The sequence below is a fragment of the Telluria sp. ZT3P25 genome (genome assembly GCF_059685895.1).
This window is the reverse complement of record NZ_JCASIJ010000001.1, coordinates 3,083,949-3,141,619: the sequence shown is the minus strand read 5'-3', so window position 1 is coordinate 3,141,619 and position 57,671 is coordinate 3,083,949. Positions and strand designations below refer to the sequence as shown.

Annotated in this window: 49 protein-coding genes (2 of these 49 cut by a window edge); 33 read left to right on the top strand and 16 right to left on the bottom strand. The window is 63.2% G+C overall.

The window, feature by feature from the left end:
* On the bottom strand, nt 1-2,113 hold the 5' portion of the coding sequence (locus tag AC56LY_RS13975; protein WP_499580443.1) for a type VI secretion system Vgr family protein. Its footprint begins 848 nt before the window's first position; only the first 2,113 of its 2,961 coding nucleotides appear in the window; the start codon lies at nt 2,111-2,113; its stop codon lies off the left edge, out of view.
* Between the two features lie 340 nt (nt 2,114-2,453).
* Here AC56LY_RS13975 and AC56LY_RS13970 point away from each other — a divergent pair, with 340 nt between their 5' ends.
* Entirely contained in the window at nt 2,454-3,089 is a 636-nt protein-coding gene (locus AC56LY_RS13970; RefSeq protein WP_499580442.1) for a putative outer membrane beta-barrel protein, read from the top strand.
* Between the two features lie 5 nt (nt 3,090-3,094).
* On the opposite strand, the gene AC56LY_RS13965 is transcribed toward AC56LY_RS13970, so the two are convergent.
* Entirely contained in the window at nt 3,095-4,453 is a 1,359-nt protein-coding gene (locus tag AC56LY_RS13965; protein WP_499580440.1) for an MFS transporter, read from the bottom strand.
* A gap of 338 nt (nt 4,454-4,791) precedes the next feature.
* Nucleotides 4,792-6,591 carry a methyl-accepting chemotaxis protein gene (locus AC56LY_RS13960; protein ID WP_499580438.1) on the bottom strand — a complete coding sequence of 600 codons (1,800 nt, stop codon included), beginning with the start codon at nt 6,589-6,591 and terminating at the stop codon, nt 4,792-4,794.
* Nucleotides 6,592-6,878: 287 nt separating this feature from the next.
* Here AC56LY_RS13960 and pyrG point away from each other — a divergent pair, with 287 nt between their 5' ends.
* From pyrG to AC56LY_RS13935, 5 genes are all read left to right on the top strand, one after another.
* Nucleotides 6,879-8,576 carry a CTP synthase gene (pyrG, locus tag AC56LY_RS13955; RefSeq protein ID WP_499580436.1) on the top strand — a complete coding sequence of 566 codons (1,698 nt, stop codon included), beginning with the start codon at nt 6,879-6,881 and terminating at the stop codon, nt 8,574-8,576.
* Nucleotides 8,573-9,427 carry a 3-deoxy-8-phosphooctulonate synthase gene (gene kdsA, locus AC56LY_RS13950; protein WP_183555582.1) on the top strand — a complete coding sequence of 285 codons (855 nt, stop codon included), beginning with the start codon at nt 8,573-8,575 and terminating at the stop codon, nt 9,425-9,427. Before pyrG ends, kdsA begins: the two co-directional genes overlap by 4 nt.
* A 97-nt stretch (nt 9,428-9,524) precedes the next feature.
* Nucleotides 9,525-10,811: a phosphopyruvate hydratase gene (gene eno, locus AC56LY_RS13945; protein WP_499503308.1), complete on the top strand. Its 1,287-nt coding sequence runs from the start codon at nt 9,525-9,527 to the stop codon at nt 10,809-10,811.
* Between the two features lie 74 nt (nt 10,812-10,885).
* Nucleotides 10,886-11,245, top strand: coding sequence for a cell division protein FtsB (ftsB, locus tag AC56LY_RS13940; protein ID WP_183555580.1), 360 nt, complete (start codon nt 10,886-10,888; stop codon nt 11,243-11,245).
* A 10-nt stretch (nt 11,246-11,255) separates the two neighbouring features.
* Complete coding sequence (locus AC56LY_RS13935) at nt 11,256-11,531, top strand: helix-turn-helix domain-containing transcriptional regulator (protein ID WP_258835204.1); 276 nt, start codon at nt 11,256-11,258, stop codon at nt 11,529-11,531.
* A 126-nt stretch (nt 11,532-11,657) separates the two neighbouring features.
* On the opposite strand, the gene AC56LY_RS13930 is transcribed toward AC56LY_RS13935, so the two are convergent.
* Nucleotides 11,658-12,173: a Dps family protein gene (locus AC56LY_RS13930; RefSeq protein ID WP_183555578.1), complete on the bottom strand. Its 516-nt coding sequence runs from the start codon at nt 12,171-12,173 to the stop codon at nt 11,658-11,660.
* 236 nt (nt 12,174-12,409) lie between these two features.
* On the opposite strand from AC56LY_RS13930, the gene AC56LY_RS13925 reads away from it, so the two are divergent.
* A complete protein-coding gene (locus AC56LY_RS13925; RefSeq protein ID WP_499580434.1) occupies nt 12,410-12,808 on the top strand; it encodes a VOC family protein in 399 nt (132 codons plus the stop codon).
* A 25-nt stretch (nt 12,809-12,833) separates the two neighbouring features.
* On the opposite strand, the gene hslO is transcribed toward AC56LY_RS13925, so the two are convergent.
* Together hslO and AC56LY_RS13915 are read right to left on the bottom strand one after the other, a co-directional pair.
* On the bottom strand, nt 12,834-13,814 hold the full coding sequence (gene hslO / locus AC56LY_RS13920) for an Hsp33 family molecular chaperone HslO (RefSeq protein ID WP_499580432.1): 981 nt from the start codon (nt 13,812-13,814) through the stop codon (nt 12,834-12,836).
* A 3-nt stretch (nt 13,815-13,817) separates the two neighbouring features.
* Complete coding sequence (locus tag AC56LY_RS13915; protein WP_499580430.1) at nt 13,818-14,342, bottom strand: gamma carbonic anhydrase family protein; 525 nt, start codon at nt 14,340-14,342, stop codon at nt 13,818-13,820.
* A 163-nt stretch (nt 14,343-14,505) separates the two neighbouring features.
* On the opposite strand from AC56LY_RS13915, the gene AC56LY_RS13910 reads away from it, so the two are divergent.
* The 10 genes from AC56LY_RS13910 to bamC all read left to right on the top strand — a co-directional run bounded on the left by AC56LY_RS13910 (nt 14,506) and on the right by bamC (nt 23,127).
* Nucleotides 14,506-15,393 carry an alpha/beta fold hydrolase gene (locus AC56LY_RS13910; RefSeq protein WP_499580428.1) on the top strand — a complete coding sequence of 296 codons (888 nt, stop codon included), beginning with the start codon at nt 14,506-14,508 and terminating at the stop codon, nt 15,391-15,393.
* A gap of 42 nt (nt 15,394-15,435) precedes the next feature.
* Nucleotides 15,436-16,269 (top strand): 3',5'-nucleoside bisphosphate phosphatase, encoded by an 834-nt coding sequence (locus tag AC56LY_RS13905; protein WP_499580426.1) that lies wholly within the window; start codon nt 15,436-15,438, stop codon nt 16,267-16,269.
* A gap of 153 nt (nt 16,270-16,422) precedes the next feature.
* Nucleotides 16,423-16,839 (top strand): ribbon-helix-helix domain-containing protein, encoded by a 417-nt coding sequence (locus AC56LY_RS13900; RefSeq protein ID WP_229424778.1) that lies wholly within the window; start codon nt 16,423-16,425, stop codon nt 16,837-16,839.
* Nucleotides 16,840-16,850: 11 nt separating this feature from the next.
* Complete coding sequence (locus AC56LY_RS13895; RefSeq protein ID WP_499580424.1) at nt 16,851-18,014, top strand: extracellular catalytic domain type 1 short-chain-length polyhydroxyalkanoate depolymerase; 1,164 nt, start codon at nt 16,851-16,853, stop codon at nt 18,012-18,014.
* Nucleotides 18,015-18,102: 88 nt separating this feature from the next.
* Nucleotides 18,103-18,978, top strand: a complete 876-nt coding sequence (gene htpX, locus AC56LY_RS13890; RefSeq protein WP_499580422.1) for a protease HtpX — start codon at nt 18,103-18,105, stop codon at nt 18,976-18,978.
* Between the two features lie 21 nt (nt 18,979-18,999).
* Nucleotides 19,000-19,623 carry an L-threonylcarbamoyladenylate synthase gene (locus tag AC56LY_RS13885; protein WP_499580420.1) on the top strand — a complete coding sequence of 208 codons (624 nt, stop codon included), beginning with the start codon at nt 19,000-19,002 and terminating at the stop codon, nt 19,621-19,623.
* Between the two features lie 84 nt (nt 19,624-19,707).
* Nucleotides 19,708-20,361: a site-2 protease family protein gene (locus tag AC56LY_RS13880; RefSeq protein ID WP_499580418.1), complete on the top strand. Its 654-nt coding sequence runs from the start codon at nt 19,708-19,710 to the stop codon at nt 20,359-20,361.
* Nucleotides 20,362-20,383: 22 nt separating this feature from the next.
* Nucleotides 20,384-20,953 (top strand): class I SAM-dependent methyltransferase, encoded by a 570-nt coding sequence (locus tag AC56LY_RS13875; protein WP_499580416.1) that lies wholly within the window; start codon nt 20,384-20,386, stop codon nt 20,951-20,953.
* A gap of 55 nt (nt 20,954-21,008) precedes the next feature.
* Complete coding sequence (gene dapA, locus AC56LY_RS13870; protein WP_499580414.1) at nt 21,009-21,893, top strand: 4-hydroxy-tetrahydrodipicolinate synthase; 885 nt, start codon at nt 21,009-21,011, stop codon at nt 21,891-21,893.
* Between the two features lie 40 nt (nt 21,894-21,933).
* A complete protein-coding gene (gene bamC / locus AC56LY_RS13865; protein ID WP_499580412.1) occupies nt 21,934-23,127 on the top strand; it encodes an NlpB/DapX family lipoprotein in 1,194 nt (397 codons plus the stop codon).
* A 256-nt stretch (nt 23,128-23,383) separates the two neighbouring features.
* On the opposite strand, the gene AC56LY_RS13860 is transcribed toward bamC, so the two are convergent.
* From AC56LY_RS13860 to AC56LY_RS13850, 3 genes are all read right to left on the bottom strand, one after another.
* Nucleotides 23,384-23,665 (bottom strand): hypothetical protein, encoded by a 282-nt coding sequence (locus tag AC56LY_RS13860; RefSeq protein ID WP_482899682.1) that lies wholly within the window; start codon nt 23,663-23,665, stop codon nt 23,384-23,386.
* Nucleotides 23,666-23,957: 292 nt separating this feature from the next.
* Entirely contained in the window at nt 23,958-24,434 is a 477-nt protein-coding gene (locus AC56LY_RS13855; RefSeq protein WP_499580410.1) for a DUF7931 domain-containing protein, read from the bottom strand.
* Between the two features lie 2 nt (nt 24,435-24,436).
* Nucleotides 24,437-25,558, bottom strand: a complete 1,122-nt coding sequence (locus tag AC56LY_RS13850; protein WP_332531469.1) for a JmjC domain-containing protein — start codon at nt 25,556-25,558, stop codon at nt 24,437-24,439.
* Nucleotides 25,559-25,635: 77 nt separating this feature from the next.
* On the opposite strand from AC56LY_RS13850, the gene AC56LY_RS13845 reads away from it, so the two are divergent.
* Nucleotides 25,636-26,169, top strand: coding sequence for an FKBP-type peptidyl-prolyl cis-trans isomerase (locus AC56LY_RS13845; RefSeq protein ID WP_183555563.1), 534 nt, complete (start codon nt 25,636-25,638; stop codon nt 26,167-26,169).
* 59 nt (nt 26,170-26,228) lie between these two features.
* Here AC56LY_RS13845 and AC56LY_RS13840 read toward each other — a convergent pair whose 3' ends face one another.
* Both AC56LY_RS13840 and mutS read right to left on the bottom strand, forming a co-directional pair.
* Nucleotides 26,229-27,194, bottom strand: coding sequence for a hypothetical protein (locus AC56LY_RS13840; RefSeq protein WP_499580408.1), 966 nt, complete (start codon nt 27,192-27,194; stop codon nt 26,229-26,231).
* Nucleotides 27,194-29,863: a DNA mismatch repair protein MutS gene (gene mutS / locus AC56LY_RS13835; protein ID WP_499580406.1), complete on the bottom strand. Its 2,670-nt coding sequence runs from the start codon at nt 29,861-29,863 to the stop codon at nt 27,194-27,196. The genes AC56LY_RS13840 and mutS overlap by 1 nt, the downstream gene beginning before the upstream one ends.
* A gap of 167 nt (nt 29,864-30,030) precedes the next feature.
* Between mutS and AC56LY_RS13830 the strand changes: the two genes are divergently transcribed.
* On the top strand, nt 30,031-30,315 hold the full coding sequence (locus tag AC56LY_RS13830) for a transposase (protein WP_499580404.1): 285 nt from the start codon (nt 30,031-30,033) through the stop codon (nt 30,313-30,315).
* Nucleotides 30,316-30,511: 196 nt separating this feature from the next.
* On the opposite strand, the gene AC56LY_RS13825 is transcribed toward AC56LY_RS13830, so the two are convergent.
* The 5 genes from AC56LY_RS13825 to AC56LY_RS13805 all read right to left on the bottom strand — a co-directional run bounded on the left by AC56LY_RS13825 (nt 30,512) and on the right by AC56LY_RS13805 (nt 37,894).
* Entirely contained in the window at nt 30,512-31,609 is a 1,098-nt protein-coding gene (locus AC56LY_RS13825) for a type VI immunity family protein (RefSeq protein ID WP_499580402.1), read from the bottom strand.
* 12 nt (nt 31,610-31,621) lie between these two features.
* On the bottom strand, nt 31,622-31,954 hold the full coding sequence (locus AC56LY_RS13820) for a VRR-NUC domain-containing protein (RefSeq protein ID WP_499582049.1): 333 nt from the start codon (nt 31,952-31,954) through the stop codon (nt 31,622-31,624).
* 201 nt (nt 31,955-32,155) lie between these two features.
* Nucleotides 32,156-32,932 (bottom strand): MaoC family dehydratase, encoded by a 777-nt coding sequence (locus AC56LY_RS13815; RefSeq protein ID WP_499580400.1) that lies wholly within the window; start codon nt 32,930-32,932, stop codon nt 32,156-32,158.
* Nucleotides 32,933-33,055: 123 nt separating this feature from the next.
* Nucleotides 33,056-35,629: a cyanophycin synthetase gene (gene cphA, locus AC56LY_RS13810; RefSeq protein ID WP_499580398.1), complete on the bottom strand. Its 2,574-nt coding sequence runs from the start codon at nt 35,627-35,629 to the stop codon at nt 33,056-33,058.
* Nucleotides 35,630-35,716: 87 nt separating this feature from the next.
* Nucleotides 35,717-37,894 carry a cyanophycin synthetase gene (locus AC56LY_RS13805; protein WP_499580396.1) on the bottom strand — a complete coding sequence of 726 codons (2,178 nt, stop codon included), beginning with the start codon at nt 37,892-37,894 and terminating at the stop codon, nt 35,717-35,719.
* Nucleotides 37,895-38,194: 300 nt separating this feature from the next.
* On the opposite strand from AC56LY_RS13805, the gene AC56LY_RS13800 reads away from it, so the two are divergent.
* The 14 genes from AC56LY_RS13800 to AC56LY_RS13735 form a co-directional block, all read left to right on the top strand.
* Complete coding sequence (locus AC56LY_RS13800) at nt 38,195-40,474, top strand: cyanophycin metabolism-associated ABC transporter (protein ID WP_499580394.1); 2,280 nt, start codon at nt 38,195-38,197, stop codon at nt 40,472-40,474.
* Complete coding sequence (locus tag AC56LY_RS13795) at nt 40,471-40,953, top strand: cyanophycin metabolism-associated DUF1854 family protein (RefSeq protein WP_499580392.1); 483 nt, start codon at nt 40,471-40,473, stop codon at nt 40,951-40,953. Before AC56LY_RS13800 ends, AC56LY_RS13795 begins: the two co-directional genes overlap by 4 nt.
* Before the next feature lie 135 nt (nt 40,954-41,088).
* Nucleotides 41,089-41,625, top strand: coding sequence for a pyridoxamine 5'-phosphate oxidase family protein (locus AC56LY_RS13790; RefSeq protein ID WP_183555553.1), 537 nt, complete (start codon nt 41,089-41,091; stop codon nt 41,623-41,625).
* Between the two features lie 18 nt (nt 41,626-41,643).
* Complete coding sequence (locus tag AC56LY_RS13785) at nt 41,644-42,885, top strand: glycosyltransferase (RefSeq protein ID WP_499580391.1); 1,242 nt, start codon at nt 41,644-41,646, stop codon at nt 42,883-42,885.
* 77 nt (nt 42,886-42,962) lie between these two features.
* Nucleotides 42,963-45,506 carry an excinuclease ABC subunit UvrA gene (locus AC56LY_RS13780; RefSeq protein ID WP_499580390.1) on the top strand — a complete coding sequence of 848 codons (2,544 nt, stop codon included), beginning with the start codon at nt 42,963-42,965 and terminating at the stop codon, nt 45,504-45,506.
* Nucleotides 45,507-45,659: 153 nt separating this feature from the next.
* Nucleotides 45,660-49,178, top strand: a complete 3,519-nt coding sequence (locus AC56LY_RS13775) for a response regulator (RefSeq protein ID WP_499580388.1) — start codon at nt 45,660-45,662, stop codon at nt 49,176-49,178.
* A gap of 35 nt (nt 49,179-49,213) precedes the next feature.
* Nucleotides 49,214-50,005: a CheR family methyltransferase gene (locus tag AC56LY_RS13770; protein ID WP_258835977.1), complete on the top strand. Its 792-nt coding sequence runs from the start codon at nt 49,214-49,216 to the stop codon at nt 50,003-50,005.
* Nucleotides 50,002-50,607 carry a chemotaxis protein CheB gene (locus AC56LY_RS13765; RefSeq protein ID WP_332531531.1) on the top strand — a complete coding sequence of 202 codons (606 nt, stop codon included), beginning with the start codon at nt 50,002-50,004 and terminating at the stop codon, nt 50,605-50,607. Before AC56LY_RS13770 ends, AC56LY_RS13765 begins: the two co-directional genes overlap by 4 nt.
* A complete protein-coding gene (locus AC56LY_RS13760; protein ID WP_499580385.1) occupies nt 50,604-51,806 on the top strand; it encodes a hybrid sensor histidine kinase/response regulator in 1,203 nt (400 codons plus the stop codon). The genes AC56LY_RS13765 and AC56LY_RS13760 overlap by 4 nt, the downstream gene beginning before the upstream one ends.
* A gap of 147 nt (nt 51,807-51,953) precedes the next feature.
* Nucleotides 51,954-52,517: an alkyl hydroperoxide reductase subunit C gene (gene ahpC / locus AC56LY_RS13755; RefSeq protein ID WP_499580383.1), complete on the top strand. Its 564-nt coding sequence runs from the start codon at nt 51,954-51,956 to the stop codon at nt 52,515-52,517.
* 100 nt (nt 52,518-52,617) lie between these two features.
* Nucleotides 52,618-54,192: an alkyl hydroperoxide reductase subunit F gene (gene ahpF, locus AC56LY_RS13750; protein ID WP_499580381.1), complete on the top strand. Its 1,575-nt coding sequence runs from the start codon at nt 52,618-52,620 to the stop codon at nt 54,190-54,192.
* Nucleotides 54,193-54,676: 484 nt separating this feature from the next.
* The gene (locus tag AC56LY_RS13745; protein ID WP_499580379.1) at nt 54,677-56,359 is read left to right on the top strand and encodes a RecQ family ATP-dependent DNA helicase; all 1,683 of its coding nucleotides are present in this window, start codon (nt 54,677-54,679) and stop codon (nt 56,357-56,359) included.
* Between the two features lie 8 nt (nt 56,360-56,367).
* Nucleotides 56,368-57,444, top strand: a complete 1,077-nt coding sequence (locus AC56LY_RS13740) for a ligase-associated DNA damage response exonuclease (RefSeq protein ID WP_499580377.1) — start codon at nt 56,368-56,370, stop codon at nt 57,442-57,444.
* Nucleotides 57,437-57,671, top strand: the 5' end (the start) of a protein-coding gene (locus tag AC56LY_RS13735; protein WP_499580375.1) for an ATP-dependent DNA ligase. 1,400 nt of this gene lie beyond the right edge of the window; the window shows 235 of its 1,635 coding nt (coding positions 1-235); its start codon is at nt 57,437-57,439; the stop codon falls past the right edge of the window. Before AC56LY_RS13740 ends, AC56LY_RS13735 begins: the two co-directional genes overlap by 8 nt.

Sequence of the window (57,671 nt, the reverse complement as noted above, 5' to 3'; positions counted from 1 at the left end):
CCGCGCCCGATCCCGTGCCATTGTGCTTGCTCGCCAGTTCGGCCAGATCGGTCTGGAGTTCCAGGCTTTCCTCAATCTGCGTGACCGCCTCGTGCGAATCGAGCTGTGTTCCTGCGGCGCTTCCGCGCGCATCGGTCGACAGTAACAATCCCTTGCCAGCGCGCATGGCGACGCTGTGCTCGGTCTTGAGTTCTGCGCCGAAGCCCGCCGCCGCCAGGCGCTGGTTGTCGGTTTGGTGCACCAGGTGGCCCAGATTGAGCTCGGCCGTACCCTGGTGAGCGTTGGCATGGTGCTGCAGGCTGACGCGCGCCTGTCCCGGACTATCGTCGAGCACCAGCTGGCTGTAGGCGCCGCTGCCGCTCTGGCTGGCGCCAAGTGCCTGCGTCTTGAAGCCTGACAGGACGGCTGGATGCGCATGCCCGCCGGCTTGCCCGGCGAACCACGCCGGCGCGTTACCGGTCGCGGCGCCTGCGCCCGACGCCACCTGATTGTGCTGGGCGTCAACCTGGCCGCGGCCATTGTAGAGTGCACCGATCACCACCGGCCGGTCGATATTTCCATCCAGGAAATCCACGAGTACTTCCTGCCCGACCCGGGGCAGCGCGCTGCTGCCCCAGTTGGCCCCCGCCACGGGCGCCATCGGCGTTGCCACGCGGACCCAGGTGCTGGCGCCGTCGTCGCCCGGCGCGCCGGTATGGCCGTCCGGTTGCGGGTGCGCCAGCCGGTTGTGACTGCGCACGCCTCGCTGCCAATGAAACTGCACCTTCACCCGGTGATCGCGGTCGGTGTGAATCGCCGTCCCCGGCGGGCCCACGACGATGGCGGTCTGCTGGCCCATGACGGTCGGGCGCGGATGCAGCACGCACCCGTGCGCGTCAAGACCGCTACTGCGATACGGTACCTTGCTGCGGATGGCGTCGATCCGGTTGCGGTAGGTGGGCCGCTGCCCGATCGTCTTGCCGGTTGCGTGCAGGCTGGTGCGTTGCTCCTGGTCGATTGCGGCAGCCAGCAGCCCCACGCCGAGGCGCGCGTCGATATCGGTGCGCATCTCCGCGCTCAGATTGTTGTGCATCAGGTGGACCACGCGCACGACGACAAAGCTGCGCTCGTCGTCGCTGGCCGCCGTATCAAGCGTGGCTTGCCCGGTGAGGGTAAACAGCGTGCCTGGCCGCAGCGTGCGCACGGTGCCCGCGCCAACGTGGATTTCCTTGTTCGCCTCGAAGGCCTGCAACTGGCGCTCGGCGATGCGCTGCCCTTGCGCGCGCGATGCATACGCATACGCGCCCGGAACGTCGCGGGTGGTAAGTTCGGCCTGGCCGGCGCCGGGCGTGCTGGCAGCGTTCACCGGGCGGGTGTCGAGCGACCGGTAGTCCCAGCTAACGAGCTCGACAGCGTTGGGTTGCAAACGCAGTTCAGTGCGCCAGCGGTCGAAGGTATCCTGGCGCATCGTGGCGCCGGGTTGCGAAAAGGCGATACTGCCCTGGCGGTCGCCTTCGAACGCGCCATTGTGGTCGGCGATCACCATGGTATGCGTTCCCAGCGCTGGGGTGTCGGCCTGGCCCGCATGCTCGAAATAATAGAACAGGCCTTCCTCGTGCATCAGCCGCTGGGCAAAGGCCAGGTCACTCTCGAGGTATTGCGTGGTGACGCTGCGCTTCGGATAAATGTCGCGGTCCTGCAGATCGAAGCGCCAGGCCGGGACCAGTTTCCCCTTGCCGCTGTATCCCGCAAATACCGCATCGAGGATATCGGGCGTCGTCATGTCCTGGAATATGCGGCTGTCGCGTCCGTGCGAGAGAAAGGCCGACCAGGGTTCGATCGTCAACTGGTAACGCGCCAGGCCACCGTTCGCGCCCGTCAATTCGACGGTGGTAACGTGGCCGTGGAAAGGACGTAACGCGTCGCGCCCGGCGGTCGTCAGGAGTTCCAACAGCACCGGTTGCCCGATCAGCGACTTCAGCGGAATCGCGGCATCGGTCGACAGCGCAGCAATCCTGAACTGAAAGCCCTGGCTGAGGCCTTCTTCCCCGCGCACGCATTCGGCAACCAGGACGTCGGGGCCCAGCGGCGTGGTAAGCATCAGCAGACGCGTGTCCTGATTCAATCCGGACATGAGGGACAGCGCGGACGCAGCGTCCGGAAATGACGTTAGTACTGACATGTAACCACTGCTCCAGTCGAGTTTGCATGACCTTATTCAATGCAACGGATATTCGGTCGCATTTCTCCAACACGGTATTACAGCGTAGATGATACCTATTATCAAGAGATCTCATGAATCTTGGTCGTGTGCCGTGCACGACCCGTGGTGTGGGTAATATGGGGTAGCGCCCTATGAGGACGGGCTTGCCACGCAGGTTGCCGCGACAACTTGTTACCAAGTCATGCAAGGTGCATGCCGCGCCTGGCGCTTTCCGGCGTAAGCTTCGGGTCTGTCAATTGGAGGGATAACGATGACGATAATCCGGATCATGGCGTTGGCCGTTGGCGCGCTCGCCGCGTGTGCAGCGCAGGCGCAGGAACTGCTGCCAATCCAGACGCCAGCCGGGCCAGCGGTACTCAAGGCAGATCAGCTGCACGAACCCGACCCGTTTGCCGAAACGCGGCCGGCAGGGTCGCGCCTGTATGGCGCGAACGTTGTCGCGCAGCCCAATGACCACGTGCTCAAGGGATTCCGGCGTGACCCGCAGCTGGTTGGCGGTGTCAGGGTCACCCCGAATGTCGCGCTCGAGGCCGGTTACGTCAATCTGCCCGACCGCGGCCTGTACCGGGTCGAGCAGGGCAGGGCCGAGGATGCGTCGGAGGTGCTCGGCGATAAAGGTTCGAGCAACCACTTGGCCGTCAAGCTATCGACGCCCGAGGACGAGCGCCTGTCGGCGTATGCCAAGGCGGGGATCGCCTACAGCGTGGTCAAGCGTGGCGTCAATGCCGGGTCCGAGACGGGGCTGTACACGGGGGGCGGCGCAAAACTCAAGCTCGACAAATCAACCTCGGTCAACGCCGAGTTCGCGCGGCATGGCAACGCAGCCACGAAGCTTGGCAACGTTGTCAAGGACGGGATCAAGGGCAGCATGCAGATGGGCTTCTGATCCTGTCAGTGCGCCGCTGCGGCTGCGGCGGGCGCGACTGACGTGGATGCGCGCTTGGCGGGCTTGTCGTCACGCAGTTCTTCCGGATCGCGCAGCGGAATCATCAGGAATGCACTGAGCGCATACAGGCCGGCAAAGATCCAGATGATGCCTGCTACGCCCAGCGACGCACTGAAGATGGCGACAATGGCCGGACCTACCCAGGTGGATGCACCCGCGCCCAGGCTCAGCACCGACAGTGCGGCGGCGCGGTTTTTCGGCACCAAAAGCGGCATCAGCGCCGACAGGGGCACGAAGCCGCCCAGCGTCATGCCGTACATCGCACCGAACAGCGCGGCGATGTAGAAATTGCCGATGAACAGCTGCGGCATGTAGAAGAACAGCGGCGTCGTGATGGCGCTGCCGACCGCGCCCATCCAGATCACGGTGTTGCGCAGGCCGAAGCGGGTGGCCAGGCGGCTCGAGATGATGTTGCCGGCAATATTGGCGACAAAAATCACGGTCACCAGGCGCAGCCATTGCTCCAGCGTGAAGCCGATCACCTCCATAAAGAAGCCCGGCAGCACGATAAAAAAGCCGAACATCGATGCGGTATTGATGGTGCGCACCACGCCGCTGAGCGAGGTCTTCGGTTCTTCCCACATGATCGAGACGCTGCCCATCAGCGACGTCAACGGCTTTTCACCGACTGGCGCCAGGCGCTTCGTGCCAGCGGCATCCTTGACGCACAGCAGGGCCAGTGCCGCGCCGGCAATCACCAGGATCAGCGACAGCCAGAACGTGGCCAGCGCACCGATCAATGGCACCGAGAAGCTGGCAACCAGCGCGCCGAGGGTCGGCAGGCCGGCCGCATAGGCAACCCAGAACCAGCCCATCGCCAGGCCCAATTTCTTGGCCGGCGTGGCGGCCACGATCCAGACCAGGAACCCGTAGGCAAACAGCGGATAGCCGAAGCCGCGCAGGGCGTAGCCGGCCAACATCATCGGATAGCTCATCTGGCCGACGCCGAATGTCAGGAACACCACCTGGAACACGACCCAGATACCGGCGCCGATCAGCATGACTTTCTTCGGCCCCCAGATATTCGACAGCGCACCGGCACACCAGGAACCGATCGCTACGGTCACGCCGTACACGGTAAACAGGACCGCTATATCGGCTTCGACCATGTTTTTCTGGGCCAGGTAGGGCGCCAGGTAACCGAGTTCGACGCCATCGCCGATCATGAAGACCAGCAGGCCGACGAAGCCCCACAGCAGTGGCCGTGGAATGCCGAGCTTTTCGCACAGCCTGTCGAGGATGCCTGGATTGGAAGAAGAAAGATGTGGGGATGCCGTTGGCAAACCGGTTGTTTGTTGAGTCAAATTAGCACCTGCAAAATCGTGGCGTTCGTAAACGCGATGGGCGACCCGGAAGGGGCGAAGTGCGCGCAGTGGGGGCGCGTAGTAGGGCAGATCCGGAGAGGAACTTTGGGCAAGGACGCCCGTGACATGCCGTGGGAACGGCAAACAACGACGCGTGACCGCGCCATTGCGTGAGATCGGAGTTGATCTTGCTAAATAGTATCACATTTGCACAAATGTGCTAACTTGTTAGTAAATTTGGTGCGGATGTGCGACGTTGTTGAAAAATACGTTCACAAAGCAAAAAACCGCCGTGCCCGGAGCGGGGACGGCGGTTTTTGCTGACAGCAGCTGGAAGTTTAGAACTCTTCCCACTCCGCTTCATTCATCTTGGTCGTAGCGACCGGCTTCCTGGCTGACTTGGCGACCGGTTTGCTGACAGGCCTGGCTGCCGGCTTTTCCCCAGTCTTGTTCACTGGCTCTTCGGCAGGCGTATCAGCAGGCGTAACAGCAGGCTTGGCCTGTGCACGTGGCGCCGGCTTGCTCAGTGCCGGCCGTGCCGGTGGCGGGCGCTTGACGGGTGCGCTCACCGCGACCGGCGTCGTGTGCGCGGCGTCGAGCTTGAACACGTCGACCACCTGTGCCAGGCGCTTGGCCTGATCCTGCAGCGATGCGGTGGCAGCGGTGGCTTCTTCGACCAGTGCGGCGTTCTGCTGGGTCGCGTTGTCCATCTGACCCATGGCCTGGTTGACCTGGTCGATGCCGGTGATCTGCTCCTGGCTGGCCGACGAAATCTCGCCCATGATGTCGGTCACGCGGCGGATCGAGTCCACCACTTCGCGCATCGTCGCACCGGTCTGGTCGACCAGCTTGGTGCCGGTGTCGACTTTCTCGACCGAGTCGCCGATCAGGCCCTTGATTTCCTTGGCGGCAGCGGCCGAGCGCTGCGCCAGCGTACGCACTTCGGATGCGACGACAGCAAAGCCGCGGCCCTGCTCGCCGGCGCGCGCCGCTTCCACGGCAGCGTTCAACGCCAGGATATTGGTCTGGAACGCGATGCCGTCGATGACGCTGATGATGTCGACGATCTTGCGCGATGACTCGTTGATCGAGCCCATCGTGGCGACCACCTGATCGACCGAGGCGCCGGCCTGCGTTGCGACGCTCGAGGCGGCAATGGCCAGCTGGTTGGCCTGACGCGCATTGTCGGCGTTCTGGCGCACGGTGCCCGTCAGTTCTTCCATCGAGGCGGCGGTTTCTTCCAGCGCTGCGGCCTGCTGTTCGGTGCGGCTCGACAGGTCGAAACTGCCTGCGGCGATCTCGCCCGAGGCGCCGCTGATGGTCTGGGTGCCGGTACGCACTTCGTCGACGATCCTGGCCAGGCTGTTATTCATATTGCCCAGCGCGCGCAGCAGGGCGCCGGTTTCATCATTGGCGCTGCTGTCGATGCGCACGGTCAGGTCGCCGGCGGCAACTTGTTCGGCAGCCTGCACGGCGCGGCGCAGCGGCCCGGTGATCGAGCGGGTCAGCAGCCAGGCGAAGACACCGCCCAGCAGCAGGGCGCCGGCCGCCAGCGAGCCGATGACGACCTTGCCACGTGAGGCGGTGCCGGCAATCATTGCTGCGCTGTCGCTGATATGTTTCTGTTGCAGGTTGACCAGATCGTGGACGCGTCCTTCATAGGCCTTGGCGGCCGGCGTGAATTGCTGGTTAAGGATCTGTTCAGCCAGTTCGGTGTTGCCATCGGCCTTGGCCTTGATGGCACCGTCGCGCGCCTTGCTGTAGGCGGCGCGGTGTTCCATCACCGATTTGAACAGGGCGGTTTCCTCGTCACCGCTGATCAATGGTTCGATCTTCTTGACCAGATCGGCCGACAGCTTGCCGGTGGCGGCCGCGTCTTCCTTAAAGTACGCGGTCAGCGAGCCGTCGCTGCTCTTGACGATGGCGGCGGTGCGGCGCACGGCGGCGAAAATCTGCGTGTACCACTCGGCGATCATGCGTTCTTTCGCCAGCGGCTCGGCCAGGATGATCTGCGTTTCCTGCGCGACCTGGTTCAGCCGCCAGACGCCGACGGTCGCGATCATGACCGTCATCATGAGGGTCAGCGCGAATCCTGCTGCCAGTCGCGTTCCGATATTGAGTTTTATAAAATTGCCCATGTGTACTCTGCGTGAAATAGGTGAATGCGGCGTTGTCCAGCACCGGCGAACAGGTGACCAGCGACGGTGTCGACCGGTGTTGCCATTGACTTGACGCTTGAAGTGACTGGCTCTGATTATTGCTCAACTGAAACAAAAAAGCACTCGGAATGGGTGGTTATTCGTGATTTTGTGATCGGCCAGCGACAGTCTTGCCAGAGAAGTTAACGCCTTGATATGAGGCGATATTTGCCGCTATAAGGTATAATTTCTATTTCCCGCGTGTGCCGTTCGGCACCATCAGCACAATGACCAAATTCGTATTCGTCACTGGCGGCGTCGTCTCTTCCCTGGGCAAAGGGATTGCAGCCGCCTCCCTCGCCGCAATCCTCGAGAGCCGCGGTCTCAAAGTCACCATGCTCAAGCTCGATCCGTACATCAACGTCGATCCGGGCACCATGAGTCCAACGCAGCACGGCGAAGTGTTCGTCACCGACGACGGCGCCGAGACTGACCTCGACCTTGGCCACTACGAGCGCTTCATCAGCACCCGCATGAAAAAGGTGAATAATTTCACCACGGGCCAGATCTATGAATCGGTGATCCGCAAGGAACGTCGTGGCGAATACCTCGGCAAGACCGTGCAGGTGATCCCGCACATCACCAACGAGATCCAGGATTACATCCGCCGTGGCGCCGAAGGCGTCGACGTGGCGCTGGTCGAAATCGGCGGCACCGTCGGCGACATCGAGTCGCTGCCGTTCCTTGAAGCCGCGCGCCAGCTGTCGCTGCGTTCGGGCCGCAAGGGCGCCGCGTTCGTGCACCTGACGCTCGTGCCGTTCATCGCCTCGGCCGGCGAACTCAAGACCAAGCCGACCCAGCACAGCGTGCAGAAGCTGCGCGAAATCGGCATCTCGCCCAACGCGCTGCTGTGCCGCGCCGACCGCCCGATTCCCGACGACGAGCGCGCCAAGATTTCGCTGTTCGCCAACGTCGAAGAGCAGGCCGTCATTTCGGTGTGGGACGTCGACACCATCTACAAGGTCCCGCAAGTGCTGTGCGACCAGGGCCTGGATGACATCATCCTTGAAGCCCTTGGTCTGGAAGCGCCAAAAGCCGACCTGTCGATGTGGACCAAGCTGATTCACACGCTCGAGAATCCGAAGCACGAAGTCACGATCGGCATGGTAGGCAAGTACGTTGACCTGATCGAGTCGTACAAGTCGCTGACCGAAGCGCTGCGCCACGCCGGCATCCACACCGAAAGCCGCGTCAACATCGAGTACCTCGACTCCGAAGAAATCGAAACCCGTGGCTGCGACCACCTGGCCAAGTACGATGCAATCCTGGTGCCGGGCGGCTTTGGCAAGCGCGGCGTCGAAGGCAAGATCGCCGCTGCCCGCTATGCCCGTGAAAACAAGATCCCGTACCTGGGCATTTGCCTGGGCATGCAGGTCGCGCTGATCGAGTACGCACGCAATATGGCGGGCCTGGCCAACGCCAACTCGACCGAGTTCGATCCTGAAACCGACCAGCCGGTCGTCGCCCTGATCACCGAGTGGCAGAACCACGACGGCAAGGTCGAAAAGCGCGACACCAACTCGAACCTGGGTGGCACGATGCGCCTGGGTGCGCAGACCTGCGCCGTCAACCCGGGCACGCTGGCCGCTGAAATCTACGGCAACGTCGTCACCGAGCGTCACCGTCACCGCTACGAAGGCAACAACCACTACCTGCCAAAGGTCGAGGCTGCCGGCCTGACCGTGTCGGCGCGTACGCCGAACGAAGACCTGTGCGAAATCATGGAGCTGCCACGCACCGGCGCGAACTCGCACCCTTGGTATATGGGCGTGCAGTTCCACCCCGAGTTCAAGTCGACGCCGCGCAACGGTCACCCGCTGTTCACGTCGTTCATCCGGGCCGCCCTGGCGCACCAGGCATCAAACACCAATCCTGCAGCCAACGCCGTCCAGGCCGCACCAGCACTCCAAGGAGACGCAGCATGAAACTTGCCGGATTCGACGTCGGCCTCGAGCACCCGATCTTCCTGATCGCCGGCACCTGCGTGATCGAATCGCGCCAGATGGCGATGGACACGGCGGGCACGCTCAAGGAAATCACCGCGGCACTGGGTATTCCGTTCATCTACAAATCGTCGTTCGACAAGGCGAATCGCTCGTCGGGCAAATCGTTCCGCGGCCCTGGTATTGAAAAGGGCCTCGAGATCCTGGCCGATGTGCGCCGCGAAATCGGCGTGCCGGTGCTGACCGACGTGCATGACGCCGAGATGATCCCGCATGTCGCGAGCATCGTCGACGTGCTGCAAACGCCAGCGTTCCTGTGCCGCCAGACCGATTTCATCAACGCCTGTGCGCGTTCGGGCAAGCCAGTGAACATCAAGAAGGGTCAGTTCCTGGCCCCAGGCGACATGAAGAACGTCATCGACAAGGCGCGCGCCGCTGCGCGCGACGCCGGCCTGGAAGAAGATAACTTCATGGCGTGCGAGCGCGGCGCCTCGTTCGGCTACAACAACCTGGTGTCGGACATGCGTGGCCTGGCCATCATGCGCGAATCGAACTGCCCGGTGGTGTTCGATGCAACCCACTCGGTGCAACTGCCGGGCGGGCAGGGCACGTCGTCGGGCGGCCAGCGCGAGCACATCCCCGTGCTGTCGCGCGCCGCCGTGGCGTCGGGCATCGCCGGCCTGTTCATGGAAACGCACCCGGACCCGGCCAATGCGATGTCGGATGGTCCGAATGCGGTGCCGCTGGCGCGCATGAAAGAGCTCCTGACGACCCTGGTCGAGATCGACCGCGTCGTCAAGAAGTCGCCGTTCCTGGAATTCGACTTCAAGTAACCGTTCAGGTTTGGATGCACCGTGTTGCGGGTATCCCTGAGGGACCCGGAGCACGGTGGTCCCCCCAAGATTACCTACCTTCTGGAGACTGAGAAACATGAGTGCTATCGTTGATATCATCGGCCGCGAAATCCTGGATTCCCGCGGTAACCCTACCGTCGAATGCGACGTCCTGCTCGAATCGGGCGTGATGGGCCGCGCGGCAGTGCCGTCGGGCGCATCGACCGGCTCGCGCGAAGCGATCGAACTGCGTGACGGCGATCCGAAGCGCTACTTCGGCAAAGGCGTGCTGCAAGCCTGCGAAAATATCAACACCGAGATCTCCGAAGCGATCATGGGCCTGGACGCGAACGAGCAAGCGTTCCTGGACCGCACCCTGATCGATCTCGACGGCACCGAAAACAAGAGCCGCCTGGGCGCCAATGCCATGCTGGCCGTGTCGATGGCCGTGGCCAAGGCCGCTGCCGAAGAAGCGGGCCTGCCGCTGTACCGCTACTTCGGCGGTTCGGGCGCGATGCAGATGCCGGTGCCGATGATGAACGTCATCAACGGCGGCGCGCACGCCGACAACAACCTGGACATCCAGGAGTTCATGATCATCCCGGTGGGCGCTCCATCGTTCAAGGAAGCCATCCGCTACGGCGCCGAGGTGTTCCACACGCTCAAGAAAATCCTGCACGCACGCGGCCTGAACACGGCAGTCGGCGACGAAGGCGGTTTCGCCCCGTCGGTGGCCAACCACGAAGAAGCCATCAAGCTGATCATGGAAGCGATCGAGCAGGCCGGCTACGTCGCCGGCAAGGACATCGCGCTGGGCCTCGATTGCGCCGCCAGCGAATTCTATAAAGATGGCCGTTACGTGCTCGAAGGCGAAGGCGGCCTGAGCCTGTCGGCAGCCGACTTCACCAACATGCTCTCGACCTGGTGCGACAAGTACCCGATCATCTCGATCGAAGACGCGATGCACGAAGGTGACTGGGAAGGCTGGGCCACCCTGACCGCCGCACTGGGCAAGAAGGTTCAGCTGGTGGGCGACGATCTGTTCGTCACCAACACCAAGATCCTGAAAGAAGGCATCCAGAAGGGCATCGCCAACTCGATCCTCATCAAGATCAACCAGATCGGCACGCTGACCGAAACGTTCGCCGCCATCGAAATGGCCAAGCGCGCCGGCTACACCGCCGTGATCTCGCACCGTTCGGGCGAAACCGAAGATTCGACCATCGCCGATATCGCCGTGGGCCTGAACGCGCTGCAGATCAAGACCGGTTCGCTGTCGCGTTCGGACCGCATGGCCAAGTACAACCAGTTGCTGCGCATCGAGGAAGACCTGGGCGACATCGCCAGCTACCCTGGCCGTGACGCGTTCTACAACCTGAAGTAATCCCCTGGGGCCGGCGCGCGGGATGGGAGCATCCCACCCGCGCGTCGGCTTTTTCATCTCCTTCGTTTCTCACCATGCGCTTGATCACGATTGTCCTGGCTGCGCTGCTCGTGCTGATCCAGTATCCCCTCTGGCTTGGCAAGGGCGGCTGGCTGTCCGTGGCCGACATGCAGAACCAGGTCGAAACCACGCGCATCAAGACCGAGCAGCTCGCCGCGCGCAACAGCAAGCTCGACTCTGAAGTCGATGACCTGACCGAAGGCACGGGCGCCGTCGAAGAGCGTGCGCGCTATGACCTGGGCATGATCAAGCAGAACGAGATTTTCGTGCAGGTGCTGCGCAAGAATGAAATCCCGGTCGAATCGATGACCGTGCCGCCACCACCGCCACCGCCGAAACCTGGTGCCAAGCCGACCGGCGCTGCCGCACACTGAACCTATCATCATGACCGAAGAAACTACCCCGATCGATCCCGCCAGCCTTGATTCGCTCGATGCGATCGCGGACTGCCTGGCCGAAGCGTTCGAAGATGGCGATGGCGCCGTGATTACGGCCGCCCTGCAGGCAGTGGCGCAGGCACCCGCCCTGGGCGAGCTGGCCGCCAGCGTGGGCATGCCGCGCGACGCGCTGCAGGCAGCGATGACGGCAGGGGAGTTCGATATGGATCTCACGCTCGAGATCATGAAGGTCGTCGACCTGCACATGAGTGGCGGGAAGTAAGACTGACGACGCGCTCCGCGTCTCTTCGCTACACACGTAAAAACGTCGTTCCCGCTTTTGCTGGAACGACGTTTCGACGCTAAATTACTCAGCGATACTGCGGCCTGTGAAGGGCCGCAGTGCTTCTTACTCTTTCGACTGCGACGATGCGTCGCCTTGCTCGTGGCCAGCGCCTTGCTCCAGGAATGCGCGCAGCATCCATGCATTTTTCTCGTGCACTTCCATGCGGGTCGACAGCATGTCGGCGGTCGGGAAATCGTCGATTTCGTCAGCAATACGCACGGCAGCGCGCGCGGTGCGGATCACGGCTTCCTGGCCTTCGACAAGTTGACGGATCATCTCTTTGGCCGACGGCACGTCGGTTTCTTCGGTGATGGTCGACAGTTCCACATAACGCTTGTAAGTGCCTGGTGCAAAGTGGCCCAGTGCGCGGATACGCTCGGCGATATCGTCCAGTGCGGTCCACAGTTCGGTGTACTGCTCCTGGAACATCACGTGCAGGGTCTGGAACATCGGACCGGTCACGTTCCAGTGGAAGTTGTGGGTCTTCAGGTACAGCATGTAGCTGTCGGCCAGCACGGTCGAGAGCGATTCGACGATTTTTGCGCGGTCTTCGGTGTTGATGCCAATATCGATGTTCATGTGTGTTTCTCCATTAGTCAGTGATATTCATGTGGTGCCACTGTCTGAAAATGCAACAGTATCAAACAAGCATCAGCTTATCACTTCGCGCAAAAAGTCGAAGTCCGCATGAATTCCTGAAATCGGGGCAATACAGGGGCGCGCAATGCTGCGACCTTCGAGGGTGTGTCGATGAAAGTGCGCCACGGTTCGTGGCATACATGCGTGATTCCATCGTTTGTCAGACTGGAGGCATCATGAACAAGCAGGTCATCTTCAACCTTGCGGTCAGCGATCTGGACCGGTCCAAGGCATTCTTTGCCAACATCGGCTTCACCTTCAAGCCGCAATACAGCAGCGACAGCACGGCCTACATGGTCATCGTCGACGATTGCATCCACGCCATGCTGATGACCGAGGCCTTTTTCGCTTCGCTGATCGATAAACCCGTGGCGTTGGCGCATCAGGCCAACGAGGTCATTATTTGCCTGAGTTGCGGGAGCCGCGAAGAACTCACGGGTTTGATCGCCCGGGCGCGCGCTGCGGGCGCCCGTATTCCGCATCCGCTGGAAGACCACGGCTTCATGGTCGACCAGGGATTCGAGGACCTCGATGGTCATCTGTGGAATCTGGTGTGGATGGCGCCGCAGCCCTGATGGGCTGCGGCTTCAGGACATTGCTTTAGTGCGTGCTGCCGCTCGGCGGGATCAGCGTCTGGGCTGCAGTATCGACGGCAAACAGCTGCGCGCAATCGACCTTGTCGAACGAATAGTGCTTGCCGCAGAAATCGCAGTTGATCCCCAGCTCGCCCAACTCGTCCAGCGCCGTTTCCACTTCGGGCTGGCCCAGCATCTTGAGCATGTTGCCGACCTTTTCACGGTTGCAGCTGCAGTGGAACTGCGGGTGCAGCGGGTCGAACACGCGGATCGTTTCTTCCCAGAACAGGCGGTGCAGCAGCGTCGAGATGTCGGTCGAGAGCAGCTCTTCGTGCTTGAGCGTGCCGCCCAGCGCCGCGGCGCGGTTCCAGGTTTCCAGGTCTTCCGCTTCGGACGCCTGTTTGGTCTGGTCTTCGCCGCCGCTGTGACGCGGCAATTTCTGCAGCAGCATGCCGCGCGCGACCTTGTCGTCGGCCGCAACCCACAGGCGCGTGTCGAGCTGCTCCGAACGCAGCATGTAGTTTTCGATGACCGTGGCGACGTCGTCGCCGTCCAGCGGCACGATGCCCTGGTATGGCTGCTGGCCTGGCATCTTTTCGAGCGGGTCGAGCGTGATCACGAAGCGGCCCGTGCCTTGCACATTGACCAGTTGGCCGAGCGTGGCGTCGTCGGTCACCTCGACGTCCGGCGCCAGCTTGGCCGTGGCGCGCATGCGCAGGTTGGCGTCGCATTCGACGACGAGCAGGCGCACCGGGCCGTCGCCGTGAATCTGCATCACGATCGAGCCGTTGAACTTGAGGTTGGCCGACAGCAGGGCGCAGGCGGCCACCATCTCGCCCAGCACCGAGCGGACTGCTTTCGGGTAGCCGTGGCGGGCCTGGATTTCGCGCCAGGTGTCGGAGATCTCGACCAGCTCGCCGCGTACGGCGGCGTTGTCGAAGATGAATTTCTGCAGCGTGTCGCCGGTGGTGCTCGTGATGTCAATCGTGGTGTCTGGTGTCGTCATTCTTTATCCGATTCTCTTTAGCTGTGTATTGAATAGCTGGCCTCGCGCGACATAGCTCGCGGCATTGCCCTGCAGGCGCAGCAGGTCTTCTTGTGTCAGGGTCCGCACCACTTTCGCGGGCGAACCCAGGATCAGTGAATGATCGGGAAATGTCTTGTTCTCGGTGACCAGCGCGCCGGCGCCGACGAGGCAACCCTTGCCGATGCGGGCGCCGTTCAGGATCACCGCGCCGATGCCGATCAGCGAACCGTCGCCGACCGTGCAACCATGCAGCATGGCCTGGTGGCCGATGGTCACGCCCTGGCCGATGTCGAGCGGATAGCCCATATCGGTATGCATCACTGTGCCTTCCTGCACATTGCTGTTCGCGCCAATGGTGATGCGTTCGTTGTCGCCACGCAGCGTGGCCCCGAACCACACCGACGTGTTGGCCGCCAGCGTGACCTTGCCGATCAGCGTGGCCGAATCGGCGACAAACGCCGACGGATCGATCTCGGGTGCATGTTCGCCCAGCTGGTAAATGGCCATGGATGCGCTCGCAGAAGGTTGGAATGGCGCTATTTTACCGCTCCATGCCTGGCGCAGCGCGGGCGTCGCCAACGCCGGAAGTCGGACAGATGGGGCCGTGGTACGCGAATTCAACGGCGCGGCGATATAATCGCGTGAACGATCGTACTTTTTTCGAGGTGCCATGAAACTTTCACGTTCTGAATTTGTCACCGTGCGCGGCCTGCGCCTTCATGTACGCCATTGGGGAAACGAGGGCGCGCCCAAGCTGTTCATGCTGCACGGCTGGATGGACGTGGCTGCCTCGTTCCAGTTCGTCGTCGATGCCCTGGAAGGTGATTGGCACGTGATCGCACCGGACTGGCGCGGCTTCGGACACAGTGACCGCTCGGGCGCCGATACCTACTGGTTCCCGGATTACGTGGCCGACCTCGATGCGCTGCTCGACCGTTTCGCACCGGACGAGGCGGTGAACCTGCTCGGCCACAGCATGGGCGGCAATATCGCCGGCCTGTACGCCGGCGTGCGGCCGCACCGCGTGGGCAAGCTGATCAATCTGGAAGGCTTCGGCCTGCCAGCCACGAAGGCGGCGCAGTATCCGAAACGGCTGGCCAACTGGCTCGACGAATTGCGCGCGCCACCCGAGATGCGCGGTTATGCCAGTCTGGACGAGGTCGCCGCGCGCCTGCGCAAGACCAATCCGCGCCTGGCGTATGAGCGCTCGAGCTTTCTGGCTGCCCACTGGTCCGAGCAGGACCGCGACGGCCAGTGGCGCATCCTGGGCGACCCGGCGCACAAGATGACGGGCCCGCTGCTGTACCACGTCGACGAAATGATGGCGGCATGGTCGGCCATCACGGCGCCCGTGCTATGGGTCGAGGCCGAAGACACCGATATGTGGCGCTGGATGGGCGCGAAGGAGCAGGCGCGGGCCGAGGTCGATCGCCGCATGGGGTACTTGAAGAACGTGACGGCGCGCATGGTGCCGCAGGCGGGCCACATGTTGCACCACGATCAGCCCGAATTGCTCGCGCGCATGATCGAAGACTTCCTCGCTGCACCGGCAGATTGATGCGCGTACAATGGAGCGTCCATCCCGCCCGTTGAAAAGCCCATGCTGAAAGTCGATCTGCACTGCCATTCCAATGTCTCCGACGGCGTCCTCGCGCCATCGGACGTGGCCGCTTACGCCGGCAAGAGCGGCGTGAACGTATGGGCGCTGACCGACCATGACGAAATCAGCGGCGTGAAAGCCGCGCGCCAGGCCGCAACCGCGCTGGGCATGCGCTTCGTAGCAGGCGTGGAGATCTCGGTTACCTGGGCCAATGACACCGTCCACGTCGTCGGCCTGCAGGTCGACGAAGACAATCCGGCGCTGACCGCCGGCCTGGCGGCAACCCGCAATGGCCGCGAAAAACGGGCCCGCGAGATGGCAGCCCAGCTCGAGCAGGCTGGCATTCCCACACCGTATGAAGGGGCACTGCGCTACGTCGCCAATCCCGACCTGATGTCGCGCACCCACTTTGCGCGCTACCTGTGCGAGATTGGCGTCTGCCGGACGACATCCGAAGTCTTCCGCCGCTTCCTGACCGAAGGCAAGCCGGGCTATGTGCCGCATCGCTGGGCCACGCTTGGCGAAGCGATGGGCTGGATCCAGGGCGCGGGCGGTATCGCCGTCATTGCGCACCCGGGGCGCTACAAGTTCAGTGACACGGCCCAGGGCGCGCTGTTCGATGAATTCCGCCAACTGGGCGGCACCGCCATCGAAGTCGTCACCGGCAGCCATACGCCGGATCAATACGGCACTTACGCCGAAGTCGCGCGGCGCTACGGCTTTCTCGCTTCGCGCGGCACCGACTTCCACGCCCCGGGCGAATCGCGGGTCGAGTTCGCCGAACTGCCACCCCTGCCATCCGGCGTGACGCCGATCTGGCACGACTGGTTCTAACACTCCCTTCAGTCTGACTGTATGGCCCGCCGCTTCTGCGGCTGGCCGCGTTGCGCCCGTTGCTTTCCTGTTTTTACAAAGAATTTGCCGATCAGCTCTTGTAAAAGCTAATTTATACTCCAACTGGAGTATATGCAGCGTATGGAGAGCACGATGAAAGCAGTTTTACCCCAACAGAAACTCCCTGACAGCGACAAGGTCACGGTCAACGTCGGCCTGGTCGATCTGGCCCAGGTCGACCTGCTCGTCGAGGAAGGGTTTTATTCCAACCGTACCGATCTGGTCCGCACGGCCATTCGCAACCTGCTCACGCAGCATGCCGACGTGATCCGTCAGACCATCGTGCGCAAGCGCTATGTGATGGGCCTGTACCGCTACTCGGTGCAGGAACTCGAACAACTGGTGGCAGAGGGGCAGCAACTGGACATCCATGTGCTGGGCCTGGCGGTCATCGAAGACAACGTATCACCTGAACTTGCCCGGAATGCGATCGCTTCGATCCAGGTCCTGGGCGCATTTGTTGCATCACCTGCCGTGCGCGCCGCGCTGGCAGATCGCACCCTTACCTAGACTGGATCACTATGAAATCGCTCGACCAATTCATGAACAAGATGATGACCTCTGCCCGCCTCGTGCAGAACAAGGATGTGGCCTCGGCCACCGCCACCATCCAGCAAGCGCTGGCGCAGGCCGGCCTGATGCCAGGACAGGGGCAGGGGCAGAATTCCGCACCTGCCAGCAAGGACGCCACCGGTTTTGTGGACATCAACCCGGCGCCCGATTGGCAAGCGCAGCTGCGCAAGGGCCAGGCGGCCATGCGCGCCGCCGGCGTGGGCGTGGGTATGGGTATTGGCGTGCCTGCGGACGACGATGTGGCGGTCATGGACGACATTGCCGGTGGCACTTTCACGGCGGGCGTGTTTTCAAACGCCGCCGGTCGCCGCCGCTACAAGCTGTACATCCCGTCGCAGCCTTCGACCGCGCCGCGCCCGCTGATCGTCATGCTGCACGGCTGCACGCAGAATCCCGATGACTTTGCGCTCGGCACCGGGATGAATCGCCTGGCCGAAGAAGCCAACTGCCTCGTGCTGTATCCGGAGCAGGACAGCGCGTCCAACCGCACGCAGTGCTGGAACTGGTTCGAGGCGGGCCACCAGGCGCGCGATGCCGGCGAACCGGGCATCATCGCCGGGCTGACGCGGCAGATCGTCAAGGAGCACGGCGCCGATCCGGCCCGGGTGTTCGTGGCCGGCATGTCGGCGGGTGGGGCGATGGCGGCGGTACTGGGCGCCGAGTATCCAGACCTGTTTGCGGCAGTGGGCGTGCACTCCGGCTTACCGGCTGGCAGCGGGCGCGATATGATTACCGGCTTGCAGGCCATGAAGAAGCCAGCCAAAGGGCGCGCCTTGCGCGAGGCGGTGCCAGTCATCGTGTTCCATGGCAGTACGGATCACGTGGTAACGCCCGCCAATGGCGACGCCGTGCTGCAACAGTATGTGGGCGCTCACGCCGGCCTGCACGCTGCGCCTTTGAACGTGCGCCACGACGATGCCGCCCATGGCGGGCGCCGCTGCCGCCGCAGTGTCTGGCATGACGACGCGGGCCGGGCCATGGCGGAGCAGTGGGTCGTGCAGGGTGCAGGGCACGCCTGGGCCGGTGGCAATGCGGCAGGATCGCATACGGATGCGGCGGGGCCGTCGGCGTCAAAAGAGATGCTGCGCTTCTTCCTGGGCACGAAACGTTGATACAGCAGGCACGAACGGCCGTGCTCTTGAATTTTCCGACAGACAGCCCAATATTGGCATCCTGTCATCAATTCAGGAGTTGTCTGCCATGAAGCGCATTGTTCTTTTCCTCGCCACCAATCTCGCCGTCGTCCTGGTGCTGTCGCTGGTCATGAACGTGCTCGGTCTTGGCCGCGCCGTCTCGGCGCAGGGCATCGACTTCGCTTCGCTGGCCGTGATGTCGCTGGTCATTGGCTTTACCGGTTCGTTCATCTCGCTGTTGATCAGCAAACCGATGGCCAAATGGTCGACCGGTGCGCGCGTGATCGAACAACCGGGCAATTCCACCGAGCAGTGGCTGGTGGACACCGTGCGCCGCCTGGCCGAGCGCGCCGGCATCGGCATGCCCGAGGTCGCCGTCTACGATGGTGAGCCGAATGCGTTCGCCACTGGCGCCTTCAAGAATTCGGCGCTGGTCGCCGTGTCCACCGGCCTGCTGCAAAGCATGAACCAGGAAGAAGTCGAAGCCGTCCTTGGCCACGAAGTTGCCCACATCGCCAATGGCGACATGGTCACGCTCACGCTGATCCAGGGCGTGGTCAATACCTTCGTCGTGTTCTTCGCGCGCGTGGTCGGCTTTTTTGTCGACAAGGTGCTGTTCCGTAAAGAGGGCGACGCGCCTGGCATCGGCTACTACGCGACCGTGATGGTCTGCGAAATCCTGTTCGGCCTGCTGGCTTCGATCATCGTGGCCTGGTTCTCGCGCCAGCGCGAATTCCGCGCCGACGCCGGCGCTGCCAAACTGATGGGCAGCCCCGTGCCGATGCAGCACGCGCTGGCCCGCCTGGGCGGTTTCGCCCCGGGCGCATTGCCGAAAGCGATGTCGGCATCGGGCATTTCCGGCAGCGGCGGCGGCTGGGGCGCGCTGTTCTCGACCCACCCGCCGATGGAGCAGCGCATTGCCGCGCTCCAGTCGCTCCGCTAACCAATAATAAGGACACCATCCATGGGCCAGTTTTTCCAGATTCACCCCGAAAACCCGCAAGCGCGCCTGATCAAGCAGGCTGCGCAGATCGTCAGCGCCGGCGGCATCGTCGCGCTGCCGACCGATTCCGCCTACGCACTCGTCTGCCGGCTGGACGACAAGAGCGCGGTCGAGAAGCTGCGCCGCATCCGTGGCGTCGACGACAAGCACCACCTGACGCTGCTGGTGCGCGACCTGTCCGAAGTGGCGCAATATGCGCGCGTGGACAACACGCAATACCGCCTGCTCAAGGCAACGATGCCAGGCCCGTACACGGTGATCCTGGAAGCCACGCGCGAGCTGCCGCGGCGCCTGTCGCACCCGTCGCGCAAGACGATCGGCCTGCGCGTGCCCGAAAACCGCATCACGCTGGCGCTGCTCGAAGAGCTGGGCGAGCCGCTGATCGGTACCACGCTGCAACTGCCGGGCGACGAGCACATGCTGTCCGATCCCGATGAAGTGCGCGAGCGCCTCGAAAAGCAGATCGAACTGATCATCGACGGCGGCGCCGGCATGCTGGAAGCCACCACCGTGATCGACCTGACCGGCCCCGAGCCGGTGCTGATTCGCGAGGGCAGGGGCGACCCGGCAGCGTTCGGCCTGTAGACCAAGGCGGCATCCGGTTGTTTGCCGTTCCGTCTTAAGAATTCCTTGGGGTAATCACGTGCCGGGCTCTGATAGAATCCCGTCATGGAAGAATCGATTCGCACCATCGCGGTCTACGCACTGCCCGTCCTTTTCGCAATTACCCTGCAGGAAGCTGCGCGCGGCTATGCCGCACGGTATTTTGGCGACAATACCGCCCACGCTACGGGGCGCCTGAGCCTCAACCCGCTGGCACACATCGACATCTGGGGCACGATCGTGATCCCGATCGTCCTGTTCATGCTGAGCGGCTTCGTGTTCGGCTACGCCAAGCCGATTCCCGTCGACTATGGCCGCCTGCGCAACCCGAAGCGTGACATGGCCTGGGTGGCACTGGCCGGTCCTGCTGCCAACTTCATCATGGCCGTGCTCTGGCTGATTCTGGGCGCGCTGCTGGTGTTCTTCCAGGTTGGCGAAGAGTTCCCGAACCGGGTTGCCCAGGCAGGTATCATCACCAATCTTCTGATCATGGCGTTCAACCTGCTGCCGATCCCGCCGTTCGGTGGCGGCCAGGTCCTCATCAGCGTGTTGCCGCACCGTGCAGCCTATGCCTTTTCCCGCATCGAGCCGTATGGCTTCTTCATCGTGCTGGGGCTGGCACTGCTCGGCGTGATGAAGTACTGGCTTGCGCCCGTGATGACGGTGGGCGGCTACCTTGTCCAGCTGGCGGCCTCGCCATTCACGTTCTTCCTGCTTTGAGCCGATGAGCACCGGCGTTCATATGGCGGCATTGCCCGCGTCGCCCTGGGTGGCACGTTTCGCGCCCCTCGCGCGGCCTGGCGAAGCGCTCGATCTGGCCTGCGGCAACGGGCGCCACACGCGCCTGCTCGCAGCGCAAGGCTTGCAGGTGCTGGCGGTTGACCGTAATCCCGCGGCCCTGGCCGCCAGCGCCGGCGAGGGCGTCACGACGCTGGCCTGCGACCTGGAAGCCGATGGCGCGATCTGGCCGTTCGAGACCGGGCGCTTTGCCGTTATCGTCGTCACCAATTACCTGCACCGGCCGCTGTTTGCGCAGATTGCGGCCAGTCTGCGGCCCGATGGCATCCTGATTTACGAAACCTTCGCACAAGGCAACGAGATCTACGGCAAACCGTCGAATCCGGCGTTTCTGCTCGCGCCCTGTGAACTGCTGGCGCTGGCCCATGATGGCGGCCTGCAGGTGCTGGCGTACGAGGATGGCCACGTAGAGCGGCCCCATCCCGCGCAGGTGCAGCGGCTGTGCGCCGCCGGTCATGCGTATCGCAAAACCGAGGCCTGGCTCGACCATATTGTGGTCAGGAATGAACCATAGGGGCGGGCTATCCGCTACAATCAGATTTTTAAATGAATGGCACGGTCCAAAGATTATGATTAAGGGCAGTATCGTAGCAATCGTCACCCCGATGTTCGAAGATGGCACCGTCGATCGCGATGCCCTGCGCGCGCTGATCGACTGGCATATCGCCGAAGGTACCGACGCGATCGTCATCGTGGGCACGACCGGCGAATCGGCGACACTGTCGCCGGAAGAGCATTGCGAACTCGTCAAGCTGGCCGTCGACCATGTCGCCGGCCGCATCCCTGTCATCGCCGGTACCGGCGGCAATTCGACCGTGGAAGCGATCGCGCTGACCCGTCATGCGAAATCGGTCGGCGCGGACGCGTCCCTGCAGGTTGTGCCGTACTACAACCGGCCGACGCAAGAGGGCATGTACCGCCACTTCCGCACGATCGCCGAAGCCGTCGACTTGCCGATCATCCTGTACAACGTGCCAGGCCGTACCGTGGCCGACATGGCCAACGAGACCGTCGCGCGCCTGGCGCCGATCGAGAACATCGTCGGCATCAAGGACGCTACCGGCAATATCGGGCGCGGCATCGAACTGCTCAAGATGGTCGATAAATCCTTCGCCGTGTATTCGGGCGACGATCCGACCGCGATGGCGCTGATGTTCTGCGGCGGCGCTGGCAATATCTCGGTCACTGCCAACGTGGCGCCGCGCGCGATGCACGAGCTGTGCGTGGCTGCCATGAATGGCGACATCGCCCGCGCGCTCGAGATCAACAACCGCGTACTCGGCCTGCACGCCAGATTGTTTGTCGAACCGAATCCCGTGCCCGTCAAATGGGCACTGGCCGAGATGGGCAAGATGCCGGCCGGCCTGCGCCTGCCGCTCGCGCCGCTGTCCTCCCAATACCACGAGATCGTACGTGCCGCCCTGGTGGAAGCCGGCGTTCATTCCCCATCCTGAACCCGCAAGGGTTCGGGTTACTGACCTGATATCGAACGACATGACTATTCGCAAGACTAAGAATTCCAACGGCGCATCCCTGATCAACGCTCCTGCCGTCGCCCGTGTGCTCTCGCTCACGGTCATCGCGTTCAGCCTGACGGCCTGCACCACGATTTTCGGTGGCGACAAGGTCGACTACAAGGGCACCAAGAAAGCCGCACCGCTGGACGTGCCGCCCGACCTGACCAAGCTGCAGCGCGACAACCGCTACGCGATCCCCGATGGCCGCGGTGTCGCCACGGCATCCGAATTCCAGCAGGGCCAGGCTGCAGCAGCTGCCGGCGGCGTTCCTGCAGTAGCCGGTGTCTTGGCATCCGGTCAGCCGATCGGCCCGATCTCGACCGACGCTGTCAGCGTGCAGCGCAATGGCGACCAGCGCTGGCTGGTGGTCAAGCAGACGCCTGAGCAGCTGTGGCCGCAACTGCGCCAGTTCTGGGAAGAGCAGGGCTTCGCGCTCGAGACCGAGTCGGCCACCACCGGCACCATGGAAACCGCATGGGTCGAGAACCGCTCGAAGATCCCGCAAGATTTCGTGCGTCGCGCCATTGGCCGCGTGTTCGACAGCGCCTACTCGACCGGCGAGCGCGACAAGTTCCGTACGCGCCTGGAGCGCCTGCCGGACGGTTCGACCGAGATCTGGGTCAGCCACCGCGGCGCCGAAGAAGTCCTGACTGGCCCGCAAAGCGAGACCACGACCTGGACCGTGCGTCCCAACGATCCGGGCCTCGAGTCGCAATACCTGAGCCGCATCGTTGCGCTGCTGACGGGTGCGAAGGAAGTCGCCCCGGCCGGAGCCATGGTCGCCAATGCGCCGCTGGCACCGCAACACGCCAAGCTGGTGGGCGACAAGGTCGAAGTCGATGAAGGTTTCGACCGCGCATGGCGCCGTGTCGGCCTGGCGCTGGATCGTGTCGGCTTCACCGTCGAAGACCGTGACCGCGTGCAGGGTATCTATTTCGTGCGCTACGTCGATCCGGATGCGGTTGACACCAAGGATGGCTTCTTCAAGCGCCTGTTCACGTTCGGCAAGTCGGAAGACGACGCCAAGGAAGCCCAGCGCTACCGCGTGCTGGTCAAGGCGGCACAGGGCGCGAATGTCAGCGAAGTGTCGGTGCAGACCAATGACGGCAAGGCAGAAACGTCGCCGACGACGACCAAGATCCTGACACTGCTGAACAACGAGCTGAAGTAATCCTCGTTGCGGCAACGAGAAACCGGCCAATTGGCCGGTTTTTTTATGCGCGTGCGGGTTGTCCGTTCACCAAAGAACCGGCGAAATGCCCCAGCGTAGGGTGGGCGGGTATCCCGCCCACGCGTTCGACGAACGTTGCTGTACCACCAGATCTGGTTGATCAGAACGCGTGGACGGCATAGCCCTCCACCCTACGAAAGCGACAGACGTAAAAAAACCGGCCCGCAGGCCGGTTTCTTCATTACCGAGTAACGAATTACTTGGTGGTAGCAGCAGCGTCAGCAGCTTGCGTAGCCGAGGTCTGAGCAGCAGCAGCAGCGTCGGTTGCGGTGGTTGCAGCAGCAGCAGCGTCGGTTGCAGCAGCGTCAGCAGCAGCAGCAGCTGGAGCGGTTGCGTCAGCAGCTGGCATGGTTGCGTCAGCAGGAGCGACGACAGCAGCTGGGGTTTCGGTCACTGGTGCGACTGGAGCTTCTTCTTTCTTAGCGCAAGCAGCCAGGGTAACAGCGAACAGGGAAGCGATCAGCAGGGATTTTTTCATGGTTTTTTCCTTAGTATTTACAAAAGTAGAACTACTTGATACGAATAATAATTACCGGTAATTATTATTCGATGGAATTCTCGTGCCTTCACAAATAGCAAGACTGCCATGGGCGCAACGGAACCTTCCTGATTGATATTATAGACAATTTTACAGTTTCGCAATAGCGAACACATGCTCTGGTGTAAGAATTTTCCGCTTTGATAAGCTTTATATTGTTACAAGATGCTACGCACATGACGGAATGTGTGGAAAGTAACTATCAGGCAACCACTCATGTCGGCTGGGTGCGTTACAACCCGGTTGTCGTCGGTTGCAGCGTCGGGCGCGATGCTTCCCAGATCGCTTCAAACCGATGATGCGGCACATCGACGGCGCGTGGATCGTCGAAGTTGGCTTCGCCACGCATGTGGTCGCTGTGAAAGCGGCGCACCACGCGAAGCTCATCGCCGATGCAGAACGAATCGGTCAGCTGGCGCAGATTTTTCGGCGTCTGGCGGCATTCGCAGAGGTGGTCGTAATCGCGCAGCAGGCGTAGAAAGCGCGGGAAGTGGCGCTCGATGTGATCCGGCTCATGCAGGGCCAGGCGGAAGGTGCCGCCCCGTTGCAGGAAAGCGCGCAGTGCCGCATCCACCTGGACGGCGCCGAGCGCGAACACCGCGCCATCCGGATCGAACAGGCGCAGACTGTGCTGCGCAGCCGCCACGACGGCGAGAAACTGCGCCTCGCAATCGCGCCGGGTGTCGAACGGGATCGCGCGCGCGTCCATGATCAGCCCAGCTCGACCCAGCCGTCCTGGTACCAGGCGTAAAGGGATTCGGTGACGTCGTCGGTGGCTTTGCCGAGCGTGGCGCCGTCGATGCGACGGTCGTTGGCCAGCACGTCGAGTACCACCTTGTCGGCGCGGCCGGCAGCCAGCGATTCGCCATTGATGAACACGTTCTTGCCGCGGTACAGCATCAGCGTCTTGCTCGACAATTTGACGCCGCGCTTGGCTGCCGTTTCCATGAAGCGCCCGAAGGTCAGCGGCTTGGCGGGCGGCGTGAAGAACACATTGTGCTTCGGCTCGGACATGTGCTCGCCGAGGAAGATGGTGACGTCTTCTTCGTCCCAGCGCACCTTGTTGAGCTCTTCGGTGACGGTGGCGAGCATGTGCTTCGGAATCTCGGCCGGGTTCTTTGCTTCTTGCAGTTCCGGATCGGCATAGCGGCCCGGCAGGTCGATCGAATCGGCCATGAATTGCAGGAACGCTTCGCCCAGTTCCTGGAACGACGGCGAGCGGAAACCGATCGAATAGGTCATGCATTCGCCTTCGGCGATGCCGTCGTGCGCGTACTGTGGCGGCAGGTACAGCATGTCGCCCGGCTCGAGTACGAACTCTTCTTCGGCCTCGAAATTGGCCAGGATCTTGAGCGGCAAGCCTTCGATGATCGTCAGGTCCTGCTGCGCGCCGATGCGCCAGCGGCGCTTGCCGTGCGCCTGCAGCAGGAACACGTCGTACGAGTCGTAATGGGGGCCGACGCCGGCGCCATCGGTGGCAAAGCTCACCATCAGGTCGTCCAGGCGCGCATCGGGCACGAAGCGGAACTGGCGCAGCAGCTCGTCGGCGCGCTCGTCATGCAGGTTCACGCCCTGGACCAGCATCGTCCAGTTGGGCTCGCTGCGCGCGGGCAGTTCGGTGAGAGGACCATGTTGCATGTCCCATTCGCCGTCGCGCAGCGAGACCAGGCGCGATTCGACGTGGTTCAGCGCAGCCAGCTCGGCCAGCTTCTCGAACTTGAGCAGCGGCTTGAAGCCGGGGATGGCGCCACGGATCAGCAGCGGTTTCTTGTGCCAGTAATCGCGCAGGAATTCTGCGGGGGAAAGATTCCCCAAAAGCGGTAATTTTTTCATGCGACATTATAACCAGCCGAAGCGGGGCCTGAACCCATCGAGAGTATAATCCGCAGCTCACAATGAAAGGATGGACGATGAAGATTGCTAAAGACACAGTCGTGACGGTTAATTACAAACTGTCGGATGCCCAGAACAATCTGATCGAGGAGGGCTCCCAGCCGATGGTGTACCTGCACGGCGGCTACGAGAATACCCTGCCGAAGATCGAAGAAGAGCTGGACGGCAAAGAAACCGGCTACGCCTCGACGATCCAGGTGGAACCAGACGACGCGTTCGGCGACTACGAGCCAGAGCTGGTCAAGGTTGAAGAGCGTTCGCGCCTGCCGGAACCGATCGAAGTCGGCATGCAGTTCGAAGGCGTGGCCGAAAACGGCGACGACGAGCCGGTGATTTTCACCGTGACCGAAATCGCTGACGACAAGGTCGTCCTGGATGGCAACCATCCACTGGCCGGCATGGCACTGCGTTTCGACCTGTCCGTGGTCGACGTGCGCGCTGCAACCGCCGAAGAAATCCAGCACGGTCACGTGCACGGCGCTGGTGGTCATCATCACGAGATCGATGACAGCGATGATGGCGATCACTTCCGTACCCAGCCGCTGCAGTAATCCGGTTGGTGCGCGGCCACCGCATCACGCGGTGGCCGCGCTTGTATCAAAGCCCAGTTTTACTGCTTCGCGTCCACCACCGTGAACGCCGCATCTTTCCCCAGCATCACATTCACCTCGACCGCTTTGGTCCCCACTGACAGCTGTCCCAGATTGCCTTTCCATGCGATCTGCGGCTTGTGGCCACCCGGCGCGTCACTGTCGACCAGCAGCACCTTCCCATCGAACTTGACGGCCTGCGCCTGGATCTGACGCCGCGCTGCCTCGAACCCGTCGCGCTCGACCGGTGCGCGGCGCAACAAGCCGCGCAGGCCCGCCGGCTGATCGAGATGGAACGGGCGCACGGCCCCTTCCGAGAACAGCACCAGCGCCTGCGCCTTGTCGCTGCGCGCCATCGCGAACAGGCGGTTCAGCCAGAAGCGGTTGGCCACGGCCCGGTCTTCGTATTCGCTGTTGCGGCCCGCCGCCGGCAGGAAATGGTTGTTCGCGGCCGGCAGATTGATGGTGGCGTACAGCACCTTGTCCACCTTCCAGTGCGCGTTTTCGGCGTAGCTGCGAAAACGCGGACTGGCCGACAGCTGCGTCAGGTGGATCTTCGTTGCGCCAAGCGATTCGGGTTCGCCGTACAGCAGTTCGCGCAGGCGGTTCAGGCGCTCGATCGCATTGGTGCGCTTGGCCGAGTTGCGGCAGCCGGTCCAGTCGCTGCCCGACAGCGACACGATCACGGGCCGCTTCGCATGCTCGAACAGGTCGCGCCGCTGCAGGTACAGCTTGTCGCCGCAGCTTTCGTTCTCGCCCTTGATGCCGGTGAGGACGACGAACGACACCGATTTTTCGGACGAATCGGCCAGCGCCTGCTTCAGGCGCGCGTCACTATCGGCGCGCGCGTCGTTGCCGACCACGGCGAAGCGGTGCGTGGGGCGCGCTTCCTTGTCCTTATCCTTGGCTTGGCCCACCAGCGGCGCGCAAGCAAGCAGCGTCGCCAGCAGCGCAGCGCGGACAATGACCGGACGCGGGATCGACATCAGGCAGCCAGCCGTTTCAGCTCGTACAGCCGCTCGAGCGCTTCGCGCGGCGTCAGCGCATCCGGATCGATGGCGTCGAGCGCGTCGCGCAAGCCGTCATCCTGGACGGCCGCCACGACTGGCGCCGGGGTGTCGTCGAGATCGTGCTCGGGTAGGGGCGCGGCGAACAGGTCGCGCTGCGGCGTGCCGCCGGCGGCCTGCGCTTCGAGGCGCGCCAGGTGCTTGCGCGCGGCCTTGATCACCGGCTGCGGCACCCCGGCCAGTTGCGCCACCTGCAAGCCGTAGCTTTGCGACGCCGGGCCATCCTGGACCGCATGCAGGAACACGATGCTGTCCTTATGCTCGACCGCCGACAGGTGCACGTTGTAAGCGCTCGGGTACGATTCCGGCAACTGGGTCAGCTCGAAATAGTGCGTCGCGAACAGCGTGAAGCTGCGGCTCGTGTCGATCAGGTGGCGCGCGATGGCCCACGCCAGCGCCAGGCCATCGAAGGTCGACGTGCCGCGCCCGACTTCATCCATCAGCACCAGTGAATGCTCGGTGGCGCCATTGAGGATCGCGGCCGATTCGGTCATCTCGACCATGAAGGTCGAGCGGCCGTTGGCCAGGTCGTCGCTGGCGCCGATGCGCGTGAAGATACGGTCGATCGGGCCCAGCGTGGCTTCGGCCGCCGGCACATAGCTGCCGACATACGCCAGCAGCGTGATCAGGGCGACCTGGCGCATGAAGGTCGATTTACCGCCCATGTTCGGACCGGTGATCAAGAGCAGGCGGCTCTCGTTGGAGAAACGGCAATCGTTGGCGATGAAGCGCTCGATCTGGTTCTCCACCACCGGATGGCGGCCTTCGACGATGTTCAGGCACGGCGCATCGACCAGCTGCGGCGCGCACCAGCCGTGGCGCAGCGCGTGGCTGGCCAGCGCCACCAGCACGTCGGCTTGCGCGATCGCGCGCGCGATGGTCTGCAGCACGCCGATGTGCGGCGCGAGCTGCGCCAGCAGGTCGTCGTACAGGATTTTCTCGCGTGCCAGCGCGCGGTCTTGCGCCGACAGCGCCTTGTCTTCGTAAGCCTTGAGTTCGGGCGTGATGTAGCGTTCGCAGTTTTTCAGCGTCTGGCGGCGGCGGTAATCGTCCGGCACCTTGGTCGCCTGGCCGTTGGTCACTTCGATGTAGAAGCCATGCACGCGGTTGTACTCGACGCGCAGGTTCGCGATGCCGGTGCGGGCGCGTTCGCGTGTTTCAAGATCGACGAGGAACTGGCCGGCATTCTCGGACAGCGCCTGCAGTTCATCGAGTTCGGCGTCGTAGCCGCGCGCGAACACGCCGCCATCGCGGATCATCGCGCTCGGCTCTTCCAGCACGGCGCGCACCAGCAAATCGAGGCAATCGGCGGGCGTGGCCAGGTCATCATGCAGCTCGCGCAGCAGCGACGTATCACCCGGCACGAAGCAGCGCGCCACCAGTTCGCGCAGCATCGGCAAGGCCTTGAGGCCATCGCGCAGGCTCGCCAGGTCGCGCGGGCGCGCGCTGAGCAGCGCCACGCGCGTGGTGATGCGCTCGATGTCCGGCACCTGCGCCAGCGTCGGCGACAGGTTGTCGATGGCATCCGCCTGCAGCAGCGCGGCGATCGACTGGTGACGGCTGCGCGCGATCGACTGGTCGCGGCGCGCATGGTGCAGCCAGTGGCGCAGCATGCGCGAACCCATCGCCGTGCGGCAGCCGTCGAGCAGCGAAAACAAGGTAGGCGACTCTTGCCCGCGAATGGTTTCGGTCAGCTCCAGATTGCGGCGCGTGGCAGCATCCAGGCCGATGTATTCGTTCTCGTTTTCGCACGCCAGCCCGCGCACGTGCTGCAGCCCGCGCCCTTGCGTGGACTGGGCATAACGCAGCAGCGCGCCGGCCGCGCCGAACGCGGCGCCCAGGCCATCGGCGCCAAAACCGGTGAGCGTGGCGACCTTCAACTGTTCGAGTAACGCGCCGTGGCCCTTGACCACGTCAAAGTGCCATTCCGGCACGCGCTGGGTGTGCACGGTGGACGCGCCATCGTCGAACATGTCGCCGCAATCGGCGCGCAGGATTTCGGCTGGCGCGATACGCTCGAGTTCATGCGCCAGACGCGCTTCGATGACGCGCGCGTCGCCCGAAAATTCCATCAGGCGCAGATTGCCGCTGGCCAGCGACAGCCAGGCCAGACCTGCGGTGACGGTCTTGCGCTGGGTTTGCAGGCACAGGGCGAGAAGAGGGCGCTCGGCTTTTTCAGGCAGCAGGTCGGAATCGGTCAGCGTACCGGGCGTGACGACGCGCATGACCTTGCGTTCGACCGGGCCTTTGGACAGCGCCGGATCGCCGATCTGCTCACAGATCGCGCACGACTCGCCCAGTTTCACCAGCTTGGCCAGATAGCCATCGAGCGAGTGGAACGGCACACCGGCCATCTTGATCGGATTGCCCTCGGACTTGCCGCGCGCGGTCAGCGTGATGCCCAGCACGCGCGAGGCTTTTTCGGCGTCTTCGAAGAACAGTTCGTAGAAGTCGCCCATGCGGTAGAACACCAGCATGTCGGGGTAGTCGGCCTTGATGCGCAGATATTGCTGCATCATCGGGGTGTGCTTGTCGGTCGCGCTGTTCTTGACGGCTGCGGCGTTGATTTCAGTGGGAACGGTGGTCATTTCTTCGGATTGGGTACGGCGAGGCAGAGGCTGGCCAGAGCTGCGTATTTTACCGCGATTGATGTTGCGCGCGCGGCACAGCCGGGGTTACACAGCCGGGGTCAGGTTGAGAGGGTCCGGTTTCATGGACATCCGAATAGGGGACAATATGCCCCGAGAGGATATACATGACAAATAAGCAGTTGCCATCGAAGCGGGAGATCACTCCCGCTTCATCCGAAGCTGCCAGTGCGAAGCGGGCGACCTATACCGATGAGTTCAAGCACACGGCGGTAGCGCGGCTGCATTCGAGAGAGCAGAGCGCGACTGATCTAGACATGGAATTGGGTATTCGCCGCAACATGCTGTACAAATGTGCTGAGAAGATCGAGAAGCAAGCGCCGGACAAAAAGCTGCGCGCACCTGGCCGACCGGCTACTGGCCATCGAACAGATATACGCCGTCGCTCATAAGCTAGGCATGTCGCTCCAAAGCGTAATGGATGGCGGCAGGGCAACGCCCGCCGTCGCGAGACGGCAAGGCCAACGATATCGAGACCCGTCGGAGCCTTCCAACACGTGGGCCGGGATCGGACCACAGCCAGTATGGTTTAAAAAGCCTTGGCCGCGGGCGTGCCCCTTGACAGTTTGCGGGAGTGAGAGGGCTTGGCTACAAGCTCTCAGACAGAGTGGTCTCTTTGGTGAGCTTGGGCTCCTCCAACAGTTTAGTTTTGTAGCGCATAAGCTCTTCCTCTGACACGTCAAATCGCTTGAACCAATCCTCCGCGGCCAGGCCAGTTAGCTTAGGCTCGCCGTCCTGCGATCCTTGATGCAAGTCGTCTCCAGTCTCCATGCGAACGCTTCGAAGGACCATCGCCGGTAGGACATAAATGGAGGGCTTTGGATCTAGCTCCTTAGCGGCGATTTCTGGAGCGGGCCCCGCTTGGATCACGATCCCATTTTCGTAGTTATACTTCGCGAACCAATTCTGGGGCAGCTCAGACCGAAGCGTCGCCAAACCGCCCGTCTTCTCGACCATAGAATTGTTGATCGCAGTGAGCCAGCCGATGTTGACGAGATGGTCATCTATGCCTTCATCGTGCCAAGATCGAATGATTCCCGCGCGACCCGCGTCGAGCCCCGCCATCTTGGCCGCCATCGCGGCTTCGGTGGCCTCGTTCTCATGGGGGCGAACAATTGACAAGTTGAACGCGAAGCCGGCGTGCCCATGCTCTGCCTTTAAGAGTTTCGCGAAGTCCACAAACAGTCGCTGGAACAATGTCGGGTTTTGCTCGATGACTTCTTTCGGGACAGAAAACACAAGCGAATCCACACCATTCCATCCGAGTTTCGCTTGCCATTCGCGCAGACCTGAAGCGAAGAATCGCCAAGGGCTCGCGTCGTGGGCCTTCTCTCCGCCAGAGTAGGCAAAACTGATATGGTCTTCGGGGCCCATCTTGTTCATCATCGCGCGCAGTGGCGGCGCTTTGGAATACGCGAATTGTCCAGGCCCTTCTGGAGGCGAGTCGCGCCATAGCCACGTCAAATGCTCTCTCGCAACAACTTCATAGGCGTCGAAGCATTTGCACAGAGCTTCGCGCGTTTCGGGGGTATGGGCGCCCTTAAAATACAATGTCCCTCGCACGCAAAGGGTCGCGCCGACATAATTTTCGGGTCCATGTTTCATAAGCATTGCGCCTGGCAACACACCGTGGCCGTGCTTCTCATTCCATTCCGCCATGAAGGCGCCCATATCGGGCTTGGCCATTGTTCTGTTTCCTTAAAAGACGGGGACGAGGGGCGGGGCCGGCGACAAAGGCGGTCGCGGCGTCTTCCCTTTGGTGAGAATATACGCGATCCACATGGCTGCGGCCGCAGCGAAGCCAAGCTCTTCAACAGGCATTTTTGGATCCTTGGGTTCCGATGAGTCGCAATCGCAATGCGCAGGTTGCAACGTCACAAGCTTGCCCTTGCCACCAATTATGCGATAAGCGTTCTCCTGCTCCTCGCTAAGCGAGTCGGGGGGGAACTTCATCTCTACGATTTGTTTGATGTTGTCCTGCGTCGGCGGCTTGGACGGGTCTTTGACGATCACCACGTCCGGCCGCCGAATAAGCCCGGTTCCTGGCTTGTAGCTTTGGCCGTGCTCAGGCTTCGAGCCCCAATACTTTCGGATCCACGCGGGTATAGTCCGCTAACTGAATGGCACTCTAAGCCGATTGCCCTTGTACTTCGGAGTCAATTATCACCTTCTCGTGATATTGCGTCGAGTTCTGATGCACCATCTGGCGCTGGTCTGATAATGTGCCAAGTGCTAGATGAATCCGATGGTTCCTTCTACCGCGACCCGCTCCCTGCAGATCACAGCAAATTCACCCGGGTTGCCAGCATCCGACAGCGAGACCGTCGATCGAAGAGGTACAGTGCTGCGAAAATGACAATCGATTGCCACCGGTACCTGGCCTGTCGACCGCTGGCGCAATGAGCAAGCCATGGCAACGGTGTGCATGCCGTGAATGATGGGCTGTTTCATCCCCATCAGTCGCGCGCTCCGTGCCCACAGATGAATTGGGTTCCAGTCACCCGACAACGCCGCATAGCGTCGCCCCGCATCGGCTTGCACGACCCATTGTTCGGTGGCTTCGCCGATGGGTGTGGCGATCGGTGACGGTGCCGTGCGCTTGGTCCGTTGCCCACGTTTGATCAGGTACCGGCTGGCACATGTGAAGACCAATTGGTCTCCGTCCGTCGCCTTCGTCTCCAGCAGACATTCGACCGCGCCGTTGGCTCGAGGTTCCGGCATCGACAGCGTCGTTGCAAGCGTCAGTGCTGCATCGAGCCGCACCGCAGAATGCATGGTCAGTGAGTTCGCGACATGAATCAACCCGACAATCCGAAACGGGATCGCACGATCGAGCATCGTCGCCAGTTGCGCGCGCTGCGCCAGCAAATAAAGGTAGGTTAGCGGCACGGGGCCGGGTGGGAAGCCGAATGCGTTGCTGTAGCGCCGCACGTGATCGATATCGATCCGGTCCAGCCGGTAGCTGGCCTGGATCAATCCCGCTGACACCCGCGCGGGCCGCTTGAACAATGCCCGTGCCAACGGCCAGGCACTGGCCCTGGGCAGGGCAGGGAGGGATGGAGGGGCCGGGCTATTCATCGACGCAGCATACCGCGTCGCCGCCCGCCCCCCCCGGAACCACAACAACGATATTCAGGCTGCTGCCTTGACCCGCGCCGTAATATGCGCCAGGGCCTCGTCAACCTGATCGATCAAAATGAGGCACAAGTCCCCATCTTCCAAACGCGAGAGCGCCCGGTCAATCGCCACGAATTCGCCATTGATTTCCTCGACGTGGCCCGTGCGGGTTGCATTGCTCAGCCCCGCGCGCAGCAGCGCGATAACTTCGCCATCGGCGCGGCCACGCTGGCACTGATCCTGATACAACAACACGTCGTCGAACGCCGCGCCCAGGATTTCGGTCTGCTGCGTGATGTCCTGGTCGCGCCGGTCGCCGGCGCCGCTGATCACCACCGAGCGGCGCTTGGCGGGCATGCTCTCGACCGCATTGACCAGCGCAGCGATCGCATCCGGATTGTGGCCGTAATCGGCGATCACGGTCGCGCCCTTGTAGTCGAACACGTTGAAGCGCCCCGGCGCATTGTCGCTCTCGCCGACAAAGGTTTTCAGGCCCAGGCGGATCGCGTCCCACGACGTGCCCACGCCCCATGCGGCGCCCACCGAGGCCATCACGTTCTCGACCTGGAAGCCCACCACGCCACCGCGCGTGATCGGCACTTCCCGCAGGTCGATGCGTTCGACGAACGATTCCTGCGCCGCCACCAGATAGCCTTCTTCGACGAAGACGACGCGGCGACCCTGGGCGCGGTGCATCGCCATGACCGGATTGCCCACGTCCTGCGCAAAGAAGGTAACGTCGCCGCGGGTCCGTTCGGCCATTGCCGCCACGGTCGGATCGGCGGCGTTAAGTACCGCCATGCCGCCCACGGCCACGTTCTGCACGATCACGCGCTTGAGTACCGCCAGGTCTTCGAGCGTGGTGATGTAGTTCAGGCCCAGGTGGTCGCCCGAGCCGATATTGGTTACCACGGCGACCTGGCACTTGTCGTAGGCCAGGCCTTCGCGCAGCAGGCCGCCGCGCGCCGTTTCGAACACGGCGGCGTCGACGTCAGGGTGCAGCAGCACGTTGCGCGCGCTGCGCGGGCCGCTGCAGTCGCCGCTTTCGATGCGGCGGCCTTCGATGTAGACGCCGTCGGTGTTGGTCATGCCGGTGCGCAGGCCGGAAGCCGTGAGCAGGTGCGCGATCAGGCGCACGGTGGTTGTCTTGCCGTTCGTGCCGGTGACGGCCACGATCGGGATGCGGCCATCGTCGCCGTCCTTGAACAGCGTGTCGACGATCGCTTCGCCGATCGGGCGCGGTTTGCCAAACGATGGCGCCAGGTGCATGCGCAGGCCCGGGGCGGCGTTGACTTCGACGATGCCGCCGTTCTGGTCCTCAATCGGTTTGAGGACGCTGTCGCAGACCAGGTCGACGCCGCAGATATCCAGGCCGATCATGTGGGCGGCAGCGACGGCGCGCGCTGCGACTTCGGGGTGCACGTCGTCGGTGACGTCGGTGGCCGAGCCGCCGGTGGACAGGTTCGCATTGTTGCGCAGGACGACGCGCTGGCCGATGGCGGGCACCGAGTCCGGCGTCAGGCCGTTCTGGGCCAGCGTGCCGATGGCGATGTCGTCGAAGCGGATCTTGGTCAGCGACGTGCCGTGGCCATCGCCGCGGCGCGGGTCCAGGTTGACCTGCTCGACCAGTTCGCGCACGCTGCGTTCGCCGTCACCCACCACCTGCGGCGGTTCGCGGCGCGCGGCGGCCACCAGCTTGTCGCCCACCACCAGCAGGCGGTAGTCGTGGCCCGGCAGGTAGCGTTCGACCAGGATGTCGTCGCGGAATTCGCTGGCGGCCTTGAAGCCGGCGTCGAGCTGTTCGCGGGTGGTGACATTGACCGTCACGCCCTTGCCCTGGTTGCCGTCCTTCGGCTTGATCACCACGGGCAGGCCGATTTCCATCGCGGCGGCCCACGCGTCATCGGGGTCGGAGACGCCCCGGCCTTGCGGCACCGGCACGCCGGCTGCGTCGAGCAGCTTCTTGGTCAGTTCCTTGTCCTGCGCGATCGATTCGGCAATCGCGCCGGTGGCGTCGATTTCGGCGGCCTGGATGCGGCGCGCGCGGCTGCCCCAGCCGAACATGACCATGCTGCCTTCGGTCAGGCGGCGGAACGGGATGTTGCGGGCCACGGCGGCCTGCACGATCGAGCCGGTCGACGGTCCCAGGCGCACGTCTTCGTCGGTCGCGCGCAGCTGTGCCAGCGCGGCGGGCACGTCGAACGGGGTGTCGTTGCGGGCCGCTTCGATCAGCTGCTGCGCCAGTTCGAGGGCCTGGCGGCCGACGTCTTCTTCGCTGTATTCGACGACGACCTGGTAGGTGCCGGTTTCCAGCGTGGCAGTGGTGCGGCTGAACGTCACCGGGCAGCCGGCTTCGGCCTGCAGGTGCAGCGTGACCAGTTCGAGCACGTGGGCCAGCGGGATTGTTTCATAGTGGCCGAACGGCTGCAGGCCGCCGATCTGCGGGAAGCGCACGCGCAGGCGCGATTCGAAACCGGGCAGTTCGCCGATCGATTCTTCCTCGGGCGTGCACGTCACGATCGCCTCGACCGAGGTGTGGTGGCTCCAGAGATTGGGGCCACGCAGGGCCCGTACGCGAGATACTTCCATAAACCGTCATTCCTTTCGCGGGCCGCGCACCGCGCGCACATGCGCGGGGGCGGGCGCCAGGCCCGGCAGATTGCCGGGCAGTGTCATTCAATGTGTCGTTTGTTTTGGTGTCGCGTCGAACGCGCGCAGGCCGCCGCACAGCAGGTCGCTCGGCACGCCAAGCGCCCACGCCGCCGCGACTGCCGCCAGCACGTTTTCGGGGTACTTCACGGTGGACGGCTTCATCGTGTCCAGCGTGTTCAGGCGCGTCTCCGCGTCGCCTTCGGCCAGCATGATGCGTCCGTCACGGACGAACACGATGCGCTCGCCGGCCGCACGGTGCGCCGCCAGCACCGCATGGTGTTCGTCGAAGGCATAGAAGATCACGCCGCCGTCGCACAGTTCGGCCAGCGCCGCGACCTGCTCGTTGGCGGCGTTGAGTACGGCCACGCCGTCCGGCAGGATCACATCGACCTGGGTGCGGATCACGTTGCGCAGGGCGTCATCGTCATGGATATGGAACTCTGCCAGGTCGGCCAGGCCCGCCATGTCGGTCACGACGCCCACAGTGCAGCGGTCGTAGGGCAGGCCGTCCTGCAGGATCGAGCGGGCGTTCGATTCGAACACCGCCGTCTGCACATTGCGGTTGATCAGGATGCGCTGGCCGGCTTCGACGCCCGTACTGTCGCGGTTCGAGATCACGCGCGCATTCAGGTACAGGCCTTCGCCGTTGGCCACGCCGACTTCTTTGCCAGTGATGTTGACCAGGCAGCCGATCAGGCGCGTGATCAGGCTGCAGCCCAGCGAGCCGGTCACGCCGACCACCGGGATGCGCGCCGTGTCGTCCGGCGCGAACAGGTGCTCGATGATGTCCTTGCCGACGTTGCGGGCGGTGCCGCTGGCCGGCTTGGTGTGGGCCAGCAGGCCCGGGCTGGCGTTCACTTCGATGATCGCGCCGCGCTGTTCGGCCAGCGGGCGGCTGATGTCTTCGCACACCAGATCGATGCCGGCGATGTCCAGACCGACGATGCGGGCGGCCAGTGCCGCGGCGTGCGCGACCTCCGGGTGGAGCAGGTCGGTGACGTCATCGGCGACGTTGCCGTTCATCTGGATCAGCACCTTCTGGCCGGCCGGCGGCACCGTGTCGGGCGTGAGGCCCTGGCGCTTGAGCTGCAACTGGTTTTCTTCGCTCTTGCGCGGCTCGACGGGGCTGAGCGGGAATTCTTCGCTTTCGCCGCGGCGCGGGTCGATATTGATCTGGCTGTCGCACAGCTCGGCCACGTTCTGGCGGCCGTCGCCCGTTACCCACAGCGATTCGCCGCGCGCGACGGCGACTACCTTGCGGCCGACGACCAGCAGGCGGTGCTCGCTGCCCGTGATGAAGCGTTCGACCAGCACCGAGCGGCTGTCGCCTTCTTCGGATGCGATCACGTAAGCGGCGCGCACTTCGGCTTCGGTATTCAGGTTCAGCGACACGCCGCGGCCGTGATTGGCGTCGATCGGCTTGACGACCACGGGCAGGCCGATGTCGGCGGCTTCTTCCCACGCCGCGTCGGCGCTGCGCGCGATGGCGCCTTCCGGCACCGGCACGCCGCACGAGGCGAGCAGGTTCTTGGTCATGTCCTTGTCGCTGGCGATGCCCTCGGCAATCGCGCTGGTGCGGTCGGTCTCAGCGGTCCAGATGCGGCGCTGCGCGGCCCCGTAACCCAGTTGCACCAGATTGCCGTCGGTCAGGCGGATCGACGGGATGCGGCGGTCGGTGGCGGCGTCCACGATGTGCGCGGTCGACGGGCCCAGGCACAGGCGGTCGACCATGTCGGTCAGGCACGCAATGGCGGCGGGCAGGTCGAACGGCTCGTCGTTGATCGCGGCCATCATCAGGCGATGGCTGACGTCGAGCGCAGCGCGGCCGACGACGTTGTCGCGCGTGCGGAACGCCATCTTGTAGACACCATGTTCGCCGGTGGAGCGGGTTTTTCCGAAGCCGGTCTTCATGCCGGCCAGGCTCTGCACTTCGAGCACGACGTGTTCGAGGATGTGACCGGCCCAGGTTCCTTCGTTCAGGCGCTCGATGAAGCCGCCGTGGTAGCCGACGCCGCAGTGGTGCTCGACCAGGCCCGGCAGCCAGGTGGTCAGGCGCGTCGTGAACCCGGGGAGCAGATTCGAGGGATAGTCTTCCAGTTCGCCGATGTCGAGCCAGGCCTCGATCACGGGACGATAGGTCCAGATGTTTGGTCCCGCCAGATAATTGATGCGCAGGAATTTGATGTCGTTCTTTTTCGTCATGTAAATACGTTGGTCACCTGGCGCTACTCCCACACCGGCGACTTATCCTTGTATGCCTGAGGTGTCACTACGTTAGCGAAAGGCCGCCAATCGCAGCGCACATCACGCGCTGATCTGATCCAGTTGCGGCTTTTACTTAGCCGCAATATTTTCACCAAAACACATTTCGTGTCATCCAAACCCTGCCCAAAAACGTTCTAGCGCTCTGTAGAGCGTTTGCTGCTTGGCATAAAAACAATAGCCACACGCTTCACCCATACCGAATCTTTGCCGAATTTAAGCCCGTTTCGGGCGCAAACCATGACAACACAACAATTTGCCAGTCCGTCTTCGCTGGCAGTAGCCGCTAGTTTCTTGCCTGATAACTGGCAAAATGACGTCGCGAAACAGCTTGCACCAGGGGAAAACGTTTTAAGCAGCGTGGAGGTTGACCTCGATGCGAAATTACATTTCTCAAAAGGATTAGTTCTGGTCACGGACCGGCGCTTGCTGGCGCGTGCACCAGGCGAAACGGCGTGGCGCGACTGGCCATACCGCGAAGGACTGGCGCTGCGCCACCACGACCACGCCGGTGTCGGGCATCTTGAACTGACCGATGCGCATGGCCTCTTGGCCAGCTGGCGCTTCACGCTGGGCCAGAACCTGCACGCCGTGCGCGTGGCTGACCAGTTCCAGGATCAGATGGAAAGCGCGCTGACGGGTGTGGCCATCCAGCCGCCCGAGCAGCACACTTGTCCAAGTTGCAAGGCGCCGCTCGACGCTGACCAGGACGATTGCCCGATCTGCGAAAAAGTCCTGCACACGCCGCCGTCGACCTGGACGCTGTTCCGCCTGTGGCGTTTCGCCAAGCCTTATCAGGGGCAATTGTTCCTGGGCTTCCTGCTGATGCTGGGCTCGACCGGCGCGCACATGATTCCGCCGTACCTGACGATGCCGCTGATGGACAATGTCCTGATCCCGTACCAGAACGGGCAGCAGATCGACACGAACCTCGTGTACATGTATATGGGCGGCTTGCTGGCCTCGGCCGTGCTGGCCTGGGCGCTGGGCTGGGCCAAGACCTATGTGCTGGCGCTGGCGTCCGAGCGCATCGGCGCCGACCTGCGCTCGACCACCTACGAGCACCTGATGCGCCTGTCGCTCGAATTTTTCGGCGGCAAGCGCACGGGCGACCTGATGGCGCGCATCGGCAGTGGCTCCGACCGCATCTGCGTGTTCCTGTCGCTGCACCTGCTGGACTTCCTGTCTGACGTCCTGATGATCATCATGACCGGTGTGATCCTGTTCTCGATCAATCCGTGGCTGGCCCTCGTGACACTGGCGCCGCTGCCATTCATCGCCTGGATGATCCACCTCGTGCGCGACAAACTGCGCACGGGCTTTGAAAAGATCGACCGCGTCTGGGGCGAGGTGACCAATGTGCTGGCCGACACGATTCCGGGTATTCGCGTCGTGAAAGCCTTTGCACAGGAAAAGCGCGAAGCGGCCCGTTTCCGCGAAGCCAACCGGCACAACCTGAACGTCAACGATAAGCTCAACCGCGTGTGGTCGCTGTTTTCGCCCAGCGTGTCGTTCCTGACCGAACTGGGCCTGCTGGTGATCTGGTGCTTCGGTATCTGGCAAGTCTCGCGCGGCGACATCACGGTCGGTACGCTCACCGCCTTCATCGCCTACAGTGGCCGCTTCTATGTGCGCCTCGATTCGATGAGCCGCATCGTGTCGGTCACGCAAAAATCGGCCTCGGCCGCCAAGCGCATCTTCGACATTCTCGATCACGTCTCGAGCGTGCCCGATCCGGTCAACCCGGTGCAGGTCACCAAGGTCGAAGGCAATATCGAGCTGCGTGAAGTCGGCTTCCGCTACGGCAACCGTGCGGTCAACCGCGGCATTTCGCTGAACATCAAGGCCGGCGAGATGGTCGGCCTGGTCGGGCACAGCGGGTCGGGCAAGAGCACGCTGGTCAATCTGATCTGCCGCTTCTACGACGTGTCCGAAGGCGCCATCCTGCTCGACGGCAAGGACATCCGCTCGTTTGCCGTCGCCGATTACCGCCGCAATATTGGCCTGGTGCTGCAGGAACCGTTCCTGTTCTTCGGCACCATTGCCGAGAACATTGCCTACGGCAAGCCGGATGCATCGCGCGAAGACATCATCGCGTCGGCCAGGGCTGCGCACGCGCACGAATTCATCCTGCGCCTGCCGCAGGGCTACGATTCGATGGTGGGCGAGCGCGGCCAGGGTCTGTCGGGTGGCGAGCGCCAGCGCATCTCGATTGCGCGCGCACTGCTGATCGATCCGCCGATCCTGATCATGGACGAGGCGACTTCGTCGGTGGACTCGGAAACCGAGAAGGAAATCCAGAAGGCGCTCGACAATCTGGTGCAGGGCCGCACGACCATTGCCATTGCTCACCGCCTGTCGACGTTGCACCGCGCCGACCGCCTGATCGTGCTCGACCGCGGCGTGGTGGTGGAAGAGGGCAGCCACGATAACCTGATGGCGCGCGAAGGCGCCTACCACCGCCTGTACGAAGCGCAAGCGCGCAACGTGGACCAGGACCTCGACGACAAGGACGCATGATGAGTACTGTTCCGACAACCCCGTTTCAGCTGCGCCGCAACAGCTTCGGCAAGCTGGTGATCACATTGGAGACTGGTGAAGAATACGTGGGCATCACGCCCGTGCGTGCCTTCCCGATCCAGGCGCCGACCAGGGGCATTTCGCTCGTGCGCGATGGCGGCAAGGAAGTCGCCTGGATCGACGACCTGGCCACCATGCCAGAGGATATCCGCACGCTCGTCAGCGATGAAATCGGCGGACGCGAGTTCATCCCCGAGATCATCAACATCAAGGATGTGTCGAGCTTTGCCACGCCGTGTACCTGGTACGTGACGACCGACCGGGGCGATACCGAGTTCGTGCTCAAGCTCGACGAGGATATTCGCCGCATCGGCGAAGCGTCGCTGCTGGTGGCCGACAGTCACGGCATCAACTTTTTGGTGCGCGACATGTTCAAGATCGACAAGCACAGCCGCAAGATCCTCGACCGATTCCTGTGACGGGCAGGGCGTCCCCGCTTTGACCCGTCAGCGGGAGCATGTGGTCCCGTACGTTCGTCTGCCCACATACCAGCGGTGCAGATGACGTTACAGTTGTCTCATCGGCCACACGGCCTTCGCTTACAGGAGACGACCATGGATTCCATCAACCGCAATCAGCCCGAAGAAAACCGCCGCGATCTGGCAGGCGCAGAGGCGATCGAACGTATCAAGGACATCATCGACGATGCCGAAACCGGCTTCTTCATCACCGGCGGCGGCACCGGCGACAGCCGCGGCGTGCGCCCGATGAGCGTGCGCGAGACCGACGACAACGGCGCCATCTGGTACCTGGGCGCGATCGACAGCCACACGAACCAGGAACTGCAAGCCAATCCGACCGTCAAACTGTTCTTCCAGTCAGGCGAAAACGCCGCATTTCTCGAACTTGACGGCCACGCCGAAGTCTCGCAGGACAAGGCCCGCATCAAGCAACTGTGGGAGCCGCTGCTGAAAACCTGGTTCACCGAAGGCGAGGACGACCCGCGCATCATCGTGATCAAGGTGACTCCGAAGTCCGGTTATTATTGGGACAACAAGCACGGCGGCATCGTCGCCGGTGCAAAAATGGCGATCGGCGCCGTGCTCGGCAAGACGCTAGATGATTCCATTGAAGGCACGCTGACCTTCTAAATCAAGAAGGGCGGGCCCATGCATGTAATCCTGGTGACGATGGGCTCTGCCGGGGACCTGTTCCCGTTCCTGTGGATCGGGCGGGCCCTGCGCGAGCGCGGGCATCGCGTCGATTTTCTCGGCCCCGAGTTGCATGCGCTGTACGTCGATGCGGCTGGCCTGACCTTTCACGGGCTGCCGGCCGATCCGGCCGTGCTCGATCATCCAGACCTGTGGCATCCCACCCGTGGCCTTGCCGTGGTGTGGGACGCAACGCGACCGGCGATGGCGCAGTTGCCTGCGATGGTGGCGGCGCTCGACAGTGGTAAGGACACCTTGCTGCTCGTGCATCCGCTGGCCCTGCCCGAAGCAGATATTTGCCGCTACAACCGGCCTGGCCTGCGCATTGCAGCGACCTGGCTGGCGCCATCGAACCTTCCTACCGTACACGATCCGCTGCTGCTGGGGCCCTGGCCCGTGCCCACCTGGGTGCCGCATGGCGTGCGTCGCTGGTTGTGGCGCACGCTCGCCGCACGCTTCATCGATCCGGTCGCCTTGCCCGGCCTGAACGCGGCGCGTGCAGAGCGGGGATTGCCCCGCGTGCGCAGCCTGATCGACTACATCCAGACCGTTCCCGACCTGTCGCTGGCGCTGTTTCCCGACTGGTTTGCCGCGCCCGTGCCGGACTGGCCGCAGCCGCTGTATCAGGCCGGCTTTCCCCTCTACGATCCCGACCCGGACGCTGCGCCGAGCGCCACACTGCGAGCGTTTCTCGCTGCTGGTGCGCCACCGGTCGTGTTCACGCCAGGCACCGGCAACCGGCAGGCGGGGCGCTATTTCGAAGCGGCGGCGCAAGCCGTCGCGCGGCTGGGGCTGCGGGCGATTTTCCTGACCCCGCACCGCGAGCAGTTGCCCGGCTCGCTGCCACCATCCATTTGCTGGCAAGACTACGTGCCGCTCAAGGCCTTGCTGCCGCACGTCGCAGCGCTGGTTCACCACGGCGGCATCGGCACGACGGCCGAAGCGCTGCGCGCCGGCACGCCGCAACTGGTGGTGCCGCTCGCGCACGATCAGTTCGATAATGCGGCAAGGGTGATGGCGCTGGGGGCGGGCACCAGCCTGCATGCCAGGCGCGTAACACCGGCGAGGATGGCGAGCGCGCTGCAGCAGGTTGTCACGGGCCCGGTAGCATTGCAAGCGGCGGCGGTGGCCGCCCGGTTCGCGGCGCCGGACAGGCTCGATGCGCTGTGTCGACAGCTGGAAGACCTGGCGCACGCTTGAGCCGATTGTTGGTAAGCGCACCGACACCATCGCGGCAATAGCGTCCAATGGCATATCTAGAATATGCCGGAGGGCAGATGCCCAGCAAGAAAACCACCCCCCAGAACGCTGCCGAAGACGGCTTCGTCCATGTCCGCGGCGCCCGCGAACACAATCTGAAAAACGTCAGCCTCGATATCCCGCGCGGACAGCTCGTGGTATTTACCGGGGTCTCGGGCTCGGGTAAATCGTCGCTCGCCTTCGGCACGCTGTACGCCGAAGCCCAGCGGCGCTATCTCGAATCGGTCTCGCCCTATGCGCGGCGTCTGTTCCACCAGATGCCGGTGCCCGAGGTCGACACGATCGAAGGCTTGCCGCCGGCTGTCGCCCTGCAGCAGCAGCGCGGCACGCCCACGGCCCGCTCGTCGGTCGGCAGCGTCAGTACGTTGTCCAATTCGCTGCGCATGCTGTATTCGCGCGCTGGCGATTATCCTGCGGGGCAAGAGCTGCTGTACGCCGAATCGTTCTCGCCCAACACGCCGCAGGGCGCGTGCCCGCGCTGTTCGGGCATGGGGCGCGTGTTCGAGGTGACCGAGCAATCGATGGTTCCGGACGACAGCCTGACGATCCGCGAACGGGCGATTGCCGCCTGGCCGCCGGCCTGGCATGGCCAGAACCTGCGCGACATTCTGGTCACGCTGGGTTACGACGTCGACACCCCATGGCGCGATCTGCCGAAGAAAGACCGCGACTGGATTCTGTATACCGAAGAAAGCCCGAGCGTGCCGGTGTACGGCGGCCTGACGCCTGCAGAAACCCGCGCCGCGCTCAAGCGCAAGGACACGCCCAGCTACCAGGGTACGTTCACCGGTGTGCGCCGCTACGTGATGCAGACCTTTGCCAATACCGAAAGCGCGTCGATGAAAAAGCGCGTGGCGCGCTACATGGTCAGCACCGCGTGTCCGGAATGCGAAGGCAAGCGCCTGCGGCGCGAGTCGCTGTCGGTGACGTTCGCCGGCATGGACATCGCCGAACTCTCGCGCCTGCCGCTGGCGCGCCTGGCCGAACTGCTGGCGCCGTACACCCACGCGACGAGCAAGGTCGAGAAAGGCTTGCACGCCGAACAGCTGATCGTGCGCCGGCGCATTGCTGACGACCTGTCGGCGCGCATCGAGGTGCTGCTGGCCCTGGGTCTCGGTTACCTGGCGCTCGATCGCAGCACGCCGAGCCTGTCGCCGGGCGAACTGCAGCGTCTGCGCCTGGCCACGCAAGTGCGTTCCAGCCTGTTCGGCGTCGTCTACGTGCTCGATGAACCGTCGGCCGGCCTGCATCCGGCCGATGCCGAAGCGCTGCTCGACGCGCTGGCGCAACTGAAAGCGGCCGGCAACTCGCTGTTCGTCGTTGAACACGCGCTGGACGTGATCCGCCAGGCCGACTGGATCGTCGACGTCGGCCCGCTGGCCGGCGAACGTGGTGGCCAGGTGCTGTACAGCGGCGTGCCGGACGGCTTGCGCGACGTGGAAGCATCGCAAACGCGGCGTTACCTGTTCGGCGAAGCGGCCCTGGCGCCGCGCACGCCACGCGAACCGACCGGCTGGCTCAAGCTCGAGGGCGTACGCCGCAACAATCTGCAGGATCTCGCTGTGGCGTTCCCGCTCGGCGTCCTCACGAGCGTGACGGGCGTGTCGGGCTCGGGCAAATCGAGCCTCGTCAGTCAGGTGCTGGTCGAGCTGGTCGGCGCGGCGCTGGGGCAGGGCAGTGCGGTGGCCGACGAGCAGTCCGACGAACCGGACCTGGAACGCGACGAAGCCTTGCCGCTGGAAGGGCGCATCGTGGCCGGCATGGAGGGCGTGCGGCGCCTGGTGCGGGTCGACCAGAAGCCGATCGGGCGCACGCCGCGCTCGAACCTGGCCACCTACACGGGCCTGTTCGACCAGGTGCGCAAGCTGTTTGCGGCCACGCCGGCTGCGAAGAAACGGCGTTTCGACGCTGGCCGCTTCTCGTTCAACGTCGCCAAGGGCCGGTGCGAGCACTGCGCCGGCGAAGGCTTCGTGATGGTCGAGCTGCTATTCCTGCCGAGCGTGTACGCGCCATGCCCGACCTGTGATGGCGCACGCTACAACGCGCAGACGCTCGAAGTGACCTACCGTGGAAAGAACATCGCCGAGGTCCTGGGCATGACGGTGGGCGAGGCGATCACCTTCTTCAAGGATGAAGCGCTGGTCGAGCGTTCGCTGGAAGTGCTGAACGAGGTCGGGCTGGATTATCTGCGCCTGGGCCAGCCGGCCACCGAGCTGTCGGGCGGCGAGGCGCAGCGCATCAAGCTGGCGTCCGAGCTGCAGCGCGCCACGCGTGGCAATGCGCTGTATGTGCTGGACGAGCCGACCACCGGCCTGCACCCGGTCGATGCCGACCGCCTGATGGTGCAGCTGAACCGGCTGGTCGACGCCGGTAACACGGTGATCGTGGTCGAGCACACGATGCGCGTGGTCGCCGGCAGCGACTGGGTGATCGATGTCGGCCCCGGTGCGGGCGATCTGGGCGGCAATATCGTGGTCGCCGGGCCGCCGCAGGATGTCGCACGCAACAAGAAAAGCCGCACTGCGCAGTACCTGAAACCGCATCTGGGCGAGGCCCGGTAGCACGCGAAGCGGTGCGCCCGGCGCGTATCCATTTTGCTAAGATTACGGTGTTGTGCACGGTCGCGCTTTGGCACGACCGTGCGCATTTCGTGTGGGCGCGATGACACATTTGCGTTACACTTGGGATATCTTTTTTCTAACAGAACAACAGGCATGCCCGGTCCAACCATCGACAACAGCACATTTCGCCGCATCCTTTCCCGCAATGTCGCGCTGCCGTTAGGCATGAGCATTATCAGTGCGGTCGTGTTCGTTGGCATCATCGCCTACCTGATCAATAACCTGACCTGGGTCGAGCATTCCCAGAAGGTGATCGGCAACGCGCACGAGATCCGCAAGCTGTCGGCCGAAATGGAAGCCGGCATGCGCGGCTATCTGCTGGCGGGCGACGAAGAGTTCCTGACGCCTTACCTGCTGTCGGCGCAGCGGATGGGCAGCAGCCTCGATACGCTGGGTGAACTGGTCAAGGACAATGGCGCGCAGGCCGAACGCATCACGCGCATTGCGCAGGTCCAGAAGCAATGGGAGGCGTTTGCCGACGAGATGATCGCGCGGCGCCGGGCCAATGACCTGAATTACATCGATGCGGTCAGAAGCGGTCGCGGCCGCTTGCTCACCGACGAGATGCGCCGCAATTTCGACCTCGTGCTGGCGGCCGAAGCCCGGCTGCTGCAGGAGCGCAGCGACAACGCGCGCAGCACGACCTTCTGGTCGGTGGCGCTGTTTTTGCTGCTGTCGGCACTGGTCGGTGGCGGTCTGGCCATCTTCGGCCGGCGCCAGTTGATGACGCTGTCCAATACCTATAACGAAGTGCTGGGCCACGAAGCCGAGCACAACGAAAAACTGCGCCACCAGGAGTGGCTCCGTACCGGTCAGAACGAACTGACCGTGCGCAGCGCCGGCATCCACCACCTCGAGCCGCTGGCCGATGCGGTGCTGCCGTACGTCGTCAAGTATCTCGATGGCGTCGTGGGTGCCATGTATGTGCGCAGCGAAGACGGCGTGCTGCGCCGCATTGGCGCGTATGGCTTCAACCACACCCCGTCCGAGCGTGCCGAATTCATCCAGCCTGGCGCGTCGCTGGCCAGCCAGGCGGCGCAGGAAAACCGCCTGATGGTGCTGGACGAGCTGCCACCCGGTTACATGAAGGTCAGCTCCAGCCTTGGCGAGACGCCCCCGCGCGCGCTGATCATCGCGCCGTTCTACAACCACGGCAAGGTCAAGGGCGTGTTCGAGATCGCCTTCCTGCGTCCGGTGGAACTGCGCGACCGCGAATTCCTCGGCTTCATCGCGCAGGCGGTGGGGGCGGCCATGGCGGCCGTGCTGTATCGCCAGCGCCTGCAGGATTCGCTCGAAGAGAGCCAGACGCTCAACGAAGAACTGCAAGTCCAGCAGGAAGAGCTGCGCACTGCCAACGAAGAGCTCGAAGAGCAGTCGCGCGCACTCGAAGAATCGCAGTCGGCACTGGAAAACCAGCAGGCCGAGCTGCGCACCACCAACGACCAGCTGGCCGAACAGGCCTTGAACCTGGACATGAAGAACTCGGCGCTGCAGTCGGCGCAGGAGCAATTGCAGCAGCGCGCCGTGGAGCTGGAAAGCGCGAGCCGCTATAAGTCCGAGTTCCTGGCCAATATGTCGCACGAGCTGCGCACGCCACTGAACAGCTCGCTGATCCTGGCCAAGCTGCTGTCCGACAATACGCCGGGCAACCTGAGCGACGAGCAGGTGCGCTTCGCGCAAACCATCTATTCGGCCGGCAATGACCTGCTGCACCTGATCAACGACATTCTCGATATCTCGAAGGTCGAAGCAGGCAAGCTGGAGCTGGTGCCCGAAGACGTGCCGGTGCGGCGCGTCGTCGAAGGCCTGGCGCGCACGTTCGAGCCGCTCGCGCGCCAGAAGTCACTCGAGTTCCGCATCGACGTGGCGCCCGACGTGCCGGCAGCGATCAATACCGACCGCCAGCGCATGGAGCAGATCCTCAAGAACCTGCTGTCGAACGCCGTCAAGTTCACCGATGCAGGCGCCGTCACGTTGTCGGTGCTCACGACGTCCGATGGCGCTGTCGCGTTCCGCGTGCAGGACAGCGGGATCGGCATCGCGCCCGACCAGCAGGACAAGATTTTTGACGCCTTCCACCAGGCCGACGGCACCACCAGCCGCCGCTTTGGCGGCACGGGCCTGGGCCTGTCGATTTCGCGCGACCTCACGCGCCTGCTGGGCGGCGGCATTTCGGTGTCGAGCGCGCCGGACCAGGGCAGTGTGTTTACGCTGACGCTGCCGCAGCGCCTGCCGGATTCCCAGCTCTCGTCCGCCTCGTCGATGTCGGCCCCCGTGGTGACCAGTGCGCAGCCATACCATGCGCCAGCCCCGGTGGTCCGCGCCGCCGCGCCAGCACCCGCGCCTGCACCGGCGCCAGCGCCCGCACCGGTCGTGACCGACCACTACGAAAGCTTCCCGGACGACCGCGACCGCCCGGCCGATGGCCGGCGCAGCGTGCTGGTGGTCGAAGACGAAATGGCGTTCGCGCGCATCCTGTACGACCTGGCGCGCGAGCTCGATTACCGCTGCCTGGTGGCGATGAGCGCCGAAGAAGGCCTGGCGCTGGCAATCAGTCAGCGGCCCGATGCCGTGCTGCTCGACGTGCGCCTGCCCGACCGCTCGGGCCTGACCGTGCTGCAGCAACTGAAGGACAACCCGGCCACGCGCCACATCCCGGTGCACATCATCTCCAGCATCGAGAACGGCGGCGAGGCGCTGCACCTGGGCGCGATCGGTTACGCGCTCAAGCCTGCAAGCCGCGAAGAACTCGAGGAAGTGTTCCGCAAGCTGCAGGAGAAGTCGGCGCAGAAGATCAAGCGCGTGCTGCTGGTCGAGGACGACGAACGCCAGCGCGAAAGCGTCGTGGCGCTGATCGCCGACGACGACGTGCAGATCTCGGCGGTGGGCACGGCCAACGAAGCGCTCAATCTGCTGCGCGCCGAGATCTTCGACTGTATGGTCATCGACCTGAAGCTGCCCGACATGCAGGGCGGCGAGCTGCTCGAGCGCATGTCGCATGAAGAGCTGTGCTCGTTCCCACCCGTGATTGTCTACACGGGCCGCAACCTGACCCGCGACGAAGAAGCGCAGCTGCTGCGCTATTCGCGCTCGATCATCATCAAGGGCGCCCGTTCGCCGGAACGCCTGCTGGATGAAGTCACGCTCTTCCTGCACAAGGTCGAATCAGAACTGTCGACCGAGCGCCAGAGCATGCTCAAGGCCGTGCGCGGCCGCGATCGCGTGTTTGAAGGCCGCACGATCCTGCTGGTGGACGACGACGTGCGCAATGTGTTCGCACTGACCGCGGCGCTCGAGCAGCGCGGCGCGAAGGTCGAAGTAGGCCGCAACGGCTTTGAAGCGATTGCAAAACTCGATGAAGTACCGGGCATCGACCTGGTGCTGATGGACATCATGATGCCGGGGATGGACGGCATGGAAGCGACGCGCCGCATTCGCGCCGACGGCCGCTTCGACCGCCTCCCGATCATCGCCATCACGGCCAAGGCGATGAAGGACGACCAGGAACAATGCCTGGCCGCCGGCGCCAACGATTACCTGGCCAAGCCGATTGACCTGTCCCGCCTGTACTCCCTGTTGCGGGTCTGGATGCCGACCCTGGAGCGCATTTGAGCCATACGCCGAGCGACTTCGACATCGAGCTGCGGATGCTCGTCGAAGCCGTCTACCTGAAATACAACTATGACTTCCGCGACTACACCGGCGCCTCGCAAAAGCGCCGCGTGCTGGTGGCCATGCGCGAGATGGGGTGCAACACCGTCTCGGAGCTGCAGTCGCGCGTGCTGCACGATCCGAACGGCTTTGCCCAGCTGCTGCAATACCTGACGATTCCCGTCACCGAAATGTTCCGCGACCCGGAGTACTTCAGGGCGGTGCGCGAACAGGTCGCGCCGTTCCTCAAGACCTACCCGTCGCTCAAGATCTGGGTGGCCGGCTGCAGCACGGGCGAAGAAGTCTATTCGCTGGCAATCCTCTTGAAAGAAGAAGGGCTGCTCGAACGCAGCATCATCTACGCGACCGACATCAATCCGAAGTCGCTCGAGACGGCGCGGCGCGGCGTGTATCCGATCGACCGCATGCGCCTGTACACCGAGAATTACCAGAAGTCCGGCGGCAAGGCCGCATTCTCGGACTATTACACGGCGGCCTACGGTGGCGCGCTGTTCGAGCGCAGCCTGATCGAGAACGTGACCTTTGCCGACCATAGCCTGTCGACCGACACCGTGTTCTCGGAAACGCATTTCGTCAGCTGCCGCAATGTGCTGATCTACTTTAACCGCACGCTGCAGGACCGCGTGTTCGGGCTGTTCCATGAATCGCTGTGCTACCGGGGCTTCCTGGGCCTGGGCAGCAAGGAAAGCATCGACTTTTCCAGCTACGCCGGGCGCTTCGAGCCACTGGCGCGGCGGGAACGGGTGTATCGCAAGGCCGTGCCATGAGCCTGAACGAACAGGTGGCGGCGGCACTGGGCAAGCGGCGCATCGAGCTGGTGTTGATTGGCGGCTCGGCCGGCGGCGTCGATGCGCTGCTGAGCTTGCTGCCGTCGCTGCAGCCAGGCTATACGCCAGCCGTGGTCTGCATCCTGCACGTGCCGGGCGACCGTGAAAGCCGGCTGGCCGAACTGTTCGATGCGCGCGTGATGCTCCCGGTGCGCGAAGCACGCGACAAGGCCCCGATCGAACCGGGCGTCGTGTATTTCGCCGGCTCGGGGTACCATCTGTCGATCGAGCAGGACCGCAGCTTTTCGCTCAGCTGCGAAGCGCCTGTCCAGTACGCCCGGCCGTCGATCGATGTCCTGATGGAATCGACCGCCAGCGTGTATGGACCGGCAATGACCGGTATACTATTGACCGGCGCCAACTTTGATGGCGCCGAAGGGATGTGCAGTATCCGCGAACACGGCGGACTGACCATTGTCCAGGATCCTGAAGAAGCGCACGCCAGTACGATGCCGAGAGAAGCCATCCGGCGCTGCGCACCACACCTGGTGCTGCCGCTGGCCGATATTCGCGCCGCGCTGCCCCTGTTGGAGACCCCATGAGCGCCCATGAATTAAGCAAAATCCTGATCGTCGACGACTTGCCCGAGAACCTGCAGGCCCTCGAGGCACTGCTGCGCCACGACCAGCGCGTGATTCACCAGGCCAATTCCGGCGACGCCGCGCTGGCCTTGCTGCTCGAGCACGAATTCGCACTGGCCATCCTCGACGTGCAGATGCCGGGCATGAACGGCTTCGAACTGGCCGAGGTAATGCGCTCGACGTCGCGCACGCGCCATATCCCGATCGTCTTTGTTTCGGCGGCAGGGCGTGAGCTCGACTACGCCTTCAAGGGCTATGAAAACGGCGCCGTCGATTTTCTCTATAAACCGATCGACCCGGGCGCGGTGCGCAGCAAGGTCGCCGTGTTCGTCGCGCTCGACCAGCAGCGCCGTGAGACGCGGCGCCAGATGCTGGCGCTCGAGCGCAGCCGGCAAGAACAAGAAACGCTGCTGCGCGAGCTGAACCAGACCCAGCAGGAGCTGCAGCGCTCGCTCAAGATGCGCGACGAATTCATGTCGCTCGTCGCGCACGAATTGCGCACGCCGCTCAACACGCTGTTTTTGGAAACCCAGATGCGCAGCCTGCAGATCAAGCGCGGCAACGCGGCCGCGTTCGCGCCGCAGCAGATGGAAGCGATGGTCCAGCGCGACGAGCGCCAGATCAAGTCGATGATCCGCCTGATCGACGACATGCTGGACGTGTCGCGCATGCGCAGTGGCAAGCTGTCGATTCGCCCGACGCAGGTGCAGTTGATGAGTTTGCTGGAACGCATCGTCAGCGACCTGTCGCTGCAGGCGGCCACGACGGGCAGTTCACTGACCTTGCAGCCGCACGATCCCGTCAGTGGCTGCTGGGACGAGTTCCGCGTCGAGCAGGTGATCGTCAACCTGCTGACCAATGCGCTGCGCTATGGCGGCGGCCAGCCGGTGCAAGTGAGTGTCGAGCAGATGGGGGAGTGTGTGCGCATCGACGTGCGTGACGGCGGCAAGGGCATTGCGCCGGCCGACCTGGAGCGCATCTTCGAGCCCTACGAGCGGGGCGCCCGCAACGGCGAGCCGAAGGGCCTGGGGCTGGGCCTGTATATTTCGCGCCAACTGGCGATCTCGCACAGCGGCGAGTTGCGGGTCACGAGCAGCCCCGGTGAAGGCTCGACCTTCAGCCTGATGTTGCCGTGCACCGCCGTGCCGGTCTGTGCCTGACGGCATCGCCATGGGGAAACCGGCATGCTGTTGTCTGCATCATAGTCAAAATCAATCAACAGTATCCAATCAATCAATTTCCCAAAAGACGAGCAGAGCGGTACACTGCTTGTCATACGTTTCATCAACCACAAAACAGGAGCTTACATGTCCCTTATCAACACCCAGATCAAGCCGTTCAAAGCCACCGCCTACGCGAATGGCAAATTCATCGACCTGACCGAAGAAAACTTCAAGGGTACCTGGTCGGTGGTGATGTTCTACCCGGCCGACTTTACCTTCGTCTGCCCAACTGAACTGGAAGATCTGGCCTCGTTCCAGCCTGAATTCGAAAAGCTGGGCGTGAATGTGTACGGCGTCTCGACCGACAGCCACTTCGCTCACAAGGCATGGCACGACACCTCGGACGCGATCAAGAAAGTGAACTACCCGCTGATCGGCGACCCGACCGGCACCCTGTCGCGCAACTTTGAAGTCATGATCGAAGAAGAAGGCATGGCACTGCGCGGTACCTTCGTCATCAATCCAGAAGGCCAGATCAAGGTCATGGAAGTGCATGACAACGGCATCGGCCGCGACGCATCGGAACTGATGCGCAAAGTCAAAGCTGCCCAGTACGTCGCTGCTCACCCAGGCGAAGTCTGCCCAGCCAAGTGGACCGAAGGCGCTGACACCCTGACCCCATCGCTGGACCTGGTCGGCAAGATCTAAGTAACACGGTAGTTCGGTAGCCCCCTGACCGGGCCGCTGCGGCGGCCCGGTGCTTTTACCGCCATCCATTTATTGATTCAAAGAGTTTAAGGAAACCATCATGCTTGACGCGACCCTCAAGAAACAGTTGCAAGCCTATCTGGAAAAAGTGGTGCAGCCGATCGAGCTGGTTGCATCCTTGGATGATTCGCCGAAAGCGCGCGAAATGGACGAGCTGCTGCGTGAAATCGCAGAGCTGAGCAACAAGATCACCGTGCGCCAGGAAGCCAATGAGCGCACCCCGTCGTTCGCGATCAACCGCGTTGGCACCGATGTCGGCGTGCGTTTCGCCGGCATCCCGCTGGGCCATGAATTTACCTCCCTCGTGCTGGCACTGCTGCACGTGGGCGGCCACACCATCAAGCTGGAGCAGGCGGTTATCGACCAGATCGCTGCCCTGGATGGTGACTATGTTTTTGAAACCTACATCTCGCTGTCGTGCCACAACTGCCCGGAAGTCGTGCAGGCACTGAACACGATGTCGGTGATTAACCCGCGCATCAAGGTCGTGACGATCGATGGCGGTGTCTTCAAGCAGGAAGTTGAAAGCAAGCAGATCCTTGCTGTGCCGATGATGTTCCTCAATGGCCAGCATTTCGGCCAGGGCCGCACCAGCGTCGAAGAGATCCTCTCGAAGATCGACGTGAACGGCGGCGCGAAAAAAGCGGCGGCACTGAGCGAGAAAGAAGCCTTTGACGTGCTGATCGTCGGCGGTGGCCCGGCCGGCGCGGCTGCAGCAATCTATGCTGCTCGCAAGGGTATCCGTACCGGCGTGCTGGCCGACCGTTTCGGTGGCCAGGTGCTCGATACGCTGGCGATCGAGAACTACGTGTCGCTCAAGGCAACCGATGGCCCGAAATTCGCCGTCGCACTGGAAGAGCACGTCAAGGATTACGACGTCGATATCATGAACACGCAGCGCGCCAGCAAGGTGGTGGGCGGCAGCCTGATCGAAGTCCACACCGAGAGTGGTGCGGTCCTGAAGTCGAAGTCGGTGATCATTGCGACGGGCGCTCGCTGGCGCGAGATCAATGTGCCGGGCGAAAAAGAGTACAAAAACCACGGTGTGGCGTACTGCCCGCACTGCGACGGCCCGCTGTTCAAGGGCAAGCGTGTGTCGGTGATCGGTGGCGGTAACTCGGGCGTGGAAGCGGCGATTGACCTGGCCGGTCTCGTCAAGGAAGTCACGCTGATCGAATTCGGTAATGAATTGCGCGCCGATGCGGTCCTGCAGCGCAAGCTGATGTCGCTGCCGAACGTGAAGGTGATCAAATCGGCACAGACTACCGAGATCCACGGTGACGGCAAGATCGTCAACGGCCTGAGCTACAAGGATCGCAATACCGGCGCAATCCACCGGATCGATCTGGAAGGCGTGTTCGTGCAGATCGGCCTGATCCCGAACTCGGAATTCCTGAAGGGTTCGATCGATCTGTCGGCGCACGGCGAAATCGAAATCGATGCACGCGGCCACACCTCGATGCCGGGCGTGTTTGCCGCAGGCGACGTGACGACGGTGCCGTTCAAGCAGATCGTGATTGCAGTGGGTGAGGGTGCGAAAGCATCGCTGGCAGCCTTTGACTACCTGATCCGCCAGCCGGTGGAACTGGAAGAGGACGAGCAGAAAGCTGCTTGATGAAGCGCGGGCCGAAAGGCCCGCTGCAGAACAAGTTGGAGCGAGCCGACCGGCTTGCTCGCAATGACAATGAACGCCGTCTTCCCAGTGGAAGATGGCGTTTTTTATTTAGTGCAGCGAGAACAGTACGGTCGAGGCGATGGCGCCCGACTCCAGCAAGAACCAGGTGGCAGCGCTGGCGAGGGCCAGATGGACGGCAGTCCAGGTCATTGGGTGGCGGCGCATGGTGAATCTCCTGGGTGGTGGCAATACTGTGAGTGTGGATCACATCTTAAGTCGCCAATTGCGCCCTGGGCATCGGTAAATACTCCGTCGTTCTGTAGGACTAAACCTTCTTGAGAATTTGTGTCGCACAATTGAGATCTAATCGACAATATTTTCAGAAGGTGGCGCTCCTACGCCCAAAGTAGGTGGCGTCCTATAGTCGAGTCGGGGCGGTCAACCTACAGTCGATATCACCATGACACGACACGACCCCACCCTCATGCACCGCGGCCTCATGGCCGTGCGCCGCAACTCCATCCAGCGCCTCCTCGACGGTGTCTTCGGCATCGCCAAGCTGCGCGACGGCCAGCAACGCGTGATCGACAGCGTCCTTGATGGCAAGGACACGCTGGCGATCATGCCCACGGGTGGCGGCAAATCGCTGTGCTACCAGATACCGGCGAAGATGCTCGAAGGGATCACGGTCGTCGTCTCGCCGCTGATCTCGCTGATGAAGGACCAGCTCGAAAAGCTCGAGGAAATCGGCGTGCGCGCGGTGCAGGTCAACAGCTGCCTGAACGCTGAAGAAGAACATGCGGCGATTGCAGCCATCGAGCAGGAAACCTGCGAGATCGTGTTCTGCACGCCAGAGCGCATGGTCTCGCCCGAGTTCATCGCAACGCTGCAGAAGGTCAAGCTCGACATCGTCGTCATCGACGAGGCGCACTGCATCTCGCAGTGGGGTCACGATTTCCGTCCGGCCTATATCGGCTTGGGCGCTGCTATCGAAGCGATCGGCCGCCCGCCGGTGCTGGCACTGACGGCCACTGCCACTGACGAAGTGGTTGCCGACATCAACAAGCAGCTGGGCCGCAAGCTCAATGTCATCAACACCGGCGTGTACCGCCCGAACCTGCACTACGCGGTCCAGCAGGTCACGAGCGTCGCTGAAAAATACCAGGCGGCGCTGCAGCTGGTGCAGGCTTCCGAAGGCGTCGGCATCGTCTACGCGGCCACCGTCAAGGCGGCAGAGGACATGCTGGCCGTGCTCGAAGAAGCGGGCGAGTCGGTCACGATTTACCACGGCAAACTGCCGGCCGCCGAGCGCAAGCAGAACCAGGACCTGTTCATGGACGGCGAGCGCCGCGTGATGGTCGCGACCAATGCGTTCGGCATGGGCATCGACAAGGGCGATACCCGCTTCGTGATCCACCTGCAGATTCCGCCGAATCTTGAATCGTATTACCAGGAATCCGGCCGCGCCGGGCGCGACGGGCTGGACGCGACCTGCACGCTGCTGTACCTGCGGGACGACAAGCGCCTGCAGCAGTTCTTCCTGATGAAGCACTACCCGTGCGCGCAGGAGCTGCAACTCGTGCATTGCACCGTGCGTGGACTGGGCGATACCGGTCCCGTCACCCCGGCGCGCCTGGACGAAGCGCTGGCCGACCTGGCTGACTCGAGCATCAAGGTCTGCATCAAGCTGCTCAAGGATGCCAAGCTGATTCGCCAGAACCGCAAGCTCGAATACACCGCCACCAGCGCCGAGCCAAAGCCGGGCATCTTCGACAAGCTCGCTGCCGTCTACGTCCAGAAGCAGGAACACGACAAGCACGCGCTCGAACAGATGGTCAGCTATGCTGTCAGCGGCTTCTGCCGCTGGAAGCTGATCCTTGACTATTTCGACGACAAAGTGGCCGGCTTCCAGAACTGCTGCAAGTGCGACAACTGCCTCAATCCCCCTGCGCTGTCGCTGACCGAAGGCATTGAAATTCGTGACGACGAGTTCGATCACGAGCCGGTGGCCGAGGTACCGGCGCCGAAGTTCGCCGTCGGCGCACGTGCCTGCTCGGCGAAGTATGGTGAAGGTGTCGTGACCGCCGTCGCCGGCGACCAGATCACGCTCGATTTTGCCGATGGAGAAAGCCGGACCTTCATGGTCGACTTCCTCACCCCGGCGTAAGGATGGCCATGGGAGACATGGTCGTTGTCCGCAAGGAGGGCCTGTACTGCGTACCGGGTGATTTCTATATCGATCCATGGCGCCCGGTGCCGCGCGCCGTGATCACGCACGCGCACGGCGACCATGCGCGCGTCGGCCACGGCCACTACCTGGCCGCTGCGCCAGGCATTGGCGTGCTCAAGTCGCGCTTGGGCGACATCACGGTCGACGCGATGGAATACGGCCAGTCGGTCACGCACAACGGCGTCAAGATTTCACTGCATCCGGCCGGTCACGTGCTGGGTTCTGCGCAGGTGCGCATGGAATGCGGCGGTGAAGTCTGGGTTGCATCGGGCGACTACAAGGTCGAGCCGGACAAAACCTGCGCGCCGTTCGAACCGGTGCGCTGCGACACGTTCATTACCGAATCCACCTTCGGCTTGCCGATCTACCGCTGGCAGCCCGAGGCCGAACTGATGGCCGAGATCAACGCCTGGTGGCGCAAGAATGCCGACGAGGGCCGTTGCAGCGTCGTGTTCGCGTACTCGTTCGGCAAGGCGCAGCGCATCCTGGCGGGGCTCGACCCGAGCATCGGCACGATCGTTTGCCACGGGTCGGTCGAGCCGCTCAACCGTGCCTACCGCGCCGAAGGTGTCGACATTCCACCGACCGTGCTGGTTACCGACGTCGAGAAGGCATTGCTGCGGCGTGCGATGGTGATCGCGCCGCCATCGGCCAGTGGTTCCACCTGGATGAAGCGCTTCGGCGACTACAGCGATGCCTTCGCCAGCGGCTGGATGTTGCTGCGCGGCGCGCGCCGCCGGCGCGGGGTCGATCGCGGCTTCGTGCTGTCGGACCATGCCGACTGGCCAGGGCTGATGAGCGCCATCAAGGCCACCGAGGCCGAGCGCGTGATCGTCACGCACGGTTCGATTCCAACACTCGTGCGCTGGCTGAACCAGAACGGGCTTGAAGCATCCGGCTTCGAGACCGAATACGGCGACGAGGAGGCGGGCGAGTCCGCATCGGATGGCGCGCCGAAGGAATCGATCGCGCCTGCGGAAACGGTTGAGCCCCAGACGCCGGCAGGAGCAGCCGATGCGTGAATTCGCCCGCCTCTACGCCGACCTCGACGAAACCACGTCGACCACCCGCAAGCTCGAAGCACTGCAGGCGTATTTTTCCAATGCCGCGCCCGAGAACGCGGCGTGGGCCGTGTACTTCCTGGCCGGCGGCAAGCCGCGCCAGGCGGTGCCGACCAAACTGCTGCGCCAGTACGCCATCGAGTACGCCGTGCTGGACGAGTGGCTGTTCGACGAGTCATATGCAGCCG

Coding starts and splice junctions, on each gene's coding strand:
- AC56LY_RS13895 (WP_499580424.1), top strand. CDS start 16,851: ATGAAATCGCTCGACCAATTCATGAACAAGATGATGACCTCTGCCCGC.
- AC56LY_RS13775 (WP_499580388.1), top strand. CDS start 45,660: ATGCCCGGTCCAACCATCGACAACAGCACATTTCGCCGCATCCTTTCC.
- htpX (WP_499580422.1), top strand. CDS start 18,103: ATGAAGCGCATTGTTCTTTTCCTCGCCACCAATCTCGCCGTCGTCCTG.
- AC56LY_RS13740 (WP_499580377.1), top strand. CDS start 56,368: ATGGGAGACATGGTCGTTGTCCGCAAGGAGGGCCTGTACTGCGTACCG.
- AC56LY_RS13745 (WP_499580379.1), top strand. CDS start 54,677: ATGCACCGCGGCCTCATGGCCGTGCGCCGCAACTCCATCCAGCGCCTC.
- AC56LY_RS13790 (WP_183555553.1), top strand. CDS start 41,089: ATGGATTCCATCAACCGCAATCAGCCCGAAGAAAACCGCCGCGATCTG.
- mutS (WP_499580406.1), bottom strand. CDS start 29,863: ATGACCACCGTTCCCACTGAAATCAACGCCGCAGCCGTCAAGAACAGC.
- AC56LY_RS13795 (WP_499580392.1), top strand. CDS start 40,471: ATGATGAGTACTGTTCCGACAACCCCGTTTCAGCTGCGCCGCAACAGC.
- dapA (WP_499580414.1), top strand. CDS start 21,009: ATGATTAAGGGCAGTATCGTAGCAATCGTCACCCCGATGTTCGAAGAT.
- AC56LY_RS13885 (WP_499580420.1), top strand. CDS start 19,000: ATGGGCCAGTTTTTCCAGATTCACCCCGAAAACCCGCAAGCGCGCCTG.
- ftsB (WP_183555580.1), top strand. CDS start 10,886: ATGCGCTTGATCACGATTGTCCTGGCTGCGCTGCTCGTGCTGATCCAG.
- AC56LY_RS13800 (WP_499580394.1), top strand. CDS start 38,195: ATGACAACACAACAATTTGCCAGTCCGTCTTCGCTGGCAGTAGCCGCT.
- eno (WP_499503308.1), top strand. CDS start 9,525: ATGAGTGCTATCGTTGATATCATCGGCCGCGAAATCCTGGATTCCCGC.
- kdsA (WP_183555582.1), top strand. CDS start 8,573: ATGAAACTTGCCGGATTCGACGTCGGCCTCGAGCACCCGATCTTCCTG.
- AC56LY_RS13925 (WP_499580434.1), top strand. CDS start 12,410: ATGAACAAGCAGGTCATCTTCAACCTTGCGGTCAGCGATCTGGACCGG.
- AC56LY_RS13855 (WP_499580410.1), bottom strand. CDS start 24,434: ATGGACGCGCGCGCGATCCCGTTCGACACCCGGCGCGATTGCGAGGCG.
- AC56LY_RS13785 (WP_499580391.1), top strand. CDS start 41,644: ATGCATGTAATCCTGGTGACGATGGGCTCTGCCGGGGACCTGTTCCCG.
- AC56LY_RS13770 (WP_258835977.1), top strand. CDS start 49,214: ATGCTCGTCGAAGCCGTCTACCTGAAATACAACTATGACTTCCGCGAC.
- AC56LY_RS13970 (WP_499580442.1), top strand. CDS start 2,454: ATGACGATAATCCGGATCATGGCGTTGGCCGTTGGCGCGCTCGCCGCG.
- AC56LY_RS13910 (WP_499580428.1), top strand. CDS start 14,506: ATGAAACTTTCACGTTCTGAATTTGTCACCGTGCGCGGCCTGCGCCTT.
- ahpC (WP_499580383.1), top strand. CDS start 51,954: ATGTCCCTTATCAACACCCAGATCAAGCCGTTCAAAGCCACCGCCTAC.
- AC56LY_RS13960 (WP_499580438.1), bottom strand. CDS start 6,591: ATGGGCAATTTTATAAAACTCAATATCGGAACGCGACTGGCAGCAGGA.
- AC56LY_RS13860 (WP_482899682.1), bottom strand. CDS start 23,665: ATGAAAAAATCCCTGCTGATCGCTTCCCTGTTCGCTGTTACCCTGGCT.
- AC56LY_RS13930 (WP_183555578.1), bottom strand. CDS start 12,173: ATGAACATCGATATTGGCATCAACACCGAAGACCGCGCAAAAATCGTC.
- AC56LY_RS13880 (WP_499580418.1), top strand. CDS start 19,708: ATGGAAGAATCGATTCGCACCATCGCGGTCTACGCACTGCCCGTCCTT.
- AC56LY_RS13840 (WP_499580408.1), bottom strand. CDS start 27,194: ATGTCGATCCCGCGTCCGGTCATTGTCCGCGCTGCGCTGCTGGCGACG.
- AC56LY_RS13760 (WP_499580385.1), top strand. CDS start 50,604: ATGAGCGCCCATGAATTAAGCAAAATCCTGATCGTCGACGACTTGCCC.
- hslO (WP_499580432.1), bottom strand. CDS start 13,814: ATGACGACACCAGACACCACGATTGACATCACGAGCACCACCGGCGAC.
- AC56LY_RS13765 (WP_332531531.1), top strand. CDS start 50,002: ATGAGCCTGAACGAACAGGTGGCGGCGGCACTGGGCAAGCGGCGCATC.
- AC56LY_RS13830 (WP_499580404.1), top strand. CDS start 30,031: ATGACAAATAAGCAGTTGCCATCGAAGCGGGAGATCACTCCCGCTTCA.
- AC56LY_RS13845 (WP_183555563.1), top strand. CDS start 25,636: ATGAAGATTGCTAAAGACACAGTCGTGACGGTTAATTACAAACTGTCG.
- AC56LY_RS13875 (WP_499580416.1), top strand. CDS start 20,384: ATGGCGGCATTGCCCGCGTCGCCCTGGGTGGCACGTTTCGCGCCCCTC.
- AC56LY_RS13850 (WP_332531469.1), bottom strand. CDS start 25,558: ATGAAAAAATTACCGCTTTTGGGGAATCTTTCCCCCGCAGAATTCCTG.
- AC56LY_RS13905 (WP_499580426.1), top strand. CDS start 15,436: ATGCTGAAAGTCGATCTGCACTGCCATTCCAATGTCTCCGACGGCGTC.
- AC56LY_RS13805 (WP_499580396.1), bottom strand. CDS start 37,894: ATGACGAAAAAGAACGACATCAAATTCCTGCGCATCAATTATCTGGCG.
- ahpF (WP_499580381.1), top strand. CDS start 52,618: ATGCTTGACGCGACCCTCAAGAAACAGTTGCAAGCCTATCTGGAAAAA.
- cphA (WP_499580398.1), bottom strand. CDS start 35,629: ATGGAAGTATCTCGCGTACGGGCCCTGCGTGGCCCCAATCTCTGGAGC.
- AC56LY_RS13825 (WP_499580402.1), bottom strand. CDS start 31,609: ATGGCCAAGCCCGATATGGGCGCCTTCATGGCGGAATGGAATGAGAAG.
- bamC (WP_499580412.1), top strand. CDS start 21,934: ATGACTATTCGCAAGACTAAGAATTCCAACGGCGCATCCCTGATCAAC.
- pyrG (WP_499580436.1), top strand. CDS start 6,879: ATGACCAAATTCGTATTCGTCACTGGCGGCGTCGTCTCTTCCCTGGGC.
- AC56LY_RS13780 (WP_499580390.1), top strand. CDS start 42,963: ATGCCCAGCAAGAAAACCACCCCCCAGAACGCTGCCGAAGACGGCTTC.
- AC56LY_RS13935 (WP_258835204.1), top strand. CDS start 11,256: ATGACCGAAGAAACTACCCCGATCGATCCCGCCAGCCTTGATTCGCTC.
- AC56LY_RS13900 (WP_229424778.1), top strand. CDS start 16,423: ATGAAAGCAGTTTTACCCCAACAGAAACTCCCTGACAGCGACAAGGTC.
- AC56LY_RS13915 (WP_499580430.1), bottom strand. CDS start 14,342: ATGGCCATTTACCAGCTGGGCGAACATGCACCCGAGATCGATCCGTCG.